This is a genomic window from Paenibacillus sp. FSL K6-3182, assembly GCF_037976325.1.
Lineage (GTDB): Bacteria > Bacillota > Bacilli > Paenibacillales > Paenibacillaceae > Pristimantibacillus.
On sequence record NZ_CP150265.1, the window covers coordinates 1,372,844 to 1,430,514 of the forward strand.

Sequence of the window (57,671 nt, forward strand, 5' to 3'; positions counted from 1 at the left end):
TTATCAGCCTATTGAAAAAAATAAAGCCAAAGATAGAACTGTCGTTCTATCTTTGACTCTATATTGAACAGAATTAATCTTGAATGGCTCCACGTTTCAGTACATTCTCGACTTTATGTAAATGAGCTTGAATTAACTGGCTGGCAAGCTCGCTATTTTGAGCTAATATTGCATCATATATGGATTGATGCTCTTTTAAGAGAAGTGTGGAAGAGGACTTGTCTTCGAAAAACCACAGCTGACGAGTTTTCCCCATAGTTTCGGTTAGCTTACTAGTAAGTGAACTCATTAATGTATTAAGCAGTTTATTATGTGAGGCAGCTGCTATAGCTAGATGAAATTCGATATCCGCATGTTCACTCATTTGCGTATTATTCATTTTAAGCGCTTGCTCCATTTGTTCAATAATTTGCTTTAACTTCTCGAGATCCTTATCGTTTCGACGCTCGGCCGCGAATGCAGCACTGCCGCTTTCAAGCCAAATACGAACTTCCAGTATCTCTTTTACATTTTCCGATTCCTCGAATGGATCACGCGAGTTACTTTGCGAGGTAGGCAATACTTTATTGATGAAGGTACCTCCGCCATGCTTTACATCTATCCAGCCTGTAGCCTTTAATGCGCTCAATGCTTCACGAATTGTGGAGCGACCTACTCCAAAGGAGGTACTCAAATCAACTACGGACGGTAGTTTTTGACCAGGTTGTAAGAGACCTTCCTCAATTTGTGAAAGAATGGCTCTTCGTACAATCTCATGTCCTTTTTCAGTTTCTACCTTTATCGGCTGCATAAAGCTTTTAACCTCCCGAAAATACAACTATAGACAATACTGTACAACTTTATTACACTATAATCAACATAAAGTCATCAGATGACCTGCTCAATTTTGCTAAGGAGGAATCGTTCATGTTGAATGAAGCTGTAGTTAGACAATTACGAGAGATTGTAGGAGGAAAGTTTTTTCGGACAGATCAGGAGGCGTTAATCACGCATTCCTATGATGGAACGCCGATGTTACAGGCTTTGCCTGATGCAGTTATTTATCCAGAATCAACAGAGCAAGTATCAGAAATTATGAAAATAGCTAACAGCAATCTTATTCCGATTGTAACAAGAGGCTCGGGTTCGAATCTTTGCGGTGGTACAGTACCATTGCAAGGCGGGATTGTGATGGTTATGCATCGCATGAATAAAATTATTGAAGTGGATATGGAAAACTTAACGGCTATTGTCCAGCCGGGTGTAATTACTGGGCAATTTATTACACATGTTGAAGGGCTAGGACTATTCTATCCACCAGATCCAAGCAGTATGAAAATTTCTACAATAGGCGGCAATATCGCTGAATGCTCAGGTGGTCTAAGAGGCTTAAAGTACGGAACTACGAAAGATTATGTACTTGGCTTAACTGCTGTGCTGGCAAATGGTTCAATCATCCGTACTGGTGGGAAATTGACTAAAGATGTCGCTGGGTATGATTTGACGAAATTATTAGTAGGCTCAGAAGGGACACTTGCCGTCATTACAGAGGCGATTCTTAAGCTTATTCCACAGCCAAAAACAAAGAAAACGATGGTTGCGATGTATAAGGATATTTATGGTGCAGCACGTACGGTATCTAAAATTATTAAAAATCAAATTATTCCAGCAACATTAGAAATATTGGATAATCCAACCATTCGGGTTGTTGATGATTTTGCGAAAATCGGTTTGCCATTAGATATGGCCGCGATCCTCATTATTGAGCAGGATGGTGAACCAGAAATGGTTGAACGTGATATTGAAAAAATACAGCTTATTTGCAAGGAAGAGCAGGCGGATCGAATTGATGTAGCAGCGGATCGTGAAGAAGCAGAAAAGCTACTGACAGCTAGACGCAGCGCATTTACCGCACTCGCTCGCCTTCGCCCGACGACGATACTTGAGGATGCTACTGTACCTCGTTCTAAAATTGCGGAAATGATATTGCGTACAAATGCAATCGCCCAAAAATACAATGTGAATATAGCGACCTTTGGGCATGCAGGTGATGGAAATCTGCATCCAACTGCAACGACTGACGCGCGTGACCACGAAGAAGTGCATCGTGTTGAGGAGGCATTTGCAGAAATTTTTGAAGCTGCAATCGAACTCGGAGGGACGATTACTGGCGAGCATGGGGTCGGCGTTGTGAAAGCTCCTTATTTGGAATGGAAGGTTGGAGAAGCGGGAGTTGAAGTTATGAAAGGAATCAAAGGCGCTTTCGATCCATTGAATATTTTGAATCCAAGTAAGATTTTTGCTAAGGAAACGAAGAAGAGGGTGGTGGTGCAGCATGGCTAGTACTACAGGAAAACCGGTAATCGAGCATGCTAATCCTCTAGCTCGAACTTTATTAGAGAAGCTTGACTATGATCAGTTAACAAATTGTATGCGATGCGGCTTCTGCTTGCCTGCTTGTCCGACATTCCATGAAACTGGTATGGAACCTGCCTCTCCTCGTGGACGCATTGCGATGATGAAGGCAGCTGTAGATGGACTAATGGTTCCAGATCAGCAGTTCCAAGATCAAATGAACTTGTGCTTAGGCTGTCGTGCTTGTGAACCATCTTGTCCGGCAGATGTGAAGTATGGTCAATTAATTGAACAGACGAAAGAAGCGATCGAGGAGCACGCAACTCATTCATTGCCTATTAAAGTTATTCGTAAGACGGTATTCAAAAATTTATTTCCGAAGCGTGGCAGCCTGAAGCTGCTTGGAGGTTCGCTTGCGGTCTATCAAAAATCTGGCTTGCAAAAAGTAGTGCAATCAACAGGTGTAATGAAGCTGTTTCCTAAGCAATTATCTGAGATGGAAGCTATTTTGCCATCCGCCAGCTCGAAGGGTGTAGTTGAGCGTCTCGGTACTTTTTATCCAGCAAAGGGTGAAGCAATCGCCAAAGTTGCCATGTTCCGCGGTTGTATCATGGATGTTATGTTCGCAGATACGAATGTGAATACAGTTGAGCTGCTGTCTGCTGCGGGCTTTGACGTATACATTCCTGAAAGTCAGGTATGCTGTGGTGCGCTGCATGCTCATAGTGGAGAAATGAACGGCGCTAGAGAACTGGCAGCTGTGAATATCGATATATTCAAACAGCTCGATGTCGACTACATTGTATCAAATGCAGGCGGTTGTGGTGCGCTGCTCGTTGAATATGACCATCTTATGCAGGATAATAAAAAGTACAGTGAGTCAGCAAAATGGTTTGCTTCAAGAGTGATCGATGTCAGCACATTGATTGTAGAAAAGGGACGTGTACCGAAATTTGCACAAAAAGAAAGTTCTCCACATGCTGAGAAAATTAAAGTGACGTATCAGGATTCCTGTCATCTGCGCAATGTGATGAAAGGCTCGAGCGCCCCACGTAAATTAATGAAGGAAATAGTTAACGCCGAATATGTTGAAATGGCCCAATCTGATCGCTGCTGCGGCTCTGCTGGCATATACAATGTCGTACAGCCTGAGATGGCAGGTTCCATCCTTGAGCACAAAATGGAGCATGCGAACAACACACAAGCAAGCTATATGCTAACGAGTAATCCAGGCTGTCTGCTTCAAATGAAGCTTGGAATTGAAAAGCATAAGCCTGATCAGACGATGAAGGCGATGCACATCGTTGATTTTTTGCATGATCGGATGATTTTATCAGAGTAATAAATATTAATTTTAAGTTTGCCAAAATGTATTTTGCTATTGAATTAGGTTGTCTAAATTGTTTATGATATTATTTAAGGTGTTAATTAAATCTTGAGTAGGTAGATTATGAGTTTAAATGACAACATATTAATTAAGATTCGTGAAATGAGAGAAAGTTTTACTCCAGTTGAACGATTGGTTGGAGATTACATTTTAGAAAATAAGGAAGAAATCCCTCATTTATCGATTAAGGAATTGGCTCAATCGAGTAAAACAAGTGATGCATCTGTCCTTCGTTTCTGTAAGACGATGGGTTACAGCGGATACCGCAATTTTATTGTGAGTATCTCAGCTTCTTTGGGTTCTCGTGATGAGGATCCAAAGGCTCAATATACAGATATTCAGCCGGGCGATGATCTCTCGACAATTATTTCAAATATTTCATTGAATAATTGCAAGTCCATTGAGGACACGCTTAGTGTCATTGACCGAAAAGAAATTGCAAGAGCTGTAGAATTACTATGTCATAGTAAGCGAATTGTTTTTTTTGGAATAGGTGCCTCAGGAATAGTTTGTATGGACGGGGAACAGAAGTTTTCACGAATTAATAAGATGTGCCATGCCTATACGGATGGTCATAGTCAGCTCACAGCAGCAACGTTACTTGAGAAAGATGATGTTGCCATTTTCATTTCTAACTCTGGAGCAACTAGTGATATTATTGATGCACTGATCATTGCTCAAAAGAATAAAGCGAAATGTATTGCGATTACGAAGTACAATAAAAGTGAGCTTGCAGTGCGAGCGGATATTGTTCTTAGTATATCTACACCTGAAATAACAATTCGCAGTGGTGCTATGGGCTCGCGTATTGCTATGCTTACGATCATCGACATCTTATTTGCTGGTGTCGCAAGTGCAGAATATGAGGAAGTAAAAACCTACTTAACAAAAACACATAATATATTGAAGAAAAAACTCAGATATTAGGTTCTGCTGGAATGAATGTGGAAGAAAGCATTGATCATTGATCAATGCTTTCTTTTTGTATTTCATGCACTTATTTTTATACCTAACATAATACTCACTCGAACTATGTTAGATTAGCTACATAATTAATGCGTTTAATCTAACCCATATAATGATTAGTCTAATTCGACAATTGAAAGCTTAGCATACTATTTTAATGTAGAAAATGAATAAAAATTGTAGGAAAAACGTCTACTGGTTGATCAGTGATTGTGTAATTTCATGCTTCATTTGAATCGGAAATCAGCACATGTGACAGCGATTTCTTTTTTTAGGAATGCTGTAACGATAGTACTGTAAGCGTTTAATAAAAATTAAGAAAGTACCTTGTAAGCGGTTTGTAAATGTGATATAACAGAGTGTATAGAGGTTGAAATAAAAAAACAAAATATTATTTCTTAATGAAATAATATTTCAAAATCTATTGACGGATCGAGGGTAATGTATTAATATAAAAAAATTTTATGTCAATTAACCTAACGCACCTCGTAAATTACATGTGAAATTAAACGAACAAGAAGGAGGATGACTATGAATAACTACCTTGCGGGATTAACAACAGAGGCTGTGAATCCAGACACATTAATGATTGATGAATGTACGACGGAACAAATGGTCCAGTTAATGAATCAACAAGATGCACTGGTCTCCGCAGCTATAGCTGCGGAAATTCCGCAGATTGCAAAGGCGGTAGATGTTCTACATCATAGGTTGTCTAATGGTGGAAGAATGTTTTATATAGGAGCTGGCACATCAGGAAGATTAGGTGTTTTGGATGCTTCAGAATGTCCTCCTACCTTTGGTACAGATCCTTCCTTAGTACAGGGCTATATCGCTGGTGGTGATATTGCCTTGCGTAGTGCGGTTGAAGGCTGTGAAGACGATGTTGATGAAGGGATCGCATTAATCGAAAGCATCGGTGTAACAAACAAAGATGTGCTTATTGGGATTTCGGCAAGCGGCAGTGCAAACTATGTTATTGCAGCTTTAACGAAAGCAAAAGAGCTTGGAGCGGCCACTATCGGTGTTTGTAACAACAAAGGCTCAAAGTTTGAACCCATTGTAGATGTTTGTATTTCACCTGTTGTAGGGCCGGAGGTCATTAGCGGCTCGACTCGATTAAAGGCAGGAACTGCTCAAAAGCTGGTTCTTAATATGCTGACAACATGCACAATGGTCAAGTTAGGGAAAACGTATAACAACTTAATGGTTGATCTAAAGGCAAGTAATTTTAAGCTGGTAGATCGCTCAGTCCGTATTATTATGAATACGACTGGTGTAGACACATCAACCGCCGCAGAAACACTTGAAAAAGCATCTATGAATTGTAAGCTAGCAATAATGATGATTAAAACGGGGTTGGATGCAAAGGAAGCAGAACAAGCACTTAACGCAAATGGAGGACGGTTGAAACAAGCAATCTCATCATTGGCTTAGGTGGAAAAGAAATGGAGTAACTGGATTGATGCTTTTAAAAATTGAGGAGGTTGTTATCGATGAAAAAAAGATCAAGTGTATTAACTCTATTTTTGTCAGTAATCATGATGTTATCACTATTATCCGCTTGTGCAGGAAACGGAAATAACGCTCCAGATGCTACAAATTCCGGAAACAAAGGCAGCAGCAACAGTGGTTCTGAGCTGAAAAAAGATACGATTACTGCATTATTACCTCCAGTATCGGCTAACTACCAAGCGCGTTTTTCGGATATGGAAAAAGAATTTAATAAATTGTATCCACACCTAACTTTGAAAATCGAACCAGCGAGCTGGGAAGATATGACACAAAAACTTGATACTCAAGTAAATGCGGGTTCTCCTCCAGATATCGCTTGGGTTGGTTCTACAGGAATCTCTAAATATGCAGCACTAAACGTTCTAATTGACCTTAATGCTGCACTTTCAGATGAAGTTAAAGCAGATTATGATGAAGTTGCAATGAAATACTTCCAATTGGGCGATTCTCAATATGGTTTGCCAGCTTACTTGGCCATTCATTCTATCGGTGGTAACAAACAGTTCTTAGAGAAAGCGGGTATCGACTGGAAAAATGTTCAACAAAACGGTTGGACATATGACCAATTCCGCGATGCAATTAGTAAAGGTGTTGTTAAAAACGATAAAGGTGAAACAACTCAGTATGGTTTCGTTTTCGCAACATCTGGTGTTACATCTAAGGACTATCTTGGTATTATGGCTAAATCTGCTGGTTTGCCAGACTACTTTGATAAAAACCTTAAGTTCTCTTACACAAGCAAAAACTTCTTAGGTCTGCTTGAAGCTATCCGTCAAATGATCGATGATGGCTCAATGCCTAAAGAACTAAGCTCTATCGATGCAGGTAAGCGTTGGAACATGTTCTTAACTGGTCAAACCATGATCACTGGTAAAGGTCTAGCGAGCTTTGAAAACTCTGCTCGTCTAAACAATGAAAAAATTAAAGCAAATGATGGTTCTGCAGTAGCGGATTCAATCGAAGCTGAATACATTGCGCTTCCTACACCTACATTTAACGGCGCTGATTATATTCCTACAGCTGTTGTTGATGGTTACATTGCGCTTCGTGGCAAAAAAGATCCTTCTGAAGAGCATATTAAAAATATTGGTTTAGCTATTAATTTCCTATCTTCTGGATCCATTGCGGCTAACTACAGTAATGAGCTGTTCTTATCACCAATTACAGAATCTGCACGTAATGCTGCAGTGCTTGAACAATACCCTCGTAATGAAGAGAACGTTAAAGCAGACCAAATCATGATGTCTAAAGCGGTTCCAGCTCGTACAGATATCCCAACAGATCTAGCTGCTGAAGCGCTTAAAATTGAAACGGAAGTAATCGTTCCTAAACTACAAGCATTACTTGCAAATGAGATTAGTCCACAAAAAATGTATGATGCAGTTAAAGCAGCAGCAATTAAATCCTTCGGTGAAGATGGTATTGTAGTTGACTAGTCAGTCATAGCCTAGCATGTGAAAGCTGTACGTAGCTAGAACGTACAGCTTTCCTTCTAAATTAGACTAGAGCTTTTACTTTTTTAAGAAGAGAGGTGCGACCCAATGAATCAAACGTTGACTAAAAGAAAAAAATTGAAACTCGAAAGTGACTTAGGTTGGGGATACGCGTTTATCGCAGTAGCACTTATTGCGTTTTCTTTATTTACCGCATATCCAGTAATCAATGCTTTTATGATCAGCTTACAAGAATATCGTCCATTAGGGTCCACTTATGTCGGCCTGGAAAACTTCGTTAACTCATTTTCAGATGAACTTTTCTGGAAAGCATTGAAAAACACATTAGTATATACGTTATTAACTGTTCCATTTAATATTTTTCTATCATTCTTAATTGCAATTTTGATTATACCTTTCAAGAAAAGAACACAAACAATCTTTAAAGCAGTATATTACTTGCCAGCTGTAGCATCAGGTGTAGCGCTTGCTGTTGTATGGCTGTGGATCTTCGATCCGTTAAAATCAGGTATTGCCAATCAGGTTGTGTCATTTTTTGGGATTACGAATCAAAACTGGCTTGGTTCCAGTGCAACTGCCATGTTTTCACTTGTATTAATGTCATGGCTATCAAGTCATGGTACAGCCATTATTATCTATTTAGCTGCATTACTCGGTATTGATAACAGCTATTATGAAGCAGCTGATATTGACGGCGCGACTTTCTTGCAAAAGCTTTGGTTTATCGTTGTTCCTTTCCTTAAGCCAACAACGCTATTCCTACTTGTTACAGGTGTCATTGGTTCCTTCCAAGTATTCCAAAACGCTTATCTTATGACAGGCGGTGGACCAGACCATGCAACAACAATGGTAGGTTTGTTGATTTTTAACAATGCGTTCACATATTTTGAGTTTGGTGAGGCAGCAGCACAATCATTACTTCTAGCAGCGATTATCGCATTTATTTCATACCTTCAATTTAAGTTTTTGGGTAAAGAAATAGAATACTAGGAAAGGGGCAGGATACTATGGGTTTGTTCAACAATAACATAAGAAGTAAAGGGTATCTGTTTGTCCGAAATGGTCTAATTATTACGTTCCTTATCCTATTTGCCGCAGCTACCATTTTCCCGATATACTTTATGATCATTTCCTCGTTCGGTGATCCGGTAGAAGCTGGTGCAATGAGCTATTCTATCATCCCTTCGAAGATTTCATTTGAATCATATAAATTCTTCTTTAACTTCAGCCCACATTCATGGGATTGGTTAATGAACTCATTTATTGTGGCAGCTAGTATCACGGTATCTAACGTATTTTTTGCTACACTTGCAGGATATTCTTTTGCGAAAATGAGATTTAAAGGGAAAAACATTTTGTTCGCTATTTTGCTAGGCTCTATGATGATTCCTGGCCAAGTAACACAGGTTCCACTATATATATTGATCGTAAATATTTTTGAATTACAAAATACGTATACAGCGTTGATTATGCCAAGCATAGTAACGGTGTATAACATTTTCTTGGTTAAGCAGTTCATGTCTTCCATTCCAGTTGAAATTATTGAAGCTGCTAAAATCGAAGGTTGTTCTCAACCTAAAATCTTCTGGCATATCATTATGCCTCTATCAAAAACAGTTATGGCAGTACTGGCTATCCTAACGTTCATGGCAGCATGGAATGACTTCTTCTGGCCATTCCTAGTAACGAATACGATGGATATGCAAACGATTCAGGTCGGCTTGAAAAACTTCCGTTTTGCGAATACAACTTACTTTGCACCAATGATGGCTGGTGCAACAATTTCAGCAGTTCCAATGTTTATTTTGTTCTTCAGTTTACAAAAATACTTCCTTGAAGGGGTAACAGTTGGAGCGGTGAAAGGCTAATGGACAAACAATCAAAAGTTGAAGCAACATACTTAGTTGGCTTGATGTCTGGTACATCAGTAGATGGTATTGATGCAGCGGTAATTAAACTTTCTCCAATGCCGGATAAAGAGCAAGGAGTAGAGATTGAGCTGCTGGCTTTTGAGAACACTGCTTTTCCGAAGCAAGTTAGAAACGCAATATTTGAGCTTTTTGATCGGGCTAACGCTACGATTGATAAAGTTGGCGCAATGAATATGTGGCTTGGTGAATTATACGCCCAAGCCACATTGTCCGTTATAGGGAAATGCGGGCTAGAGCCATCACAAATATTTGCAGTAGGATCACATGGTCAAACGATCTATCATGCACCGGAAGAAAATGTTATGGACGGCTATAACCTGCATTGTACTGTTCAAATTGGCGATGGTGCAGTTATCGCGAATCGCACAGCAATTCCTTGCGTATCAGACTTTCGAGTCGCTGACATGGCAATGGGTGGACAAGGAGCGCCATTAGTACCATTTACTGAATATTTATTGTTTAACAATCCAGAGAAAACACTTCTTCTGCAAAACATTGGAGGAATAGGAAATGTGACTGTTCTTCCTGCAAATGCCTCGCCGGAACAGGTATTTGCTTTTGATACTGGTCCTGGAAATATGATTATCGATGGGCTTGTAGCGCAATTATTTGCGCCAATGACGATGGATGTTGGCGGTGGAATTGCTGCGAGCGGTCAAGTGATTGATGAGCTTTTGAAATGGATGCAGCAAGATGAATATTATACGATGCCTTTACCGAAATCGACAGGCAGAGAACGATTTGGTCAACAATACGTTGCACAAATTATTGAATGGATGGAGGCTAATAACTGGAAAGCTGAAGATGTTATTGCAACAGCTACACACTTAACAGCATGGAGCATCGTCGATAGCTATGAACAGTATATTGCGCCACAGCATCAAGCTCAGCAATTGTTAATTGGTGGCGGTGGCAGCTATAACAAAACGTTATTGCGTGATTTGCAGCAATTATTTGCACCCTATAAGGTGCAGGTGCTGACGCAGGAGGATATCGGTGGCAATAGTGATGCTAAGGAAGCAATTGCTTTTGCTGTGCTAGCGTATTATACGATGAAGCGCCTACCAAACAATATTCCACTAGTAACTGGAGCTTCTCAGCCAGTAGTAATGGGCAAAATATCTTGGCCTTATCTTGGACGTTCGCAGGAGGTTTGAATGATGCAAATCAGACCCTTTTTAATTGAAGATCTTTCTGAAGTTGTAGAGCTTTGGAATCGAGAGGCTACAAAATATGACTACAAATCATTTACAGAGCGAGAGTTTCAAGATACATTCATTGATCATCCTTATTTCGATGCTGAGTGTATATGGGTAGGCTGTAATGAAAAAGGTATTGTTGGTTTTGCAGCTGGTTGCAGTGGTGATGATCTCCCGCTTGGAGATGTGGCCGGCTATATTACGAGTGTTATTATTGATGCCGAAGTCGCTTTTCTAGAGTTTTACGATGCTTTTCTATTAGGTATAGAAAAAAGATTCCAAGTACTTGGGAAAAGACAGGCAGAAGTATTGTTTTTTAACCCCATTAAGCTGAAATGGAATATTCCAAGTGCGCCGCAGCATGAGCACAATAATGCCCCAGGCATCAGTAAGGACCAGCCATTATACGACGCTTTAATCGCTAGAGGGTATGTGGATCGGGCGACGCAATACGGCATGTACTTAAGGCTCGGAAACTTTAGTGTTCCTGAAGATATGACAAGCAAAGAAGATAAAGCAAATAGTAAAGGCTATTTTGTTACTCCTTATGCCCCTTCTTTGCATAATGGGCTTGAAGCAACGCTTGCTGCCCTGCAAAATCCGCAATGGGAAAAGGATGTTGTATCGTATGTGAAGGATGGCGCACCTCTTGTAGTAGCTGTGCATGGCAACGAGGTTGTTGGCTTTGCAGGCCCTATTATTTCACAACCTAATGGTCGAGCATTTTTTTGCGGTATCGGTGTTCACCCAGAGCATGAGGGTCATGGTCTCGGCAGTGTATTATTTTTCCGAATGGTCGAGGCTTTTCAAAATGTGGGCTGTCAATATATCTCTTTGTTCACTGGCAGTAATAATCCGGCTCTTCGAATCTATCAAAAAGCAGGATTTAATATTGAAAAACAATTTTCTATCTTGCGGAGGGAACTATAAAGATGAGCGAAAAATTAACAGTATTAGCCATTGGAGCACATGTTGGTGATGTGGAACTAGCATCCGGTGGTGTACTAGCTAGTCATAGTTTAAAGGGAGACCGCATTGTGACACTAGCATTAACTGCAGGTGAAAGAGGTGTGCCAGCAGGACAGGATATGAAGGAGTACCGTCAGCAAAAAGTGAAAGAGGCGGAAGTATTTGCTGATATGCTTGGCGGTGAAGCCATTGTATTTGATTATTGTGACGGAGAGTTGCCTGACAATCAACAAGTTCGTATGGAGGTTTGTGATGTTATCCGCCTTGTGAAGCCAAACATTATTATGACACATTGGAAAAACAGTATGCATAAGGATCATGCGCTAACGCATCACATCGTTAATGATGCTCGTTTCTTCGCAAGCCTGTCATCCTTTGAACGTGAACTTCCTGCTCACTTTGCAGCAAGACTATATTATTCCGAAAACTGGGAAGATGCTGTTGATTATGTCCCATATCTATATGTGGATTTCGATCAAACGGCATATGATCTATGGATTGATGCTTTAAGCAAACATTGGTTTGTAACGAATAGTAAATCTTTCAAATATATGGATTACTATAAAGCATTAGCAGTTGTTCGCGGCTGTGAAGCAAGAAAAACATATGCAGAAGCCTTTATGGTGCCTGCTGAAACGATGAAAGTTAGACAATCTAGTCTTTGGTAACAATTGAATTGGCTAACTAGGAGGCAACTTTAAATGGTGTTAAATGGGATCGATTCGATTACGAAGTATCGTCATTTGTTTGAAGGTAAGCGATTAGGATTAATTACAGCACCGACAGGGCTTACAAAAGATTTTGAATCAACAATTACAATTTTACATGAAAACTTTAATCTTACTGCGATGTTTTCACCTGAGCATGGTGTTCGCGGAGATTTAGATGCAGGGGCATTAGTAGAGACGTATATGGATCCTTTTACGAATGTTCCGGTCTATAGCTTATACCGTAAAGACTCCAAGCGTTTAACAAAGGAAATGCTGGATGAAGTAGATATCGTTGTGTACGACATTCAAGATGTTGGTGTACGGTATTACACATTTATATATACGATGCTGTATGCACTTGAAGATTGTGCTAAGGCAGGCGTAGAATTTGTTGTTCTTGATCGTGTTAATCCGCTTAACGGGGTAAACGTGGAAGGGAATATTTTAAAGCCTAACTTCAAATCATTTGTTGGAAATTACGAGCTAGCTGTTCGATACGGCCTAACAGCAGGTGAAGTAGCAATGATGGCAAATGATCAAATGAATTGGAAAACATCGCTTCATGTCGTTCGTTTGGAAGGCTGGGAACGGAGCATGTCCTTCCCGGATACAGAATTAACTTGGGTTCATCCTTCACTTGGGATACCGCGATATGAAACAGCGTTATTATATACAGGTACATGCTTATTTGAAGGTACAAACTGCTCCGAAGGACGCGGTACAACGTTCCCATTTGAAATGATTGGCGCTCCCTTCATTCAAGCGCAGCAATTGGCAGATGAGATGAACGCCAAACGAATGCCAGGTGTGCATTTCCGTCCTGTTCATTTCAAGCCGACGTCATCTAAGCATGCTGGCGAACGATGTGGCGGGGTACAAATATATATTACAGACATCCAAATGATGAAGCCGTTAGAAGTTGGCGTAACCTTATTATTCACGATAAGAGATTTGTATGAGCAATTTTCATTCCTGCCTCCTGTGAAGGAGGGCTCACGACCATTTATCGATTTGCTGGGCGGAGACAGCATGTATCGTACGGAAAATATTCGAGCAAAGCAGCTGCTTGAACAGTTTGCAGAGGAAAGCAAGCAATTTGCACAAATGAAACAGCAATATCATTTATATCACTAGTGGATGGTGAGCAATTGATGAAAACAATAGAACAAATGAGCTTGCGCGAAAAGATCGGGCAAATGTTCGTAACAGGCTTCCCGTCAACGGAGATATCTCCTGAGCTGAAGGAAGTAATCGAGCAGTATAAAGTCGGCAATATTATTTTATTTTCACATAATATCGAAAATAAATATCAATTAGGTGGGCTTGTAACTGAGTTGCAGCAATGGTTTACGACACATACAGGCATCCCAGGCTTTATTACCATTGACCAAGAGGGCGGTCGAGTTACTCGAATGCCCAAGGATGCGACAAATGTTGCTGGGGCAATGGCAATTGCTTCTTCAGGCCGACCTGAAAATGCGTATGCAGCAGGTAGAATGACTGCCAGAGAATTGAAAGCATTAGGTATTAATTTTAATCTTGCGCCAGTGATGGACGTTAACAATAATGCCTTGAACCCCGTTATCAACGTTCGCTCTTATGGGGACTCTGCCCAGAAGGTATCAGAGTATGGGATTCAAATGATGAAGGGATTGCAGGGTGGAGGCGTAATGTCCTCGCTTAAGCATTTTCCAGGTCATGGTGATACAAATGTCGATTCGCATATTGGCTTGCCTACGATTGAAAAAACGGTTGAGGAATTAGAGCAGCTTGAACTGCTGCCGTTTAAGGCTGCAATTGAGCAAGGCGCTCAAGCCATTATGAGCGCACATATTTTATTTCCGCAAATCGAAAAGTCCGGCGTGCCGGGAACGATGTCTTATACGATTATTACAGAGATATTAAAAGAGAAACTAGGATATAAAGGGCTAGTTGTATCGGATTGTTTGGAAATGGATGCGATTAAACGCTTTTATGGTACTGCAAAAGGAGCGTTAGGGGCCGTTAAAGCAGGTATTGATTTGGTATTCATTAGTCATACGCCTAAAACGGTTAAAGAAGCGATTCATTTAATAGAAGAAGCTGTAGCAATCGGTGATTTGGATGAAGCGGTTATTGATGCAGCTGTTACAAAAATTTTAGCTTATAAAGCCCAATATGCGGTTATTGAGGAGCTAGATTACGAGATAGTTGGCTGCGATGTACATCGCCGTGCGAATGATCTGATGCGAACGGAAACGATCTGCCGCATTAACGGTGAGATTGATCCTATTCAAACAGGTGATGAGCAAGTACTATTTATGGGATCCTACTCCTATCGCACCGATCTTGCATCCAGCAGTGTCAATCAAGATCTTAGCTTCCCGCAATATATGGGTGAGCATTTTCATGCAGCGTATGAGATTATCAGCATTGATCCGAGCGAGGAGCAGATTAAAGCTGCGCTGCAAAAGGCTGAAGGCTACAAGCATGTTGTAATCGGCTTGTTCAATGCGCGTGAAAACAGAGGTCAACTTGCACTTGTACAGAAGCTGTTGGCAGCAGACTGTAAAGTAACGGCCATTACATTAGGCCGACCATATGATTTAACATTAATCGATGGTGAGTTCTGCGGAATTGCAGCATTTGAGTATTCATTAGATGCATTCAAATCACTTATTCCAATCTTAAATGGTGAGCTTACACCAACTGCCAACATTACGATTCAGCTTTAGGGGGATATGAGTATGGCATATATCGTTGGAGTTGATGGAGGCGGCACCAAGACAGCTGTCACAATTATCCATGACCAGGAAGATGCTTTATTAACCTTTACTGTAGGGCCAATTAATTATAACGGCGGGGATGCTGATGCGATTGCTGCCTCCTTTGAGGAAATTTTTAATCGAACGAAGCTCTACTGCAGCAATTTAGAGGAAGTTACTCATATCTGTATAGGAGCAGCAGGCGTAAGCAATCCGACAGTCGTTCATTTTTTGGAGAAACATGTGAGAGATAATGGTTACATAGGGCCGTTAACGATTACAGGTGATCAAGAAACCGCATTATACGGAGCACAAAATGCGATGCAAGGCATTATTCTCATTGCCGGTACAGGGTCGATTTGCTTCGGGGTGAATGAAAAGGGAGAGCAGCATCGCACAGGAGGCTTTGGCCATCTAATTGATGACGAGGGAAGTGGCTATTGCATTGGGCGCAATCTCTTGTCCATTTTAGTTCAAGCAGAGGACGGAAGAATGACGGATACAATCATTCCAGCGCTAGTATACGAGCAGCTTGGGCTAAGTACTGTGAAAGAAATTATTGGCTTTGTTTATCATAAAAATACAACAAAAAAAGATATTGCGAAGCTCGCACCGATCATGACGACAGCATGCGAGAAAGGGGATGCGCAAGCGCTTGAGCTAGCGGAGCAATGTGCAGCCAGTCTATTTGAACTTGTGGTGCCTGTTATTGAGCGACTAGAGTTATATGAAAGTCCGATTGCCGTTGCAGGAAGTGTGCTGCAAAAATCTCGTTTTGTAAAAGATGCATTGGAACGAAAGCTTGCACGAACCTACCCGCAAACAAAGCTGATCTTGCCGATTAGGGATGCTGCCTATGGTGCTGTTTTGTTAGGAAGATCAAAAATGAAAAACGATTAGTAGTTAGCGTTATGCGAAATTAGGGTGTGTCATAAGTCCGAGCAGTTCTGGACTTGCGACACACCCTTTTTTATAAGCTATTAAGCAACATCAGTTGAAGGAAAATGACTTAAAATTTGTCGGTCAAATAAAACACGGCCTGCTGTTTCGGGAATAGAGCTTGCAAAATGTTTGCCTGTTCAGCACTATCCTTTGTTGCGCCTGCCGCATTATAGCCGAACATCAAATAGGTTATGAGATTACGTTCATCCACTTCTACCTCGACATAGGACTCAGCATGACTAACATCGGAAACGGAAAGCAGCTTCTGCTTGTAATCAAGATATATATGATCCTCTCCGCATTGAAGCGCTATGTACAGTTCTTGATCTGCCATCAAGTTATTAGTGTTAAGTCGATGTTCCAATTCAGGCCGAAGCTTTTGGAATGTAGAATGTAGATTGATCATTTTCCACATCGCCTGATTAATTGGTATGGATTGTGCTTGATGTTGTTGATAAAAGGAATATAGCTTATGGTCCTCTGGCAGCATCGCTAATATTTGTTTTGCACTTGGGCGCAGCTGACATAAGGCATGAAATAAATGTTCAACACCGTCCACTGCCTCGTTCAAATACATGAATTCATTAATAAATACTTGTTCAGTATCCTTCTTTTCAATAATGCCATAAGCTACAATTTTTTTATTTCTGCGGAGCAGCAGACAGTCTGCTTTTTTCCATTCCGGCCAGCTTATTAGATCATCCCAGTATGATTCATTACGAACTACGGTATAGGTGCGATTCTGATTGAACTGTTCATATATGAAACGGATATCATCAAGATAACGAGGTTCAAAAGGAATGATGTCGAAGCTGCTTTGCTGCTCAAAGCTTGCTTGCTTTTCAATTGCATAAGCAGTCTCGGGAATAAGTCTCCAGCCAACCTTCTCATAAAACCCATGCTTACTAGCCAGAAGTAAACTTATATCATAATTGGTTTCTTTCATGTAGTCTGTTTGTGCATGAAGAATTTTGTGCGTAAGGCCCATTCCGCGATAATTCGGAGCTGTACCGACGCTGCCCATTGCACCAATTTTCAAGATCGCTTGACCGACTTTAATAGAAAGAGGGAAAATTTGCACATTAGCAGCAATCTCACCGTCGACCATTGCGAACCATGTTGTCTCTGGATCATATGTGCTATCGAGGTCTAATCTTTCTTGGAAAAAAACTCGGCCTACTGAAAAGCATTCATCTAAAATATCGTAAATCTTTTCAAGCTGCTCTCTCGTTGGCTGGTTCGTTACGATGATGTTTTTGTCAGGTGCCGTCGTCATCTTTTATTTCCTCCTGCTTCACAATGTTAGGTTAAATTAAATAGATTGAAAAAAGGGGCTAATTATATTAGAAATTATTATCTTAATAAAAATATTAATATTGAAAATAATTTTCGTCAATAAAAGAGCGTGAACATCATATGACAACGCTCCATGCGGTAATCTGGCTGAGAAGTCTCTGTGGCCACATCATATAAAAATGAGAGACCCTTCAAGAGTTCATTGAACTTTTGGGAGGTCTCTCATTATTTTTGATAAATACCTTAATCTAATTCTTGATCTAAAAAAGGTTTTACTAAACGACGTACTTCATCTGTTGACGTCGTATCCATCAATTGAGTTCTTAGTTCGCTTGCGCCTCTAAATCCACGAACATAGATTTTGAAAAAGCGAAGAAGTGGTTTAAATGGACGTGGTTCGTTTTCTTTTGAATATTTATCGTGAAGATCTAGCTGTAAAAGTAGTAAGTTGAGAAAATCCTTCGCGCTATGTTCTATAGGTTCTTTTTCGAAAGCAAATGGATTGGTGAAAATGCCGCGGCCAATCATGACACCATCAACGCCGTATTGTTCTACCAATTTTAAACCTGTTGCGCGGTCAGGAATATCTCCATTAATGGTTAACAACGTATTTGGTGCAATTTCATCGCGTAATTTTTTTATTTCAGGAATGAGCTCCCAGTGCGCCTCTACTTTACTCATCTCTTTTTTTGTACGAAGGTGAATGGAAAGATTCGCAATATCTTGTTTCAATATATGCCCTAACCAATCGCGCCACTCGTCAATTTCAAAGTACCCCAATCTTGTTTTAACACTAACCGGCAATCCGCCTGCTTTTGCTGCTTGAATAATTTCGGCTGCAAGTTCAGGATGTTGTATTAGTCCAGAACCCTTTCCATTGGATGCGACGTTTTGGACGGGGCATCCCATGTTTAAATCGATACCACGAAAGCCTAGTTTTTTCATATCAATACTCATCTGTTCAAAAAATGCAGGTTTATTGCCCCAAATATGAGCGACGATTGGCTGCTCATCTTCTGTGAACGTTAGCCGACCACGAGTACTGGCTCTTCCTGCAGGGTTACAATAACTATCTGTACTTGTGAATTCTGTGAAAAATACGTCGGGTTTTGCAGCTGTACTAACGACGTGACGAAATACAACATCTGTGACATCTTCCATTGGCGCTAATATAAAAAACGGCTTTGGTAAATCAAGCCAAAAGTTGTGTTCGTTACTCATAATATCTCCTCTTGTTGCAATATATAAAAATCGATAAAAGCCGTAGTAAAGTCTTTTACCCAACATACATAATATCATTTTTTTTCGTTTGATGCACAGAATCGATTGTATGAGTGACAGACATATATTTGGTAACGGTCACCTATCACACATCAAAATTCTGAAATAATAAATGAGATGTAACAGATTCGCTCAATTACATTGCTTTAATGATTGCTTACACGTAGGACACGGGCAGCAGTTCATTATCTCTTGTTTTTATGCTCAAGACAATGATAAGATATTACGGGAACGTATGTTTGTTTTTGTTAGTGTTCTAACAGATCGGGGGAATAGGCGTGGTTGAAATTGTTGAAAAAGAGCAATTTTCGGTAATTGGAAAATTAGGAAAGGGGATTGCTGATGAAGCTCCCCAATGGATACCAGCATTATGGCAACAAGCAAAAAGTAACTTTATTGAGATAAGCAACCTCGCCATCCATCATCAGGTGCAAGCAGCTTCCGTTTGTTTCGATAAGGAGCTGATGCGTACATGATTCAATTGACGAACCGCCAGGCTCGGCAGTTTCTGTTATTGAAGCATGGGCTGTTGGGCGAATATCAATTTGCTGGAAAGCAGGGAGTATTGGATTTTGTGCGGCAGGTCGGTTGTATTCAATACGATCCCATCGATGTTTGCGGAAAAAACGCCGAACTGGTGTTGCAGTCGCGTATCAGAGGATTTACCAAGAACATGCTCGACGAGTTACTGTATAAAGATAGATTCCTGGTAGATTATCCCGACAAAAATTTGGCTATTATCCCTGTCGAGAACTGGCCGTACTTTGAGCGGTACAGGCAGGCTGCAAGGCAACATGCTAAGCGCTATCCCGAAATGGAAGCGTTTGTAGAACAAGTTCTGGCTCACATCCAAAATCACGGTGTGCTAAGTTCGAATGATCTAAAATTGGAAGGAAATTTCACTTGGCAATCGGTCATCCACTGGAGCAGCGGAAACAATTCATCCCGGTCGGTTCTGGAGCAGATGTACTCGACAGGCGATTTGATTATCCATCACAAAAAAGGAACGCGTAAATATTACGATATCGCCGGTAAGTACATACAGCCAAATCTGCTGAATGCGTCGGAGCCGTTGAATGGCGAGCTTGAGCATCATAAGTGGCGGGTACTGCGTCGAATCGGAGCTGTTGGCCTTTTATGGAATCGCGCATCCGATGCATGGCTGAACATATGGGGATTGAAAGCGGAGCAGCGCAACGAGGTTTTCCGCCAGTTGTTGCACGAAGCTCGCATTGTTGCTGTTGCCGTGGAACAAATGAAGGATACACTGTACTGCTGTGCGGAGGATTTACCGCTTATTGCAGCCGTCCTGCAAAATCCGACGCCGAAATTGCGCTGCGAGCTGATTGCCCCACTAGATAATTTCATATGGGACAGAAAACTGATCAAAGAATTATTTGGGTTCGATTACACTTGGGAGATTTATACGCCTGCAATCAAACGGAAATTCGGCTATTATGTGCTGCCTCTATTATACGGAGAAAGCTTCATCGGACGAGCCGAGGTAATCGCGGAGCGAAAAGCCGGGACGCTTGTTGTTAAAAATATATGGTACGAGGACGGCATAAAGCCAACAAAGCATTTGCGAACAGCCTTAAATAATTGTTTCCAAAATTTCGCATTATTCAACGGATGCAAGACAATTTCGACAGAGTCTTTGAACTGATATTTTCAGTTCCCTGGTACCATTTGCCGACGAGTTTCCGCGTAATACGAAGTTGAGAAGATTGTGGTGTCAAAGGATAGCACAATTAAGTTATATTATCGTTTTGCAGGTACGTCAGAAATTCTCGAACGGCTCGCTTGATGGTCATTCATGTAAAGTTATGCCGACCGTTTGGCGGTTTTATATCTGGGAAATTGTGCAACGCTCAGCAGTTCATACATGTTGGGTATGTGGCTTGGTTGGAACTGGAAATGTAGATCTACAATATAGTCTATTGAAGAGAGGGAGGTTAGACTCCCCTCGCCCCCATGTGAGAAGCACGTCAATCAAGGGACATCCTAGATTCATATGTTCCCGCATGCGGGCATGTAGAAGTTGTTTGTTCCTTAATTTATAAGAATTTCGAGTCAGTGAATAGGGTAGTTGGGGACGTAAATATATTTTTACGTCCTTATTTTGTTATCCAATTGATTGGAAGTCGTTAATCTTTTTTGTTTTACATGCTTTAGTGCTGTGATTGAAAAAGTAGTACCGTTCTTTGCTAGCTTATAGCTTATAGGATTTAATGAATTGAAATGTATATTCGATATAAGTGTTTTTAAAGTTAAGTGACTCGAATAACATTCCCGAAAAAAATCATTCTAATAATAATGAAATCATAAAAACTAACCCTGTATCAATTGTTAATGAAGTCTCTATAATATCTAATTAGGGCGTGTCTGAAAACCCGTTCAGTGGCACCTTTCACCGCCTTTTCGCTCCCTGCTTCGTTCCATTTGCTTTACGTACCCTGGTACGCCTTCACACACGCGCCTTGCATGGAACGAAAATTTAAAAAAATTTGCTTTCCTCAGAGTTCTCAGACACGCCCTAGTAGAAAGATAGAAAACTTATGATATGACCTATAATACAAAGAGAACTCACCTTATATCATGGGCGGCATGATGAAAGGCTCTCAAGCCTTTCAACGTGAACTCAGTTTGTGACGATGTGACTGTTACAAATAAAGTGAAAATGGAGCTGTTCCAAAAGTAGATTTATCTACGATTGGAGCAACTCCTGTTTTTTTGATGATGCTTAGGCAGTACGATGTCTTCTCCTTATCAAACCTATCGCTTACGAACCCAGCAGGTCTTATTTGTACCATTTATAATGAATTAAAATTGTAACGAACCCCAGAATCGTTAATCCGAGCAAAGTAGCTCACGACACCCTGTAAATAATGATATAACATTAATCAGATTCGTTAAAATGAAAAAAAAGCAGTTTTCTGCATAATAAGCATTATAGGGTTCGTTAGAGTAATGATTACGGAATGTTATGCACTGTCGGCTAGACCAATAATAGATTATACAAGTCAAAAGCATACCCTCTTAACTTATAACTGAATCGTTCACCTCAACATTGATTTTTGAAAGTATAGTTAAACGTAACATTTCAAAATCAATATTTTGAAAATTGGACATAACGTTACTTACTGAATAGTCCCTGCCCAAAATTCGGTTTGTAATTTCCCGAAATGAACGACTTCCTCGCTCGCTAGCCCACATTCCTAGTTTATTAACTCCACTTTCGGAAAAGCACTCTACGCTGTATATATCGTTCATTAGAGTTTTTGTTATTTCGCAATGTTTCGTTTTCATGCTACAATAATGGAGAAATTTAGTTGCAAGCTAGCTAAGCTGGCTTGAGGGGAGAGATGAAAATGGAGAAATTAACTATTATTGAAGGTGCGGCAGTCGGGGTCACAGGAATCCTCCTTTCAAGCGAACAATAATTTCGTTTCCCAAATGAGGATTCAACTGTGACTGGTTTTGGCGTTAGCCATATGAATAACCAATTACAGGGGGAATCCGCAGTGAATCAACAAACAACGAATATGGTATTACAATCATTAGGTTGGAATGAGTATTTTTCTAATCATTTTGCCGCTTATGCCAAACAAGGGTATAGTGCTGGGCGAATTATATTGGAGCATAAAAACATGTACCGTCTATTGAGTGAGCATGGCGAGCTCATGGGCGAGGTAACGGGTAAGCTGCGTTTTGAAGCAACAGGTCGAGAGGATTTTCCAGCAGTCGGTGACTGGGTAGTTATAAAACCGAGGCTGGAGGAACAGAAAGCTTCGATTCATGCGCTGCTGCCACGAAAGAGCAAATTTTCCCGTAAAGTGGCTGGAGACACGGTAGAAGAGCAGATTGTAGCCGCTAACGTTGATACTGTTTTTTTAGTGAATGCCTTAAATAATGACTTTAATATACGCAGGATGGAACGTTACTTGATCCTTGCATGGGAAAGCGGCGCTGCGCCGGTCATCGTGCTGAGCAAAGCAGATTTATGCGACGATTTGGATGCACGCATCGCAGAGGTAGAATCCATTGCGATTGCTGTCCCTATTCATGTAGTCAGTGCCTCGCAGGGAGAAGGGCTAGATCAGCTCGCACCATATTTGGGTATAGGCAACACGATTTCGCTGATAGGTTCTTCGGGCGTAGGTAAGTCTACACTGATTAACAAATTGAGCGGTGTTGATCTGCAACGAGTCAATGATGTGCGTGGCGGGGATGATCGCGGTCGTCATACGACGACGCATCGCGAGCTTGTTCAATTACCGAGTGGAGCACTGATGATTGATACACCTGGTATGAGGGAGCTGCAGCTCTGGGAGGCCGATGAGGGGTTCCGTGGTGCATTTGATGACGTAGATTCAATTGCAAATACTTGCCGATTCAATGACTGCAAGCATGAGCAAGAGCCCGGCTGTTCTGTCCGAAAGGCCATAGCAGATGGATCTTTGGAGCAGGCTCGTTTTGAAAGCTATCTCAAACTCCAACGTGAGCTGGCGTATCTAGCACGTAAGGAAGATGCGCGATTGGCAGCCTCTGAAAAAGCAAAATGGAAAAAGATTAGCACAGATATGAAACAAAGAAAAGTAAAAAGATAAGTTATGCGACAGAGCCTTTGAAAGATTAGGGCTCTTTTTTTTATGCCTTCAGCATAGATGCTAACTTGAGGGATCAAGCTGTGAAGTTTTGAAATATGCGACGGAATTCATGAAGCAAAGAAGTTGAATGTTCATTTCGTTAGTGTCATAATTTAGGTTATTGACAATGAGGACAAATGTTCGGTATATTTTGTAAGTATGCGGACAATTGTCCGAAAAGAGAAGAGAAAATAGGAGGAGGAGTATTCTTGAACGGCCCTACTATGGAGGTTAATTCTAACCTGGATTTGAGCAAAATCAAGAAAGGACCGATCGTTGCCGCACTCATTATTGGCGCATTTGTATCGATTCTGAATGAAACCTTGCTGAACATTGCTTTCCCAGAGCTCATGAGATATTTCAGCATCACGGAAACGACTGTACAATGGCTGGCTACAGCCTATATGCTCGTAGTCGGTATTCTTGTCCCTATAACAGCACTTTTGCAACAATGGTTTAGCACACGTCAAATGTTTCTCGGGGCAATGATTTTATTCCTTGCGGGTACGGTGATATGTGCGACAGCACCAATATTTGAGTTTCTGCTTGTTGGACGTGTTGTTCAAGCTTTGGGAACAGGATTAATGATACCTGTATTGATGAATACGATTCTTATCATTTTCCCTCCAGAGAAGAGGGGCGGCGCAATGGGATTGATCGGTCTGGTCATGATGTCCGCTCCGGCTATTGGGCCTACATTATCTGGTCTTATCGTTGACTCACTTAACTGGAGATGGCTCTTCTATCTGGTCATTCCTTTGGCGGTCGTTTCTATCGTTTATGCAGCAATTTATTTGAAAAATGTAAGTGAATTGACAAAACCAAAGGTCGACATTATTTCCATCCTGCTCTCCTCCATCGGTTTTGGGGGCATTGTCTATGGCTTTAGCAGCGCAGGAGAAGGTTCATGGTCAGATCCTAAAGTTGTCTGGTGCCTGATTGTAGGGGGAATCAGCTTAATTTCATTTGTATGGCGTCAACTTGCGGTGAAGGAACCGATGCTCGATATGCGTGTTTTCCGTTACCCCATGTTTTCGCTCGTTACGGTGCTAATGCTTGTACTTATGATGGCTATGTTCTCTACGATGATCATGCTTCCGCTATTTTTGCAAAATGTCATGATGCTTACTGCACTTAGCGCTGGTCTTGTTATGATGCCCGGCAGTATCTTGAATGGTATAATGGCACCGGTCTCCGGTATATTGTTTGACAAATTTGGACCAAGGGTGCTCGTTATACCTGGTCTTATCTTAATGAGTGTATCCATCTGGCTGTTTTCTGGAATTGATGCAGCTTGGACGAGCGGATATGTTGTATTCCTACATATCTTGATGATGATTGGTATCTCACTAGTGATGATGCCAGCGCAGACGACAGGGCTTAATCAGCTGCCGCGCAGATTGTACGCGCATGGTACGGCGGTTATGAGCACGCTGCAGCAAGTGGCAGGTGCGGTTGGTGTAGCATTGTTCGTCAGCATTATGTCGTCCGGCATGAGAGATTATATGTCTACATCCCCGGATCCGACGAACCCTGCTGAAGGAATACCTGCAATGGTAGCTGGTCTTCACAGTGCGTTTATCGTCGGCGGAATTCTCTCTGTCCTCGCAATTCTTATCGGTCTCTTCATTCGCAAAACGAAGGCACCTCAAGAGGATGAGCAGAAGCAGGCTGCTTAATCAGATTTGTTCGAGTAGCTTGGACAAAATACATCTTTTTATAAATTAAAGGCAGCCAATAAGTTCAATGAACTTATTGGCTGCCTTTTTTAATCTTTTAAACACTCTACTCCTTCAATCTTCGCTTAACAATTAACTGTCTGAGTGCACCTGCATTTACAAGGACGGTTCCACAAATAATCGTAATGATACCAAGAAGTGTAATCCAAGAGATTGTCTCATCATAAAAGAGTACGCCGACTCCTACAGCAATCGGAGGAGAGATATAGAGCCATGTAGATGGGAAAACGGGATTCGTCTTTGCTACGAGCCAGTAGAATAAGGTATGCCCAACCATGGAACCAATCACAATCAGATAAATTAATGAGCCTGCCGTCTGAAATGACGCAAAGGATTCAAGGTGCACTTCTTCGGTGAACAAAGATAAAATGAACATCATCGCTCCGCCAACCATCATTTGTACCGCGTTCATGGCTATCGGTGAAACGTTGGACATGCGGTTGATTACTTTTTTGGAATATAGCGCTCCTATTGCATAGCAGCATTCTCCTATCAGTATGGCCCCGCAGCCTACAATCCACAAGGGTGATACATCCACTGAAAGATTGGGCAAAACTAACAGCAGCACGCCGATGCAGCCAATAATGCAGCCGTATAGCGAGTGTTTGGGAGATTTTTGACGAAGAATAGCCGTTTGCAGCAGCAAAATCATGATGGGTCCCGTAGCCGATAACACAGCCGCGAGTCCAGAAGATACATATTGCTCCGCCCAGTACAGCGTAGAGAAGGTTCCAAACGTCAGCGTAGCCCCAGTGAACAGCATCTCTTTGCGCAGCAGCAGGGAGAAGCTTGCCTTGCGTTTCCAAACCATCCAAAGAAACAGAATAGCGCCAGCCAGAAAAAAGCGAAGCCCTGCCGAGAAGAAAGGGGGTGCACCGGCGTCTACTCCGATTTTAATTGCCAGAAAGGTTGTGCCAAATATAAGACATACGAGCGCATAAGCCAAAAAAATCATGTTCATTTCCCCTTTAGATGTCGGATCGAGATTGTATTTTGTTAATCATATAGGGTGTAAGGCAGAACAGATTGTATGGAACAGAACAGATGGATAAATATATCGTGTACAATAATGGAAATAGGTAGCCGCGAAGAGGTGTTATGAACAGATGAAAAAAGTGACGGGAGCGCAGCAAGCCCATCCGTTATTCCGGCAAGTGTATGATTATATCTTGAACCGTGTAGAGCGAGGGGAATGGAAAGCCCATCAAAAATTACCGTCGATACGATTGCTTGCTGAAGAAATCAATGTGCATCGGCTGACGGTATTTAAAGCCTATAGATTGCTAGCTGAGGACGGCAAAGTATATGTAAAAGACAAATCGGGATATTACGTATCGGAGGGCGATGCTTTTTCTGAAGGGTTGGAAGAGAGCGCCGTCGTTACCTCTTATGCAGTGAATAACTCGTTATCTGATATTCATCGAATTCCAGCTAAGTATCAGTTCTCTCAAGCGCTAATTGATCCTAATTTGCTGCCGAATTTGTTCTTATCGGACTATGTGAAAAAAGTGTTTGATCTCTATCCTAAGGTTATGGGGACTTATGCCAGTGTTCAGGGCGATGAAGAGCTTCGCGAGTCGATGAGCCAGCATTTCAGAGAGCATCATCGATTACAGCTGTCATCGGAGGAATTGTTAATCACATCAGGTGCTCAGCAGGCCATAAATTTGATTGCCCAGATTATGCTTGGGCCGATGGATGCGGTGTTGATTGAGCGACCGACCTACGGCGTAGCGATGGATATTTTTCGCAGGCAAGGCGCACGGCTTATTCCTGTTGCGATTACACCGGAAGGTTATGACTTGGCAGAAGTAGAAGCCTTGATGCGCAAGCATAAGCCGCGTATGTTCTATATGAATCCAACCCACCAAAATCCGACCGGTTATACTGTTCCAGCTTGGCAGCGCAAATTGCTGGTGGAATTGGCAGAGCGTTACCGCTGCCTTATCGTGGAGGATGATCCGTTTCGAGATATGTATTTTGTTGAGCCGCCCCCGCTTCCCTTATTCGCTTATGACACGGAGGGCTGGGTCATCTATATTAGCAGCTTCAGCAAATATATTGCGCCGGGTCTGCGGATTTGTGCTGCAGCCTGCCGATATCCATTCATGGAGCAGTTAATCAAAGCGAAGGCGCTTGCGGATAACGGCACTCCGCAGCTTAATCAGAAAATATTTTTGCATTATTTCGCCTCGCCGAGGCTGCAGCAGCATGTGGAAAAGCTTCGGATTGCGCTGCAGGTTCATAAAGAGATTATGGAAGAGGAGCTTGCCATAGCAGGCTGGGAATGGACGGCACCACAGGGCGGGCTTAATTTATGGGTTAAACTTCCAAGCGATATATCAGGAGAAGCTCTTCTTAAAAAAAGCAGGGAGCAATCCATTTCCTTCGTTCCCGGAGAAATATTTGATCCGCTCGGCGAGCTGAAATCATGGATACGGCTCAGTTATTCTTTTGCGAGTGAGGCTTTATTGAGGGAAGGAATGCAGCGCTTAACGGCTTTATCGCGGTCTTTATGATTGAAAGAAATATTTAGTTGCTTAAAATATTTTTTGTAACATTGGCGTAACACCCCTGATGTAGTCTGATTCAGGAGGTGCGAGACATGAAAAAAATAATAGCCATCATCATGCTGGCTGCAATCACTGCAAGTGTTCTTGCGGGGTGCAAGGACGTCAATAATACGCGAGGCGGAGAAGTAAATGCACAAATAGAAGATGTGGATTTTAGCTTTAACGTAGATCCAGAAACCTTCGCGCTTGAGGTCGAGTCGGGTGGAATGACTGAAAAAGCATCGGAACCACTGGACAAAATGAAAGTTTCAAATGTAAAAAACAGCGGAGACCAGATTAGCTGGACCTATCCAGAGAAACAAATGGACGTTGAAATTGAAAAAAAAGCGAAATATGTAGATGTAACGATCAAATCCAGCAAGGCGGAGGAAAATAGCTTTGCATGGCCAATCGTAACGGGTGAGGGGTATATGCTTCCATTAAACCAAGGAAAGTATATTCCAAGCGATGATCAGACGTGGAAAGAGTATTTGAGCGAACAAGAAATGAAGGTCATTGAGTCTTTCTCGATGCCATTTTTTGCAGCTGATAAAAGCGAATATTCGTTGATGTACATTATTAAAAATGCATATAACAATGAAATTGTTTTTAATACCGATAACGCTATCCAGTTTACTTTTCATCATGAATTTCCAGTAATTAATAAACAAAAGAAATACGGTTTTAGAATTTATGTAACGAAAAAAAATCCAACAGCTGTCGCAAAAACGTATAAAGATTATTTGATTGAACAGGGTGAATTCAAAAGCTTGGCGGATAAAGCTAAAGAAAATAGCAATATCGAAAAGCTTTACGGAGCGCCGCATGCTTATTTTTGGGACAGAACGGTCATTTCAGAAGAAAATATACAATGGGCAAAGCTGAGGAGCAATCTTCCCGAAAAACTGAGATTATGGATTCAGGAGCTATTAAAAACGAAAGTGGAAGATGGAGCAGAGCTTTCATCCGCCTTTGACGATTTAAATCGTTTAGACTATGTAGACAAATACACGATAAACAGAATAGTAAAAAGTTTAAGTGCGGTCATGCAGCTAAAAGAATTTTATGATTCCAAAATATTTACTGACTTAGATGAGGAAACTCAGCGATTATTAAGCAGCGGTATAGAAAAATTGAACGCTGTTGAATTAATTGACCTGAATAAACTTTTGTTAAAAAGCGTGCTTGGCGCTGCAGTTGATCCCATTGAGAAGTGGGCAGATGCCAATACGATTGATGTCATAAAGGATATGAAGCAGTCTGGGCTCGACAATATGTGGATTGGTTTGGATGATTGGCAGGAAGGGTTTATTAAACCTGCGTTTGTCAAAGAGGCAGAAAGTCTTGGTTATTTAATTGGCACCTATGACTCGTATCATTCAATCCATGAACCAGGAAAAGAGAAATGGACGACGGCTAAGTTTAAGGATACTTCCCTTTACGAGCATGCGACGGTGACCGATAAGAATGGGAAAAAAATTGTAGGATTCCAAGGAGAAGGCAGAAAGCTCAACCCAACGCTTGCCTTGCCTAGTGTCGAAGAAAGAGTAACATCGATTTTCAATACAGGTTTAGCTTTTAACTCATGGTTTCTAGATACGGATGGTACTGGAGAAATCTTCGATGACTATTCGCCAGAGCATGTCACTACGGAAGAAGAAGATATTCAGGCTAGAATAAAGCGAATGGCGTATTTGCAAAAAGAATGGAAGCTGGTCGTTGGAACAGAGGGTGGCAACGATTTTGCTAACCAAACGGTTGCTTTTGCGCATGGAATAGAGACGCCATCATTCTCATGGATGGATAAGGATATGAGCACAAATAAAGAAAGCGAATATTATGTAGGAAGATATTATTCGAGCAACGGCGGGGTTCCCGAACTATTTGCTAAGCAAATACCGTTAAAGGACAAGTACAAGAAGCTGTTTTTGGATTCTAGCTATACGATTCCATTGTACAAGTTAGTTTACAACAATTCAGTAATCACGACATATTGGTGGGGCTGGGGAACTTTAAAAATAGAAGATGAAATTTCGAATCGAATGCTGTATGAAATTCTTTATAATGTGCCTCCGTTATATCATCTAGATAAACATGAGTGGGAAAAACATAAGGAAACCATAGTGAATCACTCTAAGGTATGGTCAAGCTTTAGTAAAAAAGCGATAAAAGAAGAAATGACGGATTATAAGGTTCTAACAGAGGACAAACTCGTTCAGATGACGGAATATGGTAAAGCGTTGAAAGTAGTGGCTAACTTCTCGGAAGCTTCTTTTAACTTTCAAGGCGAGGTCATACCAGCGAAATCAGCGCTAATCCTTGATGGAAATGATAAAACGATCTACACACCGAAAGAGCCCACAATGAAATAAAAAAGTAAGGGGCTCTAATTTTTAGCTTTATTTATAGAGATTTCAACGATTTTTGTTTTCTTTTCAGTTGAAGTATACCAGTGTTTCACGGCTTCATAATCTGATGATGCTAAATCAGCCGACTCGATCATAAACCGATCTTTGTCGATCCATTGATAGTCGAGTATAGGCCAGATTGGAGTAGACATGTATTCGTTCGTTAACGCTGTAGATTCAAAAGGTATTTTTTTCATAGTGAATAAATCAACAGCAATCAGCGTATGACGAACAATTTCTCCGCCTTCGCTATAACCGTATCGTAACAGCAGCTCTGTTTTATCCGGAGATAGTTGATAGTCTTGAAAAATGCCGTCACCCAAAGCGAGACTTGTAATTGTGGAGTTGCTTTCCTTCACTAAAATGGTTGAACATTGCTTATTTCCACAACTGTACTTTAACAATATGAAATGTTCTTGAGTGGAGAGAGTGAGCGCTTCTGATTGGGTCAGCTCGATTTCGGTCTTGCTATCCTCTTGCGATTGTAAATATTGCTTATACGGAGGAATATCATTAATCTTTAGCTTTAAGTTTTCTCCATTTTCGTCTTTGACTATGAGTGTATCAGATGAATTCGCGGATGGTTGCTGTTCGATGGAAATGGACTTTTTTAATGGATCAGCTTGAAGACTTTTTATAATAAATAACACAGCTGCCGCAATTATCAAAAGAATAAGAAGAGGTAGCAGTACTTTTTTTCTCATCTAGTTTTGTCTCCATTTTAATTAATAATGAACTACAATTCTAAACGAAGATTTTTGCTCGTATGTTGCAGGCTATTGTGATTCATATTCTTCTACGAAATAGGAGAGAGAGGTTTCCCGTGAGTTTATCGAACTCGAGGGAAGCCTTTTTTTCAATGATGCAGTATGCTCCCGAGCATATACAAGCTTCATAAAAAACACTTTACAACATGCCTAGGTTAGCATATATTTTACTCATACCAAAAAAGTTTCCTAAGGTAAACTAATTGTCCTTAAGTGAAATAAATTTTTTTTATTAATAATTTTGCACTAGGGCAAAATTAATCCCTTATATTAACATGGAGGTGAATCGAATGGTATTTGATCCAAATCGGCAGTTCTCAAGACGAAACATCCTTAAGGTCGGAGCTGCCGGCGTACTAGGTGTGATCGGAGGCAGTTTCTTAAATACAAGTGCATTATTTGGCAGGTCTGCTCATGCGATGGGGAAGGAAGAAATGCATCATACGCTCAAGGACCAGATGAAACAAGGGATGGCGCATGGTTATGATCCGGGAACTGATTCAACGCCGGGGCTTGAAGCAGCAGTAAAAGCATTAACGGCTTTTGATTATGGGGTCGTTAGTACTTCTCCAGATGGCAGGACGATTAGAGAATACGATATACAGGCATGGGATGCTGAGGTGGAAATAGCGAAGGGCATTAAATTTCCAGGATGGACATTCAACGGCACGATTCCAGGGCCGACACTTCGCTGTACGGAGGGGGATATCGTACGAGTCAAGTTCGGGAACGGGTCCGCGCACCCGCATTCCATACATTTTCACGGTATTCATCCAACCCACATGGATGGTTTAGAGCCTATTTCGACGGGCAGTGAATTTGTGTATGAATTTGAAGCCAAGCCAGCAGGGCTGCAGCCCTATCACTGTCATGTTCCTCCGCTGATTAGACATATTCACAAGGGCCTATATGGTCACTTCATTATTGATCCTAAGAAACCAAGGAAACCTGCAAAAGAGCTAAGTATGGTCATGAATGGCTTTGATCTGGACTTAGATGGCGAGAACGAGGTTTACACGGTCAATGGCTACGCATTTGCGTACCAATCTAGACCGATTAAGGTGAAAACGGGTGAGCTGGTTCGTATTTATTTAAGTAATTTAACGGAATTTGATCCGATTAACTCCTTTCACTTGCATGCTAATTTCTTTCACTATTATGCCACCGGCGCTGACCCAGATGCGAGGCCGCAATATACAGATACGATTATGCAGTGCCAAGGGGAGAGAGGCATCATTGAAGTTACGTTTCCCGCTCCTGGAAAATATATGTTCCATGCTCATCAAAGTGAGTTTACGGAGCTCGGCTGGATGGGATTTTTTGAAGTCGGTTAAGTAGAGGGGGTGTGCGATGTGCAAAGTGAAATAATAAATAAAAAGCTGGGTAAAAAAGCAGTCTGGCTGCTTGGCATAATGCCCTTGCTGCTGCTGGCTGGCTTGATTTCTGTTATCGCTTCATGGGGTACAGGTGTAGAAGAACAGCAAGCGGCCCCGATTGAAGTGCTCAATTTTGAACGTATTATTTTGACAGATGATGGATTTGAAGTTCGTATACTTAATTCTGGGCCAAAGGAGCTGACGGTTGCTCAAGTTGTTGTCGATGATTCTTTTTGGAATGCTTCCTACGCACCTAGTCCTACGCTTGAGAGATTCGGCAGCTCGACGATCTATATTCCTTATCCTTGGGTGGAGGGAGATCCTCATCAAATTAAGCTTATCACCTCTAACGGACTAATATTTACAGGGGATGTACCTGCTGCAATGAAAACGCCAACTGCCGATACCAATCGATTTCTACAATATTCACTAATAGGTTTTTATGTCGGTGTAGTTCCAGTTGGGCTGGGATTGCTATGGTATCCTTTTATGCGTCGCTTCTCAAGCAAAGGCATTCAGGCGGTATTGGCATTTACAGTTGGACTTTTATTTTTTCTTGCTGTGGATACCATACAAGAAGGATTAGAGCTTGGTGCGGAAGCACCCGGCGTATTTCAAGGCACAGGCCTAGTCTGGTTCGGTGCGGCATTAAGCTTCTTATTCCTCATAGCCATTGATCAGACGAAATCCAAAAAGGCAATCCAGCATAATGATCCTGGCAAGCAGGTATCCTTCAAAATCGCGAGTGGAATAGGTCTCCATAATCTCGGTGAAGGGCTTGCGATAGGTGCTGCTTTTGCCGCGGGTGAGGCAGCGCTTGGATCCTTCCTTATTATTGGGTTTACGCTGCATAACATTACTGAAGGGATTGGCATAGCGGCGCCGCTTTTAAAAGCAAAACCAACTTACAAGACTTTCCTCGCATTAGCACTCTTAGGCGGCGGTCCTGCTATTATCGGAACGTGGATCGGTGGATTTGTATTTAATCAAACGCTGGCGGCCTTATTCTTCGGTATTGGCGCAGGGGCCATTATACAAGTTATTTATGTCATTTTTAAAATGATTGTTAGGGATGCAAAGGCTGCAGAAGCACCTGCCGTTTCGTGGCTCAATTTCTCAGGTTTAACACTTGGCATTTTGTTGATGTATGTAACAGCTTTGTTAGTTAACTTCTAGAACCAAAAGGGAATGGGGAGTTCAGAATGCCTAATATAGGTGTTGCAGGAATTGTATTGCTTGTGATTTTAGGCTTGCTGCTGTTTGGACCATCCAAGCTGCCTCAGCTTGGGCGAGCGATTGGAACGACGCTGTCAGAATTCAAAAAAGGGGCAAAAGGACTGATAGACCCGGATGAAAAATCCGATCAGCCGAAGGAGCGCGAATGATCAAACAAGCGAAGAGCCGTCAGCATAATGCTAACGGCTCTTGTTTATTTGCGTATGAATTTAATCTGCACGCTTTTTTCGTTCAATTAATATGGTCAAGCTGACAAGCGTAACAAATATAGTCGCTCCCATATCAGAGAGAATCGCAATCCATAAGGTAAGCCAGCCGGGAATGGTAAGCAATAATGCGATTATTTTCAGTCCGAGCGAGACGCAAATGTTAAAGCGGATGACGCGATTGACCTTTTTGGCAATGGAAACGGCTTCGGGCAGCTTCCCCAAGTGATCCTGCATGAGGACGATATCGGCTGTTTCAATCGCACTGTCTGTTCCTTTGCCCATCGCAATGCCGAGCTGCGCAGAGGCTAGAGCAGGAGCGTCATTAATACCGTCACCTATCATCGCCACATGGTTGCTTGCTGAAAGCTCTTTAATCTTCTTCACTTTATCTTCCGGCAGAAGATTGCCATAAAACTCGGATACCCCGACGGCGGAAGCGACTTTCTCCGCTGTCTTCTGATGATCTCCGGTAAGCATAATGGTACGCTTAATTCCCAGCTTGTGTAAGGATGCGATTACAGATCGGCTTTCCTCGCGAATTTCGTCTGAAATGCCAAACATACCGAGTACTTGCTGATCGTCTGCCACCAATACAAGAGTAAGACCGTCATTTTTTAATTGTTCAATGCGATTTTGGACAGAATCCGGAATCGTAATATGCTCGATGCTTTTTTCATTTCCAAGCCAGTATGCAAGGTCGTTAACCTTCGCTTTAATTCCCCGACCTGATATCGTTTGAATCTCATCCGGTTCTGGTATTGTCATATTTCTGCTGGCTATTTCCTTCATAATCGCTTTCGCCAGCGGGTGGGAGGACGATTTCTCGATAGCTCCAGCTGCTTGGAAAAACCTTTCTTCATCATACGCTTCCAATTTGGCAACATGCGGTTCGCCTTTTGTTAACGTACCTGTTTTGTCAAAAGCAAGCGTATCGATCTTGCCAAGCTGTTCTAGAAATACGCCGCCTTTGACGAGTACGCCGTTCCGAGCATTTCTTGTAATGCCTGAAACAATGGCAATTGGTGAAGAAAGAATTAATGCGCAAGGGCAGCCTACAATTAATACGGATAATCCTTGATAAAGCCATGTAATCCAGTCTCCCTGAAAGAGGAGCGGAGGAATAAGGGCAACAAGTGCAGCAACAATCATAATGAGCGGCGTATAATATTTAGCGAATTTATTAATGAAAAGCTCCGTTGGCGTTTTTGTTTCCTGTGCTTCTTGCACGAGATGAAGAATTTTTGCCAAGGAGGAATCCTTGTATGCTTTATCAATTCGAACGAGAAGCAGCCCTTCATTGTTAATGCTTCCGCCGTAAACGGGTTCTCCAGCTTCCTTCTCAACCGGCAGTGATTCACCTGTGATAGCCGCTTCATTCACCGAGCTTTTTCCTTCAGAGACGATGCCGTCCGAAGGAATTTTTTCGCCTGGCTTAATTTTTACAAGATCGCCGATTTGAAGAGAAGCAATCGGAACGATAATCTCTTGGCCATTTTCTACTTTTAAAGCTTCCTTAGGCGCAACTTGAAATAAAGCTTCCATGGAGCGGCGCGCCTTTTCCATGCCATAACCTTCAAGCAGCTCATTTAGTCCAAACAAGATGGCAACGAGAGTAGCTTCCTTCCATTCACCAATGGATACAGCTCCGATTAACGCAATTGTCATTAAGGTATCGATATTAAACTTCATTTTAATTAAATTTTTAAGTCCGCGGAAAAATGTGGTGTAGCCACTTATTATCGTTGCGGTCAAATATAATAGAATGACTGCTTGTTTGTCGAGCACGCCATCAAGGAATAATGCGGCAACATAGATGATGCCCGATACGATGAGCAATTTGAGCATATTTGAATGGCCTTCGGAATGACTGTGATCATGATCATGATCATGTCCAGCATGACTATGAGAACTATGATCGTGTCCTGTATTCGCTTCCGAGCTTGCTTCGATATAGGCATTGTCTGACTTTAAAATTTTCTTAACTGCAGCCATGGAAATTTGCGGATCAACCGTTAATTTTCCTGAGTTGTAGCTGAGCTTTGCATCCGAGCCATGCTCCAATTGTTTAATCTCTTCCTCCATTCGGAGGGCACAGCCACCACAAGAGAGTCCCTTTATTCGATACTCATTCATAAGACATCCTTCTTCCAGTTGAATATATGAATACTTGTTCATATAATATGCAATTCCAACATTTATGTCAAACGTATTTTCTCCATTCCGCTATAAATTCATGTAAACACCATTCGGTTTGTTAGAAACTGTACACATCTGAAACGTCATAAATTCAAGTAGACAAGGAATGGTAAGCTTTGCGGAGTTTGAATATGCGAAATAATGTATGGCGTACGGTGTGAAGGAATAGATGCTCGAGCCTGTCGTAAAAAAGGACATTCATGAACTGCTGGATATAGTATGGTCAAATTGAGAATGATTGGATTTCAAGCCTTTTAAATTTTTAATTGGATATATTTGAGGTATACCTCCGAATAGACAGTGAAACAAATCTATACTTATAATGTTTTCGGGGGGCTTAAAATGAAAATTTCGAGCAAGAACTATATGTATGGTTCAATTATTATCATTATTTTAATCGCTATAGCCTATTCAAGCATATTTATTTTGAAAAATAAAATAAATGCAACAGATCATAGCAACCCCACATCACCAATGGCATCGGAGTATGTAAGCAAGGTGGATGGAAACTCTTTTAATGTTTTGGAAAATGGACAATGGACGAAAACATTTATTAAAGGTGTGAACCTTGGAGCTGGAAAACCAGGCGCTTTTCCCGGCGAGGTTGCCATTACATACGATGAATACTATAGATGGCTTGGCTATATTTCGGATATGAATGCAAACACGATCAGAGTGTACACGATACAGCGGCCGCAGTTTTATAATGCCTTATTTGATTTTAATCAAAATGCAGTGAAAAATGGCAAGAAGCCTATTTATGTGTTTCATGGCGTTTGGGTTAATGAGAGCGATATAGCAACAATCGATGATGATTTTGGCAGCAATGACAAGATTCTAAATGATATGAATGCTACGGTAAAAGATACGATTAATATTTTGCATGGCAATCATTATTTGCCAGTAAATAAAGGCCATGCGGACGGCAATTATACCTCGGATGTTTCGAAGTATGTCATCGGATGGATTGTTGGTATTGAATGGGAGCCTTCGCTTGTCGTCAGCACGAATGAAAATAACGCAAAGCGCAGCCATTATGATGGCAAATACCTTTATACCGTAGGTGCATCTCCGTTTGAGACCTTTCTCACTGAAGTAGGAGATAAGCTGATTGATTATGAAATGACAACCTATAACATGCAAAGCCCGGTTGCCTTTTCCAATTGGGTAACGACAGATCCGCTAAAGCATCCTAACGAGCCTTATAAAAATGAAGACCTTGTAGAAGTAAACGTCGAGCATATTAAATGGCATGACAGCTATAAAGCCGGCATGTTTGCCTCTTATCATGTGTACCCCTATTACCCCGATACGTTTAGCTATCAGACCGAATATATTCAATTTAAAGATGCCGAGGGCAAACCAAATCCTTATTTGGCTTATTTAGAGGAAGTTAAGAAGTTCCATTCCATGCCTGTTCTTATTTCGGAATTTGGCATTCCAGCCTCACGCGGCAAGGCGCATGAAAACAAAATTACAGGCTTTAACCAGGGCTTTATAGATGAACAAACGCAAGGCGATATGCTGATGAAAATGATGAAGGATATTCACGCTGCTAATTTAGCAGGGGGATTGGTTTTTTCGTGGCAGGATGAGTGGTTTAAGCGAACATGGAACAACAATGATTTGGATTTGCCTGATTCAAGGCCATACTGGCTTAATGCTCAAACGAATGAGCAGCATTTTGGTTTATTAGCGCTTGATCCTGGCAACGACAAAAGCATCAGTTATATCGACGGTTCGTTCGATGATTGGGCAAATGATACTCCCCTGTATGCTGACGATCATACCAAGCTATACGTAAAAAGTGATGAGGGATATGTCTATCTCATGATTGATGCTGAAAATTATGATTTTAATAAGGATACGTTGATCATACCGATCGATACGATAAAGGAACAAGGGAACACAAGCTTCTCACAGCTTGGCTCCACATTTAGCAAGGATGCAGACTTTGTAGTGAAAATTCATGGACCAACGGACTCACATGTATTAGTAGATGCCTATTACGATAACTACTATTTTAGATATGCGGTTCAAACGAGCCTCATCGACAAGACCCCAGCCTTTCATCATAAGAACACTGGTATTTTTAACCCCATCAGGCTTAGTTTAAATAAAAGCTACGTAGTTCCGCAGCTGAACACGATCGTTCCTTTTGCAGGATATGAGACGGGGCTGCTCCAATACGGAATAGGTAATCCGGATAACCCCGATTTTAATTCATTAAGTGATTTTTATTATAAAGATGGAAAAGTGGAAATGAGAATTCCGTGGCAGCTGCTGAATGTGATGGATCCTTCCCATAAATATGTCATTGATGATATGTATGCTCGTGGAAAAATATCAAAGCTGAAGGAAGATGGAATGAGCTTTGGCATACAGCATATCAAGATGGGCAGCACGCCTGAAACGACGCAGCAGCCTATAGCAATGGAGGAATATAGCTGGAAGGAATGGGAGCAGCCGACATTTCATGAACGATTGAAGCCTTCCTATTACATTTTGCAAAAGGGATTTCAAACGATGAATTAATTCATATATAAAATGAGGAATACAAATGAAAAAAAGAAATATTAAAGCTCGCTATTTCATTTTTATAGCTTTATTAATTGGTGTATCGATTCCTTTCATCGTTTGGCTGCTTACACCAAGCAAAAACCTTGATGTCGTTGTCATTAATAAAACCTTTCCGACTCAAGCATCTGAAACGAGCGGCATAAGGGAGCTGGATTACAGCAAGCAGCGCGGGTTGTTTTGGATTATGAATCATCTGCTCATAAATAACCCCGCGACGAATAAAGCGTATGACGCCACGAAGGACTATTATGGAAATTTCCTATCTGATGGGAAATTAAAGGCTGTTCCTTTTGATAAACGAGCTAATGTGCCAGATGTGATCTATATTTCGGATGCGTACGGCACTGGCAATTCAAAGGTGAATGGTGTGGAACCAAAAGGGGTTTCAGGTCTGACGATGGATGAGGTTAGTTTAATAGCTACCAGCTATGCTAAAGGGACAACGGTTATTGGCGAATACAATATTGCAGGCGAGCCTACTGGACCAAACGTATCCAAGGAGCTTGAAGCTATTTTTAACGTCGGCTTTAAGGGGTGGGCAGGCAAGTTTTTCTCGGAATTATCGTCGGCAGAAGATGTACCGAATTGGATAAGAGCAACCTATGAGCAGCAATACGGGAAAAAGTGGAGCTTAACGGGAGCGGGAATCGTTATTGCGGGCAACAATAGAATCATCATATTGGAGCGCGGCAAAGATTTTACAGGACAATCGATCAGCCTGTTCATGACTGAGGATCATGCTGGCAGCTATCATACGGACACGATTGATTACTATAACTGGTTTGAAATCATTGAGCCTGCAGACGATAAGTCGGTAATCGCATGGTATGACTTAAACGCTACGGAAGCAGGTCAGGAGCAATTGAAGGTCTTAGGGCTGAATACTAGATTCCCAGCAATCATTGCAAATAAATCCGGCAAGAAGAGCTCCTATTATTTTGCCGGTGATTTTAGTGATTATAAGGAGCCGGAGAAGATTAAACGGTTTTGGGGTGCTTCAACTCTATACAAAATATTCAGTGTAAACAGCGAAGGGGATCATTCGTATTTTTATTGGCATTTTTATGTGCCGCTTATGTCCAAGCTGTTGAAGGAAACAAAACCATTAGATGAAAGCACTACATTTCAGGCGAAAGCAGAGACAGCTTCAAATGGTACACAGCTCGTATCCAAAATAGTCGACAATACATTTTCCGTTTATGAAAACGGAGCTTGGAAGAGCATGTTTGTAAAAGGGATGAATATTGGCACAGCAATACCAGGTATTCCTGAAGGAAGCTTCCCGGAGGATACGGCTATTTATTCAGAGTGGCTTGAGAAGATTGGTCAAATGAACGCCAATACAATACGAGTATACACGTTGATGCCGTCAGGCTTTTATCGAGCGCTTGATATTTACAATACGAATCATCAAGATAAACCGCTGTATTTGCTTCAAAATATATCGCCGAGCAGTGAGCCGCCATCAGGCGACTTACTGAATCAAGAGTACAATGCAGCCTACAAACAAGCGATTCAAGATACCATTAACGCAGTTCATGGGAATGCCAAGTTAAAAACAAAAGAGGGGATGAACTCTGATCTTTACATGAATGATGTGTCAGGCTATATCCTTGGTTTTTTAGTTGACCCAGGATTAACCCCTCAAAAGGTAAAGGCAACGGATCAAGCACATCCCTCTTACAACTATAATGGGGACTATGTTTCATCAGGTTTAGACGCATCGCCTACCGAGTCGTGGCTTGCTTCCCTATCGGATCGTATCTTTCAATATGAGCAAAGTAATTACGACATGCAGCATCCAGCAGCGATTACCAGCATTCCAGAGCTAGACATTCTCGAACATGCTGCATCAAATCCAGAGACGCTCGATGACGCGGTTTCAGTGGATATTAATCATATTGTTATTTCTAGCAAAGTGATCAGCGGATTTTTTGGCGCGTACAATGTTTTTCCCGATCATCCGGCATTTATAGCTGGGGAAACGAAGGAAGCAAAACCTGACTATGCAGGTTATAAGCAGTATTTGGATCGTTTTATGAGCACTCAAAAAAAGTATCCCGTACTTATTAGCGAATTTGGATTGTCTACAAGCCTAGGTTCATCGCAAATATCCGCTTCTGGCCATAAGGACGGTCAAAACAGCGAGGCTGAGCAAGGAGAAGGCATCGTTGCGATGATGAATATGATAAAGGACAGCGGCAGTATGGGCGGGCTTGTTTACGAATGGGCGGATCAATGGGGAAAAAGCAGCCGGTTTACCTCTTCCCTGATGATCCCTTATGAGCACGGAAGCCTCTGGCACAATGTAATAGATCCTGCTCAGCGATATGGTATTTTAGCGATAGAATCACCTACGCCGACGGAGTATGCCATGACCTTGCGGGGAATAGATCCTCTGCGTACCATTTCTTATGCTGCTAACGAATCTTATTTCTATATAACAGCCGAATTCAGTGAACTGCCGAATTTCGATCAGAAGAACATTATGATCTATTTGGACACCGTTGACAGAAAAAATGGCGAATATATGCTGGCCCCTGATGTGAATGAAAACTGGTCTGGTGCAGAGTTTAATGTCAGCATTCAAAATACGAAGCAAGCCGAATTACTCGTAATCCCGCAATATAATGCGAGCAAAGGCAGTTATTACACTTCCGTATCGTCTAACGGCATTTATGAGAAAATGATGCGGCAGCTCTCAAAAGCATACCAAACGCCTGAAGGCAAAACGATTCCCTCTGCTTATGAGGATGGATCAACCTTGAATGCAGGCAGCTTTGACAACAGCAGCAGCCATTTTTATTTTGAGGGCAATACGCTGTATCTTAGAATTCCATGGGCGAGCTTGAACTTTACTGACCCGTCTAGCTTGCTCGTATTCGATGATGAGAAGAAACAAGGGGCATTCGAGAACATAAGAGACGGCGTTGCTGTTCGAATGACGGATGGCATAGTCGCTTCACTCGTTATTATGGATAAAAAAACGCAGAAGGTCGATTATCAGTTTCCCGAGAGCGTTACGTCGTCCGGCTACCGAACCTTTACATGGAATACATGGACGAAACCCGAATACGTATCTCGCAATAAGAAAAGCTACGACATGCTTAAACAACTTTTTGCGCAGGAGGATATATGACAAAAGAAGCATTATATTTGCTGCTCATTTCATCAGCGTTATTTTCATTTTTTTTCATATCGATTATCGTCATTTGGTTTTTTCGTTACTTTAGCGAGTCCGCGACTAACCAATTGAAGAAGCAGCTGGAAGAAGTATTCACATCCTATTTTTACACTGAAAATAAAAATAAACGAACGATCGTGCAAAAACTGAACAAAATCGTCGGAAAAAGTGCTAGAAAAAAAGAGCTGTTCATTAATATCGTCATTAATCACAATGCTGATTTTATCCATACCCATCATGATCAGTTGATGAACATATACGAATTAACAGGAACGAAAGCTTTTCTGCTCAAAAGACTGCAATCAAACAGCGTTCATATTCAGTCCTTAGCCTGTCGGCATCTAGGGGAATTGCAGCTAAGAGATACAATGGCATCTATCCTTACGCTTATTTCAAGCAAAAATAATGATGTGATTTATAATATGATGCTGGCTCTTGCGAAGCTTGGTGATTTGGAGGGGCTAGTTCATGTTCTAACCTATGACTCCCAAAATATGAACTTGTCTCATAGAGCTATTATTGAAATTATTTCTGCTTTTGACGGCTCAAAGGAAGAGCTGTTTCGACAAACAATCGATAGAAGTGATGACTATATGAAGGGCATTCTAATAAAAGCGGTTGCTGATTACAGTATTGAAGGCTTAAGCGAGCATTATATTAAGTATTTGAATAGTGAGGATAAGAATCTTAGAATTGCATCGATAAGAGCGCTGAGCGAGCTGAATAATCCGGATTATGAAGCATCTATGCTAACCAAGCTTGATGATCATGATTGGGAGGTTAGAGCAGCTGCTGCCAAGGGCCTTGAGAAGATTGGGACCAAAAATAGTTTAGCGGATTTAGGGAAAACAACCGGCGACAGCGTGTGGTGGGTAAGACACCATGCCGCCAGTGCACTTGTTCTCATTCCTGGAGGTATTGCTTACGCTTCAAAGATCATCGATGGAGACGATAAATTTGCTCGGGATGCCGTGATTAGTGTGATCGAAATGACTTCCTAATGACAACTTAGAAAAACGAGGATGGTTTTCAACAACATGTATATTCTCAGAATGTTTATTATTTATTTCAGCGAGTTTTGTATGCTGTATACGATTGGAATAAACATCTTTTATAATGGGCAAATGCTGATCGCTTCGCTAGATATGTTTAGTTATTTACGAAAAATGAAAGCCTCGGATTATAAAAGATATATCGATTCAAAAAATATGATTCCGATTTCTATCATTGTCCCTGCGTACAACGAAGAGAAAACGATCGTTGATAATATTAAATCGCTGCTCGCTCTAAATTATTTTGAGTATGAGATTATTATTGTGAATGACGGCTCCACCGATTTCACAAAAGAAAAGATCATAAACGAGTTCAATTTAAAAAAGGTAAACCAGCCCATTATGCAGAGCTTGCCTACGAATGAAGTAGCTGGCATTTACCGAAGCAATCAATACGAGCGATTAATATTTGTAGATAAATTAAACGGCGGCAAAGCGGACGCCATTAATGCGGGCATTAATGTCTCTGTCTATCCTATTTTTGCATGCATCGATGCCGATTCCATCTTGGAAAATGATGCCCTTATCAAGCTCACGATGTTATTTGTGGAAAATCCCGAAACGATTGCTGTTGGAGGGATCGTCAGAATTGCCAACGGCTCGATCATTAAAGACGGCAAGCTTATGGAGATGAATATTCCGAAAAGCAATATGGCGAAATTTCAGATTATTGAGTATTTCCGAGCTTTTTTGACTGGCCGTACGAGCTTCAGCAAGCTTAATTCCATACTCATTATTTCCGGTGCATTCGGTGCGTTTAATAAGAGGGTCGTTATTGAGTGCGGCGGGTACAAAGTGAATACAATCGGTGAAGACATGGATATTATCGTTAGGCTTCATAAGGCGATGAAAGACCAGAAGAGAAAGTACAAAATACAATTTCTAGCGGACCCGATTTGCTGGACTCAAGCTCCAGAAACAATGAAGGATCTAAGAAGCCAGCGGAGAAGATGGCAAATTGGTCTTTTTGATACGCTGATAAGCTATAGGAGAATGCTTTTTAATCCGAAATACGGCAAGATTGGCATGGTGACACTGCCTTATTACTGGATATTCGAATTAATTGGGCCAATTGTTGAGGCACTCGGCTATATCTTTATCCCACTTGCCTATTTATTTGGCTTGCTTGCGTTTGACAGCTTTATTACTTTTTTTGTTATCGCGTTTTTACTCGGCACTACCTTATCAATGGGCAGCATCTTACTCGAGCAAATTACATTTCGCAAATACAGCTCGCTTAAAGAAACTTTGCTGCTTGTGCTGTTCGGCGTGTTGGAAAACCTAGGTTATCGTCAGCTTACTGTTCTGTTCCGTGTTGAAGGTATTTTTAATTTTAGAAGAGGCCGTCATTCATGGGGAGCAATGAACAGAAAGAAATTTGTTTCAAGCAAAGAGAAAAAAGATAACGATAAGTGATGCTGAAATGGCAATGGAAGAGTAGCTGCGTGCAGATGCGGATACTCTTTTTTTTTGCAATTGAACGATAGGAAATACTCTAAATAGGCAACCGCAATATGAAAAAGGATCAATTGGCTTAGAAACAATGAAAACGCATACATGTCATTCTTGAATAGACCACTCTCTGAGTGGGTTTGGGGTTGTATTGGGGGCGAAAATCGATTGGTAAATCTTGCGGTTGCATATAAATAGGCGATTTATCAACAAAAATGACACATTTGAGAAGTTATCTGAATAGTCGCAGTAGTTCGCGAATTGATGTTTCCTCATAAATATAAAGCGCTATCATTCGATACGGGAAATGACATATTTACGAGAATTGTTATGTTCCGTATTGTTGTGAATGTAAGCGATAGCATTTCCGAAATTCCTGTCGCCAATCACCAAACAAAAGCAATTATAACGAAACGGGAAAGGAGTGATTTTATGCAGGAAGCAAGTCCAATGAACGCACCAAATATGCTTCCGGAACCGACGAAAGAGAAGAGCAGAATGTGGAAAAGACTCCTTCAAAATTGGGAATTGTATCTATTCATTGCACCCGCATTTTTCTACTTTCTAATCTTCTCTTACGGTCCGATGTACGGCATACAAATCGCATTTAAAAACTTCATACCAACGAAAGGGATTTTCGGAAGCCCTTGGGTCGGTTTCGACCATTTTGTCCGATTTTTTCATTCTTATTACTTTTGGGACTTGATATGGAACACGTTAAGTATTAGCCTGTATGAACTCGCTATTGGGTTTCCGATACCGATTATACTGGCGCTTGCCTTCAATGAGCTGAAGGGTGGTTCCTTCAAGAAGATGGCTCAGACCGTCACTTATGCGCCGCATTTCATATCAGTCGTTGTTATGGCAGGCATGATCATTACGTTCTTGTCGCCTTCATCGGGAATAGTGACACATCTTATTGAGTGGCTTGGATTTGATGCTCCAGATTTCTTGACAGACCCGAAGTGGTTTAAGACGATGTACGTATTCTCTGGTGTTTGGCAAAGCGCAGGATGGGGAACAATTATATATTTGGCTGCGCTTTCAGGAGTAGACCCGGGTCTGCATGAGGCAGCCATTATAGACGGAGCTTCACGCTTCCAACGGGTGCTTCATATTAACATTCCGACGATTGTCCCTACGATGACCATTCTTTTAATTCTGAACATGGGAAGCTTGCTTGGGGTTGGATTTGAGAAAATATTGCTGCTCCAAAACTCGCTTAACATGGGGGCATCCGATGTCATTTCAACCTTCGTATACCGATCAGGGCTTGTCGATGCCCAGTATAGCTTCTCGACGGCGATCGGACTGTTCAATTCCGTCATTAACGCCATTATTTTAGTGCTAGTAAATCAGATCGTAAGACGCACCAACGAAAACAGCCTGTGGTAGAAGAAGGAGGTATGACCGATGGTTTCCGCCGTTAAAGAGTCCGGAAGGGATAAAGTGTTTCTATTATGCAATTATATTTATGTATTTCTCGCTTTTATTGTGGTCGCTTATCCTGTCATTTATATGATTAGCGCTTCGATAAGCGATCCGAAATTGGTGGGTTCCGGCGAGATGTGGCTGTGGCCAAAAGGCATTACGTTTGAAGGTTATCAGAGGGTGTTCCAAAACTCCAGCATATGGTCAGGTTACGGCAACACCATTCTTTATACGGTAGTAGGCACGTCGATCAATTTATTCGTTACGCTGCCTGCTGCCTACGCTCTAAGCCGCAAAGACTTTATGGGACGCAACTTTTTTATGGGGATGTTCCTCGTCACGATGTTTTTTGGGGGAGGGCTCGTACCAAGTTACTTGCTCATCAAGGAACTCGGTATGGTGAATACGATTTGGGCAATCGTAATTCCTTCGGCTGCTTCAATCTGGAACATCATTGTAGCGCGCACGTTTTTCCAGTCCTCTATACCAAAAGAACTGCAAGAGGCTGCCCAAATTGACGGGTGCACCAACCTGCGGCTGTTCGTCAAAATCATTTTGCCGCTGTCAATGCCAATCATCGCCGTTATGGCTTTGTTCTATGGTGTTGGCAACTGGAACAGCTACTTCTCGGCACTCATCTATTTGAATGATGCTGCAAAATATCCTTTGCAGCTCGTACTGCGGCAAATTCTTGTGTTGCAGGAGATGTCGGCTCAGGGCGGCGGTGCAATGGATGCTTCTACGGCGTCGGCTCTCAACAGTAAGGCTGAGATTGCTGCGCTGGTCAAATACGCGGTTATTATCGTAGCGACAGCACCGATTATCGCCGTTTATCCATTTCTTCAGCGTTACTTTGTGCAAGGTGTCATGATTGGTTCCGTTAAGGGCTGATTTTGCTCATAAATAATTTGAAAAAAGGGAGAGGGTTTAGGATGAAAAAGCTAAAAAAAGCATCATCTTTGTTACTCAGCATTACGCTGCTTGCCTCTGTATTAGCGGCATGCGGTTCACCGAACGAGGGTAAATCAAATAACGGCAGTACGGGTTCCAAAGGGTCAACGTCCGTTGAAGCTTCAGGGGTAAGCAAAGACGGATTCCCGATTGTTAAAGAACCGATTACGCTGAAGATGATGTCACAGGATGTTGGCGTTGCGGATTGGAACCAAATGCCTGTGCTTCAAGAGATGGAGAAGCTGACAGGCATTAAGCTGCAGTTCCAGAATGCCCCGCTTGATAGCTTTGCGACCAAGAAAAACCTAGTATTTGCGAGCGGCGACTTGCCGGATATGTTTTATGCAGCGGATCTTAAGCCGGCAGAGCAAGTAACTTACGGTACACAAGGCGTTCTTATTCCTCTTGAAAAATATATTGATGAAGGTTATGCGCCTAATATCAAAAAGATTTTTGATGAGCATCCGGAAATTCGGAAGTCCTTTACAACACCAGACGGCCATATTTATGCGCTGCCTAATATTGATCTAGCTGCTGTGTGGTACCGCAGCCCTATGTGGTACAACGGCAAGTTTTTGAAAGCGCTTGGCGTTACGGAATTGCCTAAGACGACGGACGAGCTGTATGCCTTTCTGAAGCGTGTTAAGGAAGAAGATTTAAATGGAAACGGGAAAAAGGATGAAATTCCGTTAACTTCCGTTAAGCTGGACGATTTGCGTATGTATTTCCTAGGCTTCTGGGGCATTTATGATGAGGTCATTTATGCAGATAAGGATGGCAAAGTGCACTATACGCCTCAAGAAGAAGGATACAAAGGCTACTTAACGTTCCTAAACCGTCTATGGAAGGAAGAGCTGCTTGATCACGAGACCTTCTCGCAAACAAGCGAGCAGAAGAAGGCTAAAGGGGAAAACAATCAAATTGCTATATTCAATGACTACTTCCCTTACTTTACGTTAGGCGGCGAGCCAAGCGGAGACAATCCATTGATGACGCCTGTGAAAAGTGAAATTGCGGATTCCCCAGTCTATGGCAAACATCCTGGCATATCGGCAAACGGTACTTTTGCCATTACAAGCAGCAATCCATCTCCAGAAGCAACGATGCGCTGGGTAGATTATCTATACAGCTATGAAGGCGCTACATTGTTCAATCAAGGTCCAGAGGATCTTCTATGGAAATATAAAGATAAAGAAAAACATGAGAAGGAATGGCTTCCTGTTCCGGGGGGCGGCGACCGTGAAGAGTACCGCGGCAAACTAACACCAAACTACGGAATTCTTACGCCAGGTATGAACTCTGGTGAGCTTGCGATCGGACTTCGCAGCGAATTCGACTTATGGATCGATAAGGAAAATGCAGAGAAGCTGACGCCAATCGCCAAATCGCCTTACCCTAATGTTTATTTGACCAACGAAGAGCAAAACGAGGCTTCTGCTTTGTTATCTGATCTGAACACGTATGTTCAACAGATGGAAGCCAAGTTCGTAACAGGTCAAGAGTCGATGGCCAATTGGGATAAGTATATTGAGCAAATTAAAAAAATGGGCGGAAATCGAATCGCTGAGCTTTACCAAAGCGCATACGACAGATAATTGACAGATAAATAAACGAACAAGAGCATGAACCCAGAAACAGCAAAAACCCGGTCATGCGAAATGCTGACCGGGTTTTGTTTATTATTCATCGTCTGAATCGGATAGTAATTGCGCCTGTTCGTTCTCCCAGAATTGCTTGCGATATTGACCAGGCGTATAGCCGGTTTCTTTCTTGAATTTGCGTATAAAGTTAGGCGTATCCAAATAGCCGACTTGAATAATGATGTCCTTTAGAGGTGCGTTTGTCGTTTTCAGATGATGCATAACCTCTTCCATTCTTTTTTGCCAAATGTATTGGATGAAGTTAAGGCCCATCTTTTCCTTGAATGAACGGCTCACATGTGATGGCGAGATTGCATACTCATATGCAATCGTTTCTAGACTGAGCGTATGATCTCTAAAATGCTCATCAATGTAGGAGACAATCCGATCAATCTGTGATTGCTCCTCCTTCTGATTGTTGCGCTCCACTTGATTGCAGATTCGGGAGGCGAGATTCAGAAAGCCGGTCTCGATTTCATCCAAGGAATGGCTGTAAATCATATTAGGAGCCATGTCTTGAATCACATTTTGAATGCCAAGCTCGGATGCGGTTTTTAGCATCGTATTCAAAATGTCAAAGCATATACAGCGTTTGAGCAGGGCAGACAGCTCGGATGATTGCAGGCTGCGGATCGACGGGCTGATCATTTGCGCAGCTACATCATAGCTTCCTTGCTTCAAGCTTTGAGAAAGCTTGAGCAGCGAATTATTCGGTATCCAGAAGGTATGATCCGGTGTATCTTGCAGCTTCTCGAAATAAGTGATCGTGCCATGACCGCTTGTCGCTTGCAGTTCAAAAGCAGAGCAAGCTTCAATAAAGGACTGATTCAGCTGGTCAGGGCTTGAATAGCAGGTTCCAACGCCAATCGTAGGCGTAACATCAAACGTCTCTAGTATCGTGCAGAGCACCGCTTCAGCAATGTGGCGCACAGGAACCAATTCCTGCTCGGCTTGATCCCTATTAAAGCTGATAATGAGTGCAAGCTGATCCAGCTGAGGGAGCTCTACGCCATAGGCATGAGCAGCCAGCTCCGGGAATTCGATTTGGGAGAGCAGTTCTATCATTTCTTGCCGCTCCTGTCGTTCCTCTTGCGTATCTTCGATTTCATCCCATCCAATCACCATAACAAAGTGATGAGATTGGTCGAAATGAAGATCGAAGGCCTCTTGCAGCTCTGGTGAAAGACTTTGCGCATTCCCATATTTCAGGAGCATGGACAAAAAGTGATTGCGAGCGTATGGCTCTTGAAGGTCAACTCGCGAGCTGTATTGCTGCAGCGCTGTTCGTATCCGGTCAAGCTCGTTCCCGTTTTCGGTTGATTGATCAGCGGAATGCTTCGGCTTGGATTTGGAATTTGCGAACTCTACAAGCGTAGAGATCGGCAGGTATTGCATTCTAGCAAGCACGAGGGCAATCGCCGCTCCAACGACCACAACGATGATAAACAGCATAACGATGAAGCTGCGGACATGCACTACGCTGCTAAGAAACTGGGAACTTGGCATGACGGTCACATAAGTCCAGCCATTATTTTCCGATTTTACGGATACGATGGAATGCGGCTTGCCATTTAAGGTTTTATCGTGAATGCCTGGCGCGAGACTATATAGAGACTGCGCCTCTGCATTTGTTAAGGCCTCGCCCTGGCGATTGTCTACTAGAATTTGACCTTTGTTGTCCAAAATATAAGTCAAGCCTTGATAATTGCCTAGAATCGAATCAATTAAACTCGTAAGCTCTGATTCTTTAATTAGATACATAATCGTTCCATGTGGATTAGGGTTGTACGGCGTAATGGGAACAAGATAAGCGAGCATCGAATCCTGCAAATTAGCGCTTAGGACTACGGTGTCAGCTGGACGCATCGTTGGATATTTAACCGTATTCAAATCTTGAAAAATAGTGTCTTTGCTCCAATTGTGAAAGGTAAAGGTGTTTGCGAATACATCCATGCTCGATAGACCCTTCGCGGAATAAATATTTGCATCCTTGTGAAAATACAAGAACATCTCGCTAATGATAGAGCTGGTCGCTTTGTATTGATCCAGTGCTTGTATCGCTTCACCGCTGTAATAAGAATCGTGAACCCGAAACGGAGTCAGCCTCTTGTCATACGAGACGCGTGAAGCAATTTCACTTAGCTCCTTCATCCGGCCGTCAACAATAACTTTGGCTTGCGTGAGCTGGCCGAGGCGAGATTGCTCAATTTCAGTACGTAGATTGGACACTGCGTTTTGATAGATAAATATCGTCATAAGTACTAATGGGATAAGCAAAATAAACAAGTAGGACCAGATGTATTTTAAAAACAGTTTGGATTTGAAGTAGTTTCGTTTCATATCGTCTGCCCCCTATGATCGATCAATCCTTTTCGTCGCTACTAATCATAGCAACAAATTTACAATTTGGACATAGAGCAGAAGAAGGCAATGAACGTACCGCTTACAAAAGTCCTACTATACTTGGAGGTAACCATGAGCGAAATAAAGACGACAGAAGAAATAGAGCAAGTTGTTGAGCAGGGTGTCCACAATTATAGCAGTGAAGAGCAATGGGTGAAGCCAGAGGACCCGCTTCTGCAGGAGCGGCTGGAATGGTTCAAGGATCAGAAGCTGGGCCTTATGATGCACTGGGGGCCTTATTCACAGTTAGGTGTAGTTGAATCATGGGCGCTTAGTGACAAGGATGAGGAATGGTCACGCGATGGCATCGATTGGAATGTAGACGCAGAGGAATTGAAGCGGCAGTATTTTGGGCTAAACAAAACCTTTAACCCGCTTCGCTTTCAGCCTGAGCTATGGGCAGATCTTGCTGCGGAGAATGGCTTTAAGTATTTAAATTTTACAACCAAGCATCATGATGGCTTCTGCATGTGGGATACCCATACGACGGATTACCGGATTACGAGCCCAGATTGTCCCTTCCATTCGCACAAGTACGCCGATATTTGCAAGCAGCTGTTTGATGCTTTCCGCGCTAAGGGCTTAGCTATATCTGCATACTTCTCGAAGGCAGATTGGCATACGCCATATTACTGGGCGCCAGGCATGGAGCGTGGGTCGTTTACCGCGCGCGGACCTTCCTATGACCCGAAGCAACATCCACATTTGTGGGAGCAATTCGTTCAGTTCACCCATGCGCAAATTATGGAGTTGATGACGAAATATGGCCGCATCGATATGTTATGGCTCGATGCAGGTTGGGTTAACGATTACCGCGATCAAAACATCCGATTAGGCGAGGTGGTTGAGAAGGCGCGGGAAATTCAGCCTTGGCTGCTCTCGGCTGACCGCACGGTCGGCGGCCCTTATGAAAATGTCATAACACCAGAGCAGACATTGCCTGAGCGTCCGCTTAACGTGCCGTGGGAGAGCTGTATTACGATGGGCACTTCCTTCTCCTTCCGTTATGAGGACAATTACAAGACGGTTCGACAGCTAATCCATCTGCTCGTTGAAATCGTTGCGAAAGGCGGAAACCTAGCATTGAATGTTGGTCCGCAGCCTGACGGCAGGTTGTCGACTACAGCCATTAGCCGAATCAAAGGGATGGGCGATTGGTTGAAGGTTTATGGTGAGGCAATCTATGGAACACGAATTTGCGAGCCTTTTTCTGCTGACAATTGCCACTTTACGAGAAAAGGAGATACGGTTTATGCCTTTTATTTGTACAAGGATGAAAAAGAAGCTGTGAAAGAGGAATTATACCTCCCTATACAGAAGTCTTTCAGCCAGATTGATCTCGTAGGTGGACAAGACCATTTGCAGTACAGCCAAGCAGAAAACGGCATTATTGTCCGTTTGCCAGTGAATGAATACTCAGAACAAGCACCAATCGCGCATGTGTTTCGGATTCGTTAATCGAGAGGGGTAGTCTGCTATGCAGCAATGGTTTAAGGAAGCTAAGCTAGGTATTTTTATTCATTATGGTATTTATGCAGTAGATGGAGTCTCGGAGTCATGGTCGTTCTATAACGGAAGAATGAGCTATGACGATTATATGAAACAATTGGACGGCTTTACGGCTTCGAAGTTCGATGCGGACAAATGGGCTGATTTAATTGAGCAATCGGGAGCGAAGTACGCAGTGCTTACGACCAAGCACCACGACGGCGTAGCATTGTTTGATACACAGTACAGCGACCTTAGCGTTGTGAAGAAAACGCCGGCAAAGCGGGATCTGATCAAGGAATATGCGGAAGCCGTCACGAAAAGAGGGATTCGACTTGGGATGTATTATTCACTTATCGACTGGTCGCATCCCGATTATCCATCCGTGTTTGAAGGCGGCAAGGTGCCGGATGACTTGTCTAAGGTTAACAAATTTTCGGGCCCGATAGATGGTGTTCAGGATGAAGAAAAATGGAATGCTTTCCTGAAGTTTAACAATGATCAGCTGCGGGAGGTTTTAACGAACTATGGGAAGGTTGATCTTCTTTGGTTCGACGGCGATTGGGAACGCAGCGCTGAGCAGTGGAATTTGCCCGAATTCAAGCAATATCTGCAATCGTTTAACCCAGACATTATTATCAACTCGCGCCTGCAAGGTTACGGGGATTACAAGACGCCGGAGCAAGGGATTCCGATAACGCGGCCGGAGGGGCCTTGGGAGTTTTGCACAACCATTAATAGTTCGTGGGGGTATGTGCCGACGGACGATAAATATAAATCATTAAATCAAATCATTCGAATGTTCTGTGATTGCATTACCTTGGGCGGCAACATGCTGCTTGATATCGGGCCGATGGAGGATGGAACGATAGATAAACGACAAGAGGATATTTTGCTGGGATTAGGCGAATGGATTCGAACGCACGAAGAAGCGGTATTTGGGACAGACGAAGGCATTATGACCCGCTATTATTTGGGCGGCAGCACCATATCCAAAGATAAAAAGTCACTGTATCTGTTTGTGTATGATGATCCGAAAGAGAATGTATGCCTAAAGGGATTATGCAACAAGGTCAAAAAGATTACGGTGCTGCATTCCGGCAAAGAGCTTACGCATGAAATTCATGGCGGGGTGCCGTGGTTCAATATTCCGGGGACGACATGGATTCATCTGACAGCGGAAGACACTCACAAGCAAGTGACCGTGCTTAAGCTGGAATTTGATGAGGAGCTTGATATGTATGGTGGTTCAGGCGCAGTTGTAACGCATAACTAATCAAGTGATCTGTCTACTTAGGAGGAAGAAACGATGAAAATTGGATTAAGTTCTTACAGCTTGCTAAGCGCCATAAAATCGGGAGAGATGAGCATTCTTGATGCCATCTCTTGGATAGCCGATAACGGCGGCGAGCATATGGAGATTGTTCCATATGGCTATACGCTCGTTGACAACCCTGAGCTGGCGGATGCTGTACGCGAGAAAGCAAAGGAGGTTGGCATTGCCCTCTCCAACTATTCGATGCCGGCGAACTTCGTGCAAGATACGGAGCAATTGTTTGAAGAGGAAGTCGCGCGGGTCAAGCTGCATGTTGATCTTGTGCATCGACTCGGCATGAATCATATGCGGCACGATGTAACCGCCTTCACCATTCCGCAGGAGAAGATGACGATACGGTGGTTCGAGGAGAACCTGCATCTCATGGTGAAGGGCAGCCAGCTCATCGCGGACTATGCCGCGCAATACGGCATTACAACGACGATAGAGAATCATGGCTTCAGCGTACAGTCCAGCGACCGGGTTCAACGTGTTCTTCATGCGGTAGACCGGCCGAACTTTAAGACGACACTCGATATCGGCAACTTTATGTGCGTGGATGAGAATTCGATCATCGGCGTTAAGAAAAACTTGCCTTATGCATCACTCATCCATTTCAAAGATTTCTACTTCCGTCCATATGATCAGCATCCGGGTGACGGTGATTGGTTTTTGACCTCGAACGGTAACTACCTGCGCGGTGCGATTGTAGGTCAAGGGGATATTGAGATCCGTAAAATCGTGAAGCTTATTAAGGAATCGGGTTACGATGGTTATATGACGATCGAATTCGAAGGCATGGAGGAGTGCAAATCCGCCTCCCGCATTGCGATGGACAACCTGCGCCGCTTCTGGCATGAATGTGTACTTTAAGCGAGCTTCATCATTTTCAAAGATTCATAGCAATTCAAACGGAGGGATAACATGAATTTAAGCGGATTGCAGGAGCCGAACATCGAATATGCACCCAAACATTATGTATGTCGCCGCGCGGCGGAGCCGCTCATTCTTGACGGGCGAGTAGATAAGCCGTTCTGGTCAGCAGCGGACTGGACAGACGATTTTGTCGATATCGAAGGCGATCTTCGGCCAAAACCTGCGAAGCAGACCCGCGTGAAAATGCTGTGGGATGACAACTATTTCTATTTTGCGGCAGAATTGATTGAAGACGAGATTTGGGCGACATTGACGGAGCGGGATTCGGTCATTTTTTATGATAATGATTTTGAAATATTTATTGATCCCGATGGCGACAGCCACAATTATTATGAGTTTGAAATTAACGCGCTGAACACCGTGTGGGATCTGCTGCTGGTTAAGCCATACCGCGACGGCGGTCCGCCGATTAACGGCTGGGACATTAGCGGGCTTCAGACAGCTGTACATATTGATGGCGAGCTGAATCGGCCGGAAGCAGCGAATCGGAAGTGGAGCATTGAGGTAGCGATGCCTTGGAGCAGCTTGCGCGAATGCGCGCCTGAAGGCAGAGCGCCAGTAAATGGCGAGTTTTGGCGCGTCAATTTCTCCCGCGTTGAATGGCGCGTTGAAGTGAAGGATGGCGAATACCGCAAGATCATCAATCCGGATACGGGCAAATCCTATCCAGAGGACAACTGGGTTTGGTCTCCGATGGGACTTATTAATATGCATTATCCTGAGCTATGGGGTTATGTCATGTTTGCAGGGGAAGATGGCCCGGATTCGTTTGAACAGCCGCCGGATGAACGCATAAAGTGGGAGCTGCGCAAGCTCTATTATCGTGAGCGCAATTACTTCGCAAGTCACGGTGAATTTACTGCGGATGCGGAATCGTTGATGCATGGCGGAGAGCAGTGGAGCATATTGCCTGCCATTGAGACGACCCGCTCCATGTTCCAAATCACAACGCCGTCTAGCGATGGGAAGTCGAGCTTCTGCATTAGGCAAGACGGAAAGCTATGGAAGGAGTGAGTTCGCATGACATTGCAAACCTCTGTATTCTCATTAGAGCAAGCGTCGATGGAGCTGATTGAACGCAAGTTTCGTGAGAAGCAGCTGCTCGCTAAGGCGAGAGAGCATGAGCTGTTTGATATTTTTCAGCAGCCGCTAACGGATGAAGAGACATGGGCGCTCAAATATTTGTACGCCTATATGCCTGTAAACGATATGGCTGATTATGACGGTACGTTATTTCTAAGCCATGTGCGGCAGACGCTGGACATTCGGGGAAAAGTGCCTTGGGGGAAACGGGTGCCGGATCATCTCTTCCTGCATTTTGTGTTGCCCTACCGTGTGAACACGGAAAACATCGAGGATTCACGCGGTATCTTGTACAGTGAACTGGCGGAGCGTACTGCGCATTTGTCGATGGAGGATGCGATTCTGGAGACGAACTACTGGTGCCATGAGAAGGCGAACTACATTGGCAGCGATCTGCGGACGATCTCGCCGCTTACGATGATTCGAAATGCTCGAGGCCGGTGTGGTGAGGAATCGACACTTGCTGTTGCAGCGCTTCGGAGCATTGGCATTCCTGCTCGCCAAGTGTATACCCCGCGCTGGGCGCATTGTGACGATAACCATGCTTGGGTAGAAGCTTGGGCTGACGGGCAGTGGCACTATATCGGCGCTTGCGAGCCGGAAGCTCGCCTTGATCAAGGCTGGTTCACTCCTCCAGCCCGGCGGGCAATGCTGATCAATACTCGGGTATTCGCAAATTACCCGGGCCCTGAGGATATTACGCTTGCGGATAATTGGTTTACAGAAATTAATTTGCTTGAGGGTTATGCGCCTACTCGAAGCATTACTGTCACTGTGAAGAATGAGCTGAATGAACCGGTCAGCGGCGCGAATGTTTATTTTGAGCTCTACAATATGGCTGAATTTTATCCCATTGCTGAGCTGAAGACAAACGAGCTGGGTGAGGCTGCGTTTAAGACAGGCTACGGAGATCTGTTGATTCGTGCTGTGATGGATGGCAAGTGGGGAGAAAAGAAGATTACAGTTCGTGATCGTGTGCGCTTCGATATTGTTCTGAATCAAGTGCAGCAGCCCGAAGGGATAACTGATTTTGATATGGTTCCGCCTCCTGAACGTAATGGCAAAGCTCTTGATGTGCTTTCCGAGGAGAAGGTTCAGCGGCATAATAGCCGTCTGGAAGAAGGAACGGGCATCCGAAGCAGCTATGAACAAACATTTCTAAGCGAAGCGCAGGCGTCGGATATTGCCGAGGCTGCTGGTCTTCCGCAGGAGCGGGTGTGGGATGTGCTGCGCAAGGCACGGGGAAATAGCCGCGAGATCGCAGCCTTCTTGCAGGAACGCTCCGCTGAATTTGGAGAATGGCCGCTTAAGCTGCTGGAGAGCTTGAACGAGAAGGATCTTTCCGATTCGTTCCGCAAGGATCTTGACGATCATCTCATCGGTTCGCTGTCACAGCGCGGCGAGCTTCCCGAAGACATCTTCTTGCGGTACATCCTTTGTCCGCGAGTGTTATATGAAATGATCGTGCCTTATAAGCATTTTTTCCAAGAGGTGTTCACTGAAGCACAAGTGGCATTGTTCCGGCAAAATGCTGCTGAGCTTGTACGCCATCTGGAGTCAGAGTGGTCGTTGTGGGAGGACCTTCCCAATCTGAAGGGCAGAGGCAACCCAGTTGGTACCTTTAAGATCAAGAAAGGGGATCAGGCTTCTCTCGATATTATGTTTGTGGCGATCTGCCGCAGCATAGGCATTCCAGCACGCTTGCATCCGAGTGAGCAGAAGCCGCAATACATGGCGATGGCTAACGGTGGCTGGCAGGATGCGTTATTTGCAAATCGAGCGATGCAGCAATTGGAGCAGAAGGAAAACGGAAAGCTGCGACTTCTTAAAGATAACGAGTCATCCGATGAAGCTCCAGCAGCTTCGTACTCTGAGAACTTCACGTTCGCCCGGCTGGAGAACGGCATATATAAAACGTTGGTCTACCCTAATGGGAAATCTGATGTATACGATGAGCCGTTCGAACTTGCGCAAGGCAGCTATCGATTGACCACAGGTATTCGGCTAAAAGATGGCACCGCATGCGTTCGCTTTTCCTATTTCGAGCTGGGTGCAGGAGAACAATTGGATATTCCGCTGACTTTCCGAAGTGCGAAGCAAGGTATTCCAGTACTTGGGAAGCTGAACAGAAACGATACGTTTACGATGCTCGATGGTTCAGACCGATCGATTGGTGAGCTTATCGGCATGAATGGGGCAATTGTTGCTTGGCTGGAGCCAGAACGTGAGCCTACCAAACATTTATTCCGTGAACTTAGCGAGCTTGCTGAGCCGTTGAGCGAACTTGGAGCGCCGA

Annotated in this window: 41 protein-coding genes (1 of these 41 cut by a window edge); 34 read left to right on the plus strand and 7 right to left on the minus strand. The window is 42.7% G+C overall.

Going from position 1 to position 57,671, the window contains the following annotated elements; genetic code table 11:
• Window positions 1-73 precede the first annotated feature (73 nt).
• Complete coding sequence (locus MHH56_RS05970; RefSeq protein WP_339207251.1) at window positions 74-790, minus strand: FadR/GntR family transcriptional regulator; 717 nt, start codon at window positions 788-790, stop codon at window positions 74-76.
• A gap of 116 nt (window positions 791-906) precedes the next feature.
• On the opposite strand from MHH56_RS05970, the gene MHH56_RS05975 reads away from it, so the two are divergent.
• The 13 genes from MHH56_RS05975 (at window position 907) to MHH56_RS06035 (ending at window position 16,109) form a co-directional block, all read left to right on the plus strand.
• On the plus strand, window positions 907-2,322 hold the full coding sequence (locus MHH56_RS05975; protein ID WP_339207252.1) for an FAD-linked oxidase C-terminal domain-containing protein: 1,416 nt from the start codon (window positions 907-909) through the stop codon (window positions 2,320-2,322).
• Window positions 2,315-3,676, plus strand: coding sequence for a (Fe-S)-binding protein (locus MHH56_RS05980; protein WP_339207253.1), 1,362 nt, complete (start codon window positions 2,315-2,317; stop codon window positions 3,674-3,676). Before MHH56_RS05975 ends, MHH56_RS05980 begins: the two co-directional genes overlap by 8 nt.
• 108 nt (window positions 3,677-3,784) lie before the next feature.
• Entirely contained in the window at window positions 3,785-4,648 is an 864-nt protein-coding gene (locus MHH56_RS05985) for a MurR/RpiR family transcriptional regulator (RefSeq protein ID WP_054026685.1), read from the plus strand.
• Window positions 4,649-5,218: 570 nt separating this feature from the next.
• A complete protein-coding gene (gene murQ / locus MHH56_RS05990; protein ID WP_339207255.1) occupies window positions 5,219-6,124 on the plus strand; it encodes an N-acetylmuramic acid 6-phosphate etherase in 906 nt (301 codons plus the stop codon).
• A gap of 59 nt (window positions 6,125-6,183) precedes the next feature.
• A complete protein-coding gene (locus tag MHH56_RS05995; RefSeq protein WP_339207256.1) occupies window positions 6,184-7,638 on the plus strand; it encodes an extracellular solute-binding protein in 1,455 nt (484 codons plus the stop codon).
• A 105-nt stretch (window positions 7,639-7,743) separates the two neighbouring features.
• Window positions 7,744-8,646 carry a sugar ABC transporter permease gene (locus tag MHH56_RS06000; protein WP_054026688.1) on the plus strand — a complete coding sequence of 301 codons (903 nt, stop codon included), beginning with the start codon at window positions 7,744-7,746 and terminating at the stop codon, window positions 8,644-8,646.
• A gap of 17 nt (window positions 8,647-8,663) precedes the next feature.
• Window positions 8,664-9,524 carry a carbohydrate ABC transporter permease gene (locus tag MHH56_RS06005; protein WP_339207257.1) on the plus strand — a complete coding sequence of 287 codons (861 nt, stop codon included), beginning with the start codon at window positions 8,664-8,666 and terminating at the stop codon, window positions 9,522-9,524.
• Window positions 9,524-10,744 (plus strand): anhydro-N-acetylmuramic acid kinase, encoded by a 1,221-nt coding sequence (locus tag MHH56_RS06010; RefSeq protein ID WP_339207258.1) that lies wholly within the window; start codon window positions 9,524-9,526, stop codon window positions 10,742-10,744. The genes MHH56_RS06005 and MHH56_RS06010 overlap by 1 nt, the downstream gene beginning before the upstream one ends.
• Complete coding sequence (locus tag MHH56_RS06015) at window positions 10,745-11,716, plus strand: GNAT family N-acetyltransferase (RefSeq protein WP_339207259.1); 972 nt, start codon at window positions 10,745-10,747, stop codon at window positions 11,714-11,716.
• Window positions 11,717-11,718: 2 nt separating this feature from the next.
• Window positions 11,719-12,423 carry a PIG-L family deacetylase gene (locus tag MHH56_RS06020; protein WP_339207261.1) on the plus strand — a complete coding sequence of 235 codons (705 nt, stop codon included), beginning with the start codon at window positions 11,719-11,721 and terminating at the stop codon, window positions 12,421-12,423.
• 33 nt (window positions 12,424-12,456) lie between these two features.
• Window positions 12,457-13,599 (plus strand): DUF1343 domain-containing protein, encoded by a 1,143-nt coding sequence (locus tag MHH56_RS06025; RefSeq protein ID WP_339207262.1) that lies wholly within the window; start codon window positions 12,457-12,459, stop codon window positions 13,597-13,599.
• Window positions 13,600-13,616: 17 nt separating this feature from the next.
• Window positions 13,617-15,179, plus strand: a complete 1,563-nt coding sequence (locus MHH56_RS06030) for a glycoside hydrolase family 3 protein (RefSeq protein WP_339207264.1) — start codon at window positions 13,617-13,619, stop codon at window positions 15,177-15,179.
• Window positions 15,180-15,191: 12 nt separating this feature from the next.
• A complete protein-coding gene (locus MHH56_RS06035; protein WP_339207266.1) occupies window positions 15,192-16,109 on the plus strand; it encodes a BadF/BadG/BcrA/BcrD ATPase family protein in 918 nt (305 codons plus the stop codon).
• Between the two features lie 109 nt (window positions 16,110-16,218).
• Here MHH56_RS06035 and MHH56_RS06040 read toward each other — a convergent pair whose 3' ends face one another.
• Entirely contained in the window at window positions 16,219-17,427 is a 1,209-nt protein-coding gene (locus MHH56_RS06040; RefSeq protein WP_339207267.1) for a GNAT family N-acetyltransferase, read from the minus strand.
• Between the two features lie 263 nt (window positions 17,428-17,690).
• Window positions 17,691-18,668 (minus strand): tRNA-dihydrouridine synthase, encoded by a 978-nt coding sequence (locus tag MHH56_RS06045; protein WP_339209516.1) that lies wholly within the window; start codon window positions 18,666-18,668, stop codon window positions 17,691-17,693.
• Window positions 18,669-19,006: 338 nt separating this feature from the next.
• Here MHH56_RS06045 and MHH56_RS06050 point away from each other — a divergent pair, with 338 nt between their 5' ends.
• The 4 genes from MHH56_RS06050 to MHH56_RS06065 all read left to right on the plus strand — a co-directional run bounded on the left by MHH56_RS06050 (window position 19,007) and on the right by MHH56_RS06065 (window position 25,056).
• Window positions 19,007-19,204, plus strand: coding sequence for a hypothetical protein (locus MHH56_RS06050; RefSeq protein WP_339207269.1), 198 nt, complete (start codon window positions 19,007-19,009; stop codon window positions 19,202-19,204).
• The gene (locus tag MHH56_RS06055) at window positions 19,201-20,394 is read left to right on the plus strand and encodes a crosslink repair DNA glycosylase YcaQ family protein (RefSeq protein ID WP_339207271.1); all 1,194 of its coding nucleotides are present in this window, start codon (window positions 19,201-19,203) and stop codon (window positions 20,392-20,394) included. Before MHH56_RS06050 ends, MHH56_RS06055 begins: the two co-directional genes overlap by 4 nt.
• 1,879 nt (window positions 20,395-22,273) lie before the next feature.
• Window positions 22,274-23,338 (plus strand): ribosome small subunit-dependent GTPase A, encoded by a 1,065-nt coding sequence (rsgA, locus tag MHH56_RS06060; protein WP_339209517.1) that lies wholly within the window; start codon window positions 22,274-22,276, stop codon window positions 23,336-23,338.
• Window positions 23,339-23,601: 263 nt separating this feature from the next.
• Window positions 23,602-25,056: a DHA2 family efflux MFS transporter permease subunit gene (locus MHH56_RS06065; protein ID WP_339209518.1), complete on the plus strand. Its 1,455-nt coding sequence runs from the start codon at window positions 23,602-23,604 to the stop codon at window positions 25,054-25,056.
• 106 nt (window positions 25,057-25,162) lie between these two features.
• Here MHH56_RS06065 and MHH56_RS06070 read toward each other — a convergent pair whose 3' ends face one another.
• Window positions 25,163-26,071, minus strand: a complete 909-nt coding sequence (locus MHH56_RS06070) for an EamA family transporter (protein WP_339207273.1) — start codon at window positions 26,069-26,071, stop codon at window positions 25,163-25,165.
• 151 nt (window positions 26,072-26,222) lie between these two features.
• On the opposite strand from MHH56_RS06070, the gene MHH56_RS06075 reads away from it, so the two are divergent.
• Both MHH56_RS06075 and MHH56_RS06080 read left to right on the plus strand, forming a co-directional pair.
• Window positions 26,223-27,635 carry a PLP-dependent aminotransferase family protein gene (locus MHH56_RS06075; RefSeq protein ID WP_339207275.1) on the plus strand — a complete coding sequence of 471 codons (1,413 nt, stop codon included), beginning with the start codon at window positions 26,223-26,225 and terminating at the stop codon, window positions 27,633-27,635.
• 86 nt (window positions 27,636-27,721) lie between these two features.
• A complete protein-coding gene (locus tag MHH56_RS06080; RefSeq protein ID WP_339207277.1) occupies window positions 27,722-30,040 on the plus strand; it encodes a glycoside hydrolase in 2,319 nt (772 codons plus the stop codon).
• A 14-nt stretch (window positions 30,041-30,054) separates the two neighbouring features.
• On the opposite strand, the gene MHH56_RS06085 is transcribed toward MHH56_RS06080, so the two are convergent.
• Complete coding sequence (locus MHH56_RS06085) at window positions 30,055-30,780, minus strand: hypothetical protein (RefSeq protein WP_339207278.1); 726 nt, start codon at window positions 30,778-30,780, stop codon at window positions 30,055-30,057.
• 353 nt (window positions 30,781-31,133) lie between these two features.
• On the opposite strand from MHH56_RS06085, the gene MHH56_RS06090 reads away from it, so the two are divergent.
• Genes MHH56_RS06090 through MHH56_RS06100 form a run of 3 tightly spaced genes read left to right on the plus strand, consistent with a single transcriptional unit; the run spans window position 31,134 to window position 33,604 of the window.
• Entirely contained in the window at window positions 31,134-32,177 is a 1,044-nt protein-coding gene (locus tag MHH56_RS06090; RefSeq protein WP_076269691.1) for a multicopper oxidase domain-containing protein, read from the plus strand.
• An 18-nt stretch (window positions 32,178-32,195) separates the two neighbouring features.
• The gene (locus tag MHH56_RS06095) at window positions 32,196-33,395 is read left to right on the plus strand and encodes a ZIP family metal transporter (RefSeq protein ID WP_339207280.1); all 1,200 of its coding nucleotides are present in this window, start codon (window positions 32,196-32,198) and stop codon (window positions 33,393-33,395) included.
• A 26-nt stretch (window positions 33,396-33,421) separates the two neighbouring features.
• A complete protein-coding gene (locus tag MHH56_RS06100) occupies window positions 33,422-33,604 on the plus strand; it encodes a twin-arginine translocase TatA/TatE family subunit (protein WP_339207282.1) in 183 nt (60 codons plus the stop codon).
• Between the two features lie 60 nt (window positions 33,605-33,664).
• On the opposite strand, the gene MHH56_RS06105 is transcribed toward MHH56_RS06100, so the two are convergent.
• Window positions 33,665-35,797, minus strand: coding sequence for a heavy metal translocating P-type ATPase (locus MHH56_RS06105; RefSeq protein WP_339207284.1), 2,133 nt, complete (start codon window positions 35,795-35,797; stop codon window positions 33,665-33,667).
• 405 nt (window positions 35,798-36,202) lie between these two features.
• Between MHH56_RS06105 and MHH56_RS06110 the strand changes: the two genes are divergently transcribed.
• The 7 genes from MHH56_RS06110 to MHH56_RS06140 all read left to right on the plus strand — a co-directional run bounded on the left by MHH56_RS06110 (window position 36,203) and on the right by MHH56_RS06140 (window position 48,105).
• Entirely contained in the window at window positions 36,203-38,395 is a 2,193-nt protein-coding gene (locus tag MHH56_RS06110; protein ID WP_339207286.1) for a family 2 glycosyl transferase, read from the plus strand.
• Between the two features lie 25 nt (window positions 38,396-38,420).
• Window positions 38,421-41,579: a hypothetical protein gene (locus MHH56_RS06115; protein ID WP_339207288.1), complete on the plus strand. Its 3,159-nt coding sequence runs from the start codon at window positions 38,421-38,423 to the stop codon at window positions 41,577-41,579.
• A complete protein-coding gene (locus tag MHH56_RS06120) occupies window positions 41,576-42,625 on the plus strand; it encodes a HEAT repeat domain-containing protein (RefSeq protein ID WP_339207291.1) in 1,050 nt (349 codons plus the stop codon). Before MHH56_RS06115 ends, MHH56_RS06120 begins: the two co-directional genes overlap by 4 nt.
• Before the next feature lie 51 nt (window positions 42,626-42,676).
• Window positions 42,677-44,092, plus strand: coding sequence for a glycosyltransferase family 2 protein (locus MHH56_RS06125; RefSeq protein ID WP_339207293.1), 1,416 nt, complete (start codon window positions 42,677-42,679; stop codon window positions 44,090-44,092).
• 486 nt (window positions 44,093-44,578) lie between these two features.
• A complete protein-coding gene (locus MHH56_RS06130) occupies window positions 44,579-45,523 on the plus strand; it encodes an ABC transporter permease subunit (RefSeq protein ID WP_339209519.1) in 945 nt (314 codons plus the stop codon).
• An 18-nt stretch (window positions 45,524-45,541) separates the two neighbouring features.
• A complete protein-coding gene (locus tag MHH56_RS06135; RefSeq protein ID WP_339207294.1) occupies window positions 45,542-46,450 on the plus strand; it encodes a carbohydrate ABC transporter permease in 909 nt (302 codons plus the stop codon).
• A gap of 41 nt (window positions 46,451-46,491) precedes the next feature.
• Window positions 46,492-48,105 carry an extracellular solute-binding protein gene (locus tag MHH56_RS06140; RefSeq protein ID WP_339207296.1) on the plus strand — a complete coding sequence of 538 codons (1,614 nt, stop codon included), beginning with the start codon at window positions 46,492-46,494 and terminating at the stop codon, window positions 48,103-48,105.
• 84 nt (window positions 48,106-48,189) lie between these two features.
• Here the strand turns inward: MHH56_RS06140 and MHH56_RS06145 are convergent, their stop codons facing one another.
• Window positions 48,190-50,490 (minus strand): helix-turn-helix domain-containing protein, encoded by a 2,301-nt coding sequence (locus tag MHH56_RS06145; protein WP_339207297.1) that lies wholly within the window; start codon window positions 50,488-50,490, stop codon window positions 48,190-48,192.
• A 135-nt stretch (window positions 50,491-50,625) separates the two neighbouring features.
• Here MHH56_RS06145 and MHH56_RS06150 point away from each other — a divergent pair, with 135 nt between their 5' ends.
• The 5 genes in view from MHH56_RS06150 to MHH56_RS06170 are tightly spaced (at most 51 nt apart) and all read left to right on the plus strand, a layout consistent with a single transcriptional unit that may run on beyond the window.
• Window positions 50,626-52,011 carry an alpha-L-fucosidase gene (locus tag MHH56_RS06150; RefSeq protein WP_339207298.1) on the plus strand — a complete coding sequence of 462 codons (1,386 nt, stop codon included), beginning with the start codon at window positions 50,626-50,628 and terminating at the stop codon, window positions 52,009-52,011.
• A gap of 19 nt (window positions 52,012-52,030) precedes the next feature.
• Window positions 52,031-53,317, plus strand: coding sequence for an alpha-L-fucosidase (locus tag MHH56_RS06155; protein WP_339207300.1), 1,287 nt, complete (start codon window positions 52,031-52,033; stop codon window positions 53,315-53,317).
• A gap of 33 nt (window positions 53,318-53,350) precedes the next feature.
• Window positions 53,351-54,229, plus strand: coding sequence for a sugar phosphate isomerase/epimerase (locus MHH56_RS06160; RefSeq protein WP_339207303.1), 879 nt, complete (start codon window positions 53,351-53,353; stop codon window positions 54,227-54,229).
• A gap of 51 nt (window positions 54,230-54,280) precedes the next feature.
• Window positions 54,281-55,306 carry a carbohydrate-binding family 9-like protein gene (locus tag MHH56_RS06165; RefSeq protein WP_339207304.1) on the plus strand — a complete coding sequence of 342 codons (1,026 nt, stop codon included), beginning with the start codon at window positions 54,281-54,283 and terminating at the stop codon, window positions 55,304-55,306.
• Between the two features lie 6 nt (window positions 55,307-55,312).
• Window positions 55,313-57,671, plus strand: the 5' portion of a protein-coding gene (locus MHH56_RS06170) for a transglutaminase domain-containing protein (RefSeq protein WP_339207306.1). Its footprint extends 287 nt past the window's final position; 2,359 of the gene's 2,646 nt are visible here — the first part of the coding sequence; its start codon is at window positions 55,313-55,315; its stop codon lies off the right edge, out of view.

What these genes read in the sequence shown, in the direction of transcription:
- MHH56_RS05970 (WP_339207251.1), bottom strand. Translation starts at nt 790, where the DNA reads ATGCAGCCGATAAAGGTAGAAACTGAAAAAGGACATGAGATTGTACGA.
- MHH56_RS05975 (WP_339207252.1), top strand. Translation starts at nt 907, where the DNA reads ATGTTGAATGAAGCTGTAGTTAGACAATTACGAGAGATTGTAGGAGGA.
- MHH56_RS05980 (WP_339207253.1), top strand. Translation starts at nt 2,315, where the DNA reads ATGGCTAGTACTACAGGAAAACCGGTAATCGAGCATGCTAATCCTCTA.
- MHH56_RS05985 (WP_054026685.1), top strand. Translation starts at nt 3,785, where the DNA reads ATGAGTTTAAATGACAACATATTAATTAAGATTCGTGAAATGAGAGAA.
- murQ (WP_339207255.1), top strand. Translation starts at nt 5,219, where the DNA reads ATGAATAACTACCTTGCGGGATTAACAACAGAGGCTGTGAATCCAGAC.
- MHH56_RS05995 (WP_339207256.1), top strand. Translation starts at nt 6,184, where the DNA reads ATGAAAAAAAGATCAAGTGTATTAACTCTATTTTTGTCAGTAATCATG.
- MHH56_RS06000 (WP_054026688.1), top strand. Translation starts at nt 7,744, where the DNA reads ATGAATCAAACGTTGACTAAAAGAAAAAAATTGAAACTCGAAAGTGAC.
- MHH56_RS06005 (WP_339207257.1), top strand. Translation starts at nt 8,664, where the DNA reads ATGGGTTTGTTCAACAATAACATAAGAAGTAAAGGGTATCTGTTTGTC.
- MHH56_RS06010 (WP_339207258.1), top strand. Translation starts at nt 9,524, where the DNA reads ATGGACAAACAATCAAAAGTTGAAGCAACATACTTAGTTGGCTTGATG.
- MHH56_RS06015 (WP_339207259.1), top strand. Translation starts at nt 10,745, where the DNA reads ATGATGCAAATCAGACCCTTTTTAATTGAAGATCTTTCTGAAGTTGTA.
- MHH56_RS06020 (WP_339207261.1), top strand. Translation starts at nt 11,719, where the DNA reads ATGAGCGAAAAATTAACAGTATTAGCCATTGGAGCACATGTTGGTGAT.
- MHH56_RS06025 (WP_339207262.1), top strand. Translation starts at nt 12,457, where the DNA reads ATGGTGTTAAATGGGATCGATTCGATTACGAAGTATCGTCATTTGTTT.
- MHH56_RS06030 (WP_339207264.1), top strand. Translation starts at nt 13,617, where the DNA reads ATGAAAACAATAGAACAAATGAGCTTGCGCGAAAAGATCGGGCAAATG.
- MHH56_RS06035 (WP_339207266.1), top strand. Translation starts at nt 15,192, where the DNA reads ATGGCATATATCGTTGGAGTTGATGGAGGCGGCACCAAGACAGCTGTC.
- MHH56_RS06040 (WP_339207267.1), bottom strand. Translation starts at nt 17,427, where the DNA reads ATGACGACGGCACCTGACAAAAACATCATCGTAACGAACCAGCCAACG.
- MHH56_RS06045 (WP_339209516.1), bottom strand. Translation starts at nt 18,668, where the DNA reads ATGAGTAACGAACACAACTTTTGGCTTGATTTACCAAAGCCGTTTTTT.
- MHH56_RS06055 (WP_339207271.1), top strand. Translation starts at nt 19,201, where the DNA reads ATGATTCAATTGACGAACCGCCAGGCTCGGCAGTTTCTGTTATTGAAG.
- rsgA (WP_339209517.1), top strand. Translation starts at nt 22,274, where the DNA reads ATGGTATTACAATCATTAGGTTGGAATGAGTATTTTTCTAATCATTTT.
- MHH56_RS06065 (WP_339209518.1), top strand. Translation starts at nt 23,602, where the DNA reads ATGGAGGTTAATTCTAACCTGGATTTGAGCAAAATCAAGAAAGGACCG.
- MHH56_RS06070 (WP_339207273.1), bottom strand. Translation starts at nt 26,071, where the DNA reads ATGATTTTTTTGGCTTATGCGCTCGTATGTCTTATATTTGGCACAACC.
- MHH56_RS06075 (WP_339207275.1), top strand. Translation starts at nt 26,223, where the DNA reads ATGAAAAAAGTGACGGGAGCGCAGCAAGCCCATCCGTTATTCCGGCAA.
- MHH56_RS06080 (WP_339207277.1), top strand. Translation starts at nt 27,722, where the DNA reads ATGAAAAAAATAATAGCCATCATCATGCTGGCTGCAATCACTGCAAGT.
- MHH56_RS06085 (WP_339207278.1), bottom strand. Translation starts at nt 30,780, where the DNA reads ATGAGAAAAAAAGTACTGCTACCTCTTCTTATTCTTTTGATAATTGCG.
- MHH56_RS06090 (WP_076269691.1), top strand. Translation starts at nt 31,134, where the DNA reads ATGGTATTTGATCCAAATCGGCAGTTCTCAAGACGAAACATCCTTAAG.
- MHH56_RS06100 (WP_339207282.1), top strand. Translation starts at nt 33,422, where the DNA reads ATGCCTAATATAGGTGTTGCAGGAATTGTATTGCTTGTGATTTTAGGC.
- MHH56_RS06105 (WP_339207284.1), bottom strand. Translation starts at nt 35,797, where the DNA reads ATGAATGAGTATCGAATAAAGGGACTCTCTTGTGGTGGCTGTGCCCTC.
- MHH56_RS06110 (WP_339207286.1), top strand. Translation starts at nt 36,203, where the DNA reads ATGAAAATTTCGAGCAAGAACTATATGTATGGTTCAATTATTATCATT.
- MHH56_RS06115 (WP_339207288.1), top strand. Translation starts at nt 38,421, where the DNA reads ATGAAAAAAAGAAATATTAAAGCTCGCTATTTCATTTTTATAGCTTTA.
- MHH56_RS06120 (WP_339207291.1), top strand. Translation starts at nt 41,576, where the DNA reads ATGACAAAAGAAGCATTATATTTGCTGCTCATTTCATCAGCGTTATTT.
- MHH56_RS06125 (WP_339207293.1), top strand. Translation starts at nt 42,677, where the DNA reads ATGTTTATTATTTATTTCAGCGAGTTTTGTATGCTGTATACGATTGGA.
- MHH56_RS06130 (WP_339209519.1), top strand. Translation starts at nt 44,579, where the DNA reads ATGAACGCACCAAATATGCTTCCGGAACCGACGAAAGAGAAGAGCAGA.
- MHH56_RS06135 (WP_339207294.1), top strand. Translation starts at nt 45,542, where the DNA reads ATGGTTTCCGCCGTTAAAGAGTCCGGAAGGGATAAAGTGTTTCTATTA.
- MHH56_RS06140 (WP_339207296.1), top strand. Translation starts at nt 46,492, where the DNA reads ATGAAAAAGCTAAAAAAAGCATCATCTTTGTTACTCAGCATTACGCTG.
- MHH56_RS06145 (WP_339207297.1), bottom strand. Translation starts at nt 50,490, where the DNA reads ATGAAACGAAACTACTTCAAATCCAAACTGTTTTTAAAATACATCTGG.
- MHH56_RS06150 (WP_339207298.1), top strand. Translation starts at nt 50,626, where the DNA reads ATGAGCGAAATAAAGACGACAGAAGAAATAGAGCAAGTTGTTGAGCAG.
- MHH56_RS06155 (WP_339207300.1), top strand. Translation starts at nt 52,031, where the DNA reads ATGCAGCAATGGTTTAAGGAAGCTAAGCTAGGTATTTTTATTCATTAT.
- MHH56_RS06160 (WP_339207303.1), top strand. Translation starts at nt 53,351, where the DNA reads ATGAAAATTGGATTAAGTTCTTACAGCTTGCTAAGCGCCATAAAATCG.
- MHH56_RS06165 (WP_339207304.1), top strand. Translation starts at nt 54,281, where the DNA reads ATGAATTTAAGCGGATTGCAGGAGCCGAACATCGAATATGCACCCAAA.